Annotated in this window: 53 protein-coding genes and 1 pseudogene (2 of these 54 only partly in view); 24 read left to right on the top strand and 30 right to left on the bottom strand. The window is 58.7% G+C overall.

What is annotated here, in order from left to right; genetic code table 11:
- Both ACF0H7_RS05540 and hutC read right to left on the bottom strand, forming a co-directional pair.
- Positions 1–594 carry the 5' portion of a CaiB/BaiF CoA transferase family protein gene (locus ACF0H7_RS05540; protein WP_397451788.1) on the bottom strand. Its footprint begins 567 nt before the window's first position, so the window shows 594 of its 1,161 coding nt (coding positions 1–594); the start codon lies at positions 592–594; its stop codon lies off the left edge, out of view.
- Between the two features lie 383 nt (positions 595–977).
- Positions 978–1,730, bottom strand: a complete 753-nt coding sequence (hutC, locus tag ACF0H7_RS05535; protein WP_397451787.1) for a histidine utilization repressor — start codon at positions 1,728–1,730, stop codon at positions 978–980.
- 110 nt (positions 1,731–1,840) lie between these two features.
- On the opposite strand from hutC, the gene ACF0H7_RS05530 reads away from it, so the two are divergent.
- The 5 genes from ACF0H7_RS05530 (at position 1,841) to ACF0H7_RS05510 (ending at position 6,494) form a co-directional block, all read left to right on the top strand.
- Complete coding sequence (locus tag ACF0H7_RS05530) at positions 1,841–2,944, top strand: DNA alkylation repair protein (protein ID WP_397451786.1); 1,104 nt, start codon at positions 1,841–1,843, stop codon at positions 2,942–2,944.
- A gap of 89 nt (positions 2,945–3,033) precedes the next feature.
- Complete coding sequence (locus ACF0H7_RS05525) at positions 3,034–3,870, top strand: AraC family ligand binding domain-containing protein (RefSeq protein ID WP_397451785.1); 837 nt, start codon at positions 3,034–3,036, stop codon at positions 3,868–3,870.
- A gap of 53 nt (positions 3,871–3,923) precedes the next feature.
- Complete coding sequence (locus ACF0H7_RS05520) at positions 3,924–4,529, top strand: LysE family translocator (protein ID WP_397451784.1); 606 nt, start codon at positions 3,924–3,926, stop codon at positions 4,527–4,529.
- Between the two features lie 123 nt (positions 4,530–4,652).
- Entirely contained in the window at positions 4,653–5,600 is a 948-nt protein-coding gene (locus tag ACF0H7_RS05515; RefSeq protein WP_397451783.1) for a GlxA family transcriptional regulator, read from the top strand.
- A 63-nt stretch (positions 5,601–5,663) separates the two neighbouring features.
- The gene (locus ACF0H7_RS05510) at positions 5,664–6,494 is read left to right on the top strand and encodes an AraC family transcriptional regulator (protein ID WP_397453837.1); all 831 of its coding nucleotides are present in this window, start codon (positions 5,664–5,666) and stop codon (positions 6,492–6,494) included.
- Between the two features lie 8 nt (positions 6,495–6,502).
- On the opposite strand, the gene ACF0H7_RS05505 is transcribed toward ACF0H7_RS05510, so the two are convergent.
- Positions 6,503–7,090 carry a LysE family translocator gene (locus tag ACF0H7_RS05505; protein WP_397451782.1) on the bottom strand — a complete coding sequence of 196 codons (588 nt, stop codon included), beginning with the start codon at positions 7,088–7,090 and terminating at the stop codon, positions 6,503–6,505.
- 109 nt (positions 7,091–7,199) lie between these two features.
- Between ACF0H7_RS05505 and ACF0H7_RS05500 the strand changes: the two genes are divergently transcribed.
- The 3 genes and pseudogenes from ACF0H7_RS05500 to ACF0H7_RS05490 all read left to right on the top strand — a co-directional run bounded on the left by ACF0H7_RS05500 (position 7,200) and on the right by ACF0H7_RS05490 (position 9,832).
- Entirely contained in the window at positions 7,200–8,171 is a 972-nt protein-coding gene (locus tag ACF0H7_RS05500) for a diaminopimelate epimerase (protein WP_397451781.1), read from the top strand.
- 341 nt (positions 8,172–8,512) lie between these two features.
- Positions 8,513–9,295, top strand: a pseudogene (locus ACF0H7_RS05495) (PAS domain-containing protein); the annotation flags it as partial.
- Between the two features lie 42 nt (positions 9,296–9,337).
- Entirely contained in the window at positions 9,338–9,832 is a 495-nt protein-coding gene (locus tag ACF0H7_RS05490; protein ID WP_397453835.1) for a methyl-accepting chemotaxis protein, read from the top strand.
- 43 nt (positions 9,833–9,875) lie between these two features.
- Here ACF0H7_RS05490 and ACF0H7_RS05485 read toward each other — a convergent pair whose 3' ends face one another.
- The 7 genes from ACF0H7_RS05485 to ACF0H7_RS05455 all read right to left on the bottom strand — a co-directional run bounded on the left by ACF0H7_RS05485 (position 9,876) and on the right by ACF0H7_RS05455 (position 15,039).
- Positions 9,876–10,313, bottom strand: coding sequence for a nucleoside deaminase (locus ACF0H7_RS05485; protein WP_397451780.1), 438 nt, complete (start codon positions 10,311–10,313; stop codon positions 9,876–9,878).
- A gap of 34 nt (positions 10,314–10,347) precedes the next feature.
- Entirely contained in the window at positions 10,348–10,839 is a 492-nt protein-coding gene (locus ACF0H7_RS05480; RefSeq protein WP_397451779.1) for a hypothetical protein, read from the bottom strand.
- Positions 10,836–11,393 (bottom strand): GNAT family N-acetyltransferase, encoded by a 558-nt coding sequence (locus ACF0H7_RS05475; protein ID WP_397451778.1) that lies wholly within the window; start codon positions 11,391–11,393, stop codon positions 10,836–10,838. Before ACF0H7_RS05475 ends, ACF0H7_RS05480 begins: the two co-directional genes overlap by 4 nt.
- Before the next feature lie 166 nt (positions 11,394–11,559).
- Positions 11,560–12,573 carry an ABC transporter substrate-binding protein gene (locus tag ACF0H7_RS05470; protein WP_397451777.1) on the bottom strand — a complete coding sequence of 338 codons (1,014 nt, stop codon included), beginning with the start codon at positions 12,571–12,573 and terminating at the stop codon, positions 11,560–11,562.
- A gap of 36 nt (positions 12,574–12,609) precedes the next feature.
- On the bottom strand, positions 12,610–13,104 hold the full coding sequence (locus tag ACF0H7_RS05465) for a sigma-70 family RNA polymerase sigma factor (RefSeq protein WP_397451776.1): 495 nt from the start codon (positions 13,102–13,104) through the stop codon (positions 12,610–12,612).
- A 186-nt stretch (positions 13,105–13,290) separates the two neighbouring features.
- Entirely contained in the window at positions 13,291–14,082 is a 792-nt protein-coding gene (locus ACF0H7_RS05460) for a phosphate/phosphite/phosphonate ABC transporter substrate-binding protein (RefSeq protein ID WP_397451775.1), read from the bottom strand.
- Positions 14,083–14,097: 15 nt separating this feature from the next.
- Positions 14,098–15,039 (bottom strand): fatty acid desaturase, encoded by a 942-nt coding sequence (locus tag ACF0H7_RS05455; RefSeq protein ID WP_397451774.1) that lies wholly within the window; start codon positions 15,037–15,039, stop codon positions 14,098–14,100.
- Positions 15,040–15,444: 405 nt separating this feature from the next.
- Here ACF0H7_RS05455 and ACF0H7_RS05450 point away from each other — a divergent pair, with 405 nt between their 5' ends.
- Positions 15,445–15,864 carry a GNAT family N-acetyltransferase gene (locus tag ACF0H7_RS05450; RefSeq protein WP_397451773.1) on the top strand — a complete coding sequence of 140 codons (420 nt, stop codon included), beginning with the start codon at positions 15,445–15,447 and terminating at the stop codon, positions 15,862–15,864.
- Between the two features lie 109 nt (positions 15,865–15,973).
- On the top strand, positions 15,974–16,864 hold the full coding sequence (locus ACF0H7_RS05445) for a class I SAM-dependent methyltransferase (RefSeq protein WP_397451772.1): 891 nt from the start codon (positions 15,974–15,976) through the stop codon (positions 16,862–16,864).
- Here ACF0H7_RS05445 and def read toward each other — a convergent pair whose 3' ends face one another.
- The 3 genes from def to ACF0H7_RS05430 form a co-directional block, all read right to left on the bottom strand.
- Complete coding sequence (gene def, locus ACF0H7_RS05440) at positions 16,865–17,404, bottom strand: peptide deformylase (protein WP_397451771.1); 540 nt, start codon at positions 17,402–17,404, stop codon at positions 16,865–16,867. It lies immediately after the preceding gene.
- A gap of 45 nt (positions 17,405–17,449) precedes the next feature.
- Positions 17,450–18,412, bottom strand: coding sequence for a YihY/virulence factor BrkB family protein (locus tag ACF0H7_RS05435; protein ID WP_397451770.1), 963 nt, complete (start codon positions 18,410–18,412; stop codon positions 17,450–17,452).
- Between the two features lie 180 nt (positions 18,413–18,592).
- A complete protein-coding gene (locus ACF0H7_RS05430; RefSeq protein ID WP_397451769.1) occupies positions 18,593–18,784 on the bottom strand; it encodes a CsbD family protein in 192 nt (63 codons plus the stop codon).
- 257 nt (positions 18,785–19,041) lie between these two features.
- On the opposite strand from ACF0H7_RS05430, the gene ACF0H7_RS05425 reads away from it, so the two are divergent.
- Positions 19,042–19,422, top strand: a complete 381-nt coding sequence (locus tag ACF0H7_RS05425; protein ID WP_397451768.1) for a hypothetical protein — start codon at positions 19,042–19,044, stop codon at positions 19,420–19,422.
- A gap of 43 nt (positions 19,423–19,465) precedes the next feature.
- Here ACF0H7_RS05425 and ACF0H7_RS05420 read toward each other — a convergent pair whose 3' ends face one another.
- Positions 19,466–19,867 carry a DUF2177 family protein gene (locus ACF0H7_RS05420; protein ID WP_397451767.1) on the bottom strand — a complete coding sequence of 134 codons (402 nt, stop codon included), beginning with the start codon at positions 19,865–19,867 and terminating at the stop codon, positions 19,466–19,468.
- Between the two features lie 117 nt (positions 19,868–19,984).
- On the opposite strand from ACF0H7_RS05420, the gene ACF0H7_RS05415 reads away from it, so the two are divergent.
- Complete coding sequence (locus ACF0H7_RS05415) at positions 19,985–20,611, top strand: DsbA family protein (protein ID WP_397451766.1); 627 nt, start codon at positions 19,985–19,987, stop codon at positions 20,609–20,611.
- A gap of 119 nt (positions 20,612–20,730) precedes the next feature.
- Here the strand turns inward: ACF0H7_RS05415 and ACF0H7_RS05410 are convergent, their stop codons facing one another.
- Positions 20,731–21,567, bottom strand: coding sequence for a S1 RNA-binding domain-containing protein (locus ACF0H7_RS05410; protein ID WP_397453833.1), 837 nt, complete (start codon positions 21,565–21,567; stop codon positions 20,731–20,733).
- Between the two features lie 376 nt (positions 21,568–21,943).
- On the opposite strand from ACF0H7_RS05410, the gene ACF0H7_RS05405 reads away from it, so the two are divergent.
- The 4 genes from ACF0H7_RS05405 (at position 21,944) to ACF0H7_RS05390 (ending at position 24,131) form a co-directional block, all read left to right on the top strand.
- Positions 21,944–22,132, top strand: coding sequence for a hypothetical protein (locus tag ACF0H7_RS05405; RefSeq protein WP_027898056.1), 189 nt, complete (start codon positions 21,944–21,946; stop codon positions 22,130–22,132).
- Between the two features lie 157 nt (positions 22,133–22,289).
- Entirely contained in the window at positions 22,290–22,799 is a 510-nt protein-coding gene (locus tag ACF0H7_RS05400) for a hypothetical protein (protein ID WP_397451765.1), read from the top strand.
- Positions 22,800–22,858: 59 nt separating this feature from the next.
- Positions 22,859–23,731, top strand: coding sequence for a DUF6279 family lipoprotein (locus ACF0H7_RS05395; protein WP_397451764.1), 873 nt, complete (start codon positions 22,859–22,861; stop codon positions 23,729–23,731).
- 124 nt (positions 23,732–23,855) lie between these two features.
- Positions 23,856–24,131, top strand: a complete 276-nt coding sequence (locus tag ACF0H7_RS05390; RefSeq protein ID WP_397451763.1) for a hypothetical protein — start codon at positions 23,856–23,858, stop codon at positions 24,129–24,131.
- A 58-nt stretch (positions 24,132–24,189) separates the two neighbouring features.
- Here ACF0H7_RS05390 and ACF0H7_RS05385 read toward each other — a convergent pair whose 3' ends face one another.
- The 3 genes from ACF0H7_RS05385 to ACF0H7_RS05375 all read right to left on the bottom strand — a co-directional run bounded on the left by ACF0H7_RS05385 (position 24,190) and on the right by ACF0H7_RS05375 (position 26,861).
- Positions 24,190–25,536, bottom strand: coding sequence for a DEAD/DEAH box helicase (locus tag ACF0H7_RS05385; protein ID WP_397451762.1), 1,347 nt, complete (start codon positions 25,534–25,536; stop codon positions 24,190–24,192).
- Between the two features lie 243 nt (positions 25,537–25,779).
- Positions 25,780–26,379, bottom strand: a complete 600-nt coding sequence (locus tag ACF0H7_RS05380; RefSeq protein ID WP_397451761.1) for an FMN-dependent NADH-azoreductase — start codon at positions 26,377–26,379, stop codon at positions 25,780–25,782.
- 167 nt (positions 26,380–26,546) lie between these two features.
- Positions 26,547–26,861, bottom strand: a complete 315-nt coding sequence (locus ACF0H7_RS05375) for a 3-phosphoglycerate kinase (RefSeq protein WP_397451760.1) — start codon at positions 26,859–26,861, stop codon at positions 26,547–26,549.
- 49 nt (positions 26,862–26,910) lie between these two features.
- Between ACF0H7_RS05375 and ACF0H7_RS05370 the strand changes: the two genes are divergently transcribed.
- The 4 genes from ACF0H7_RS05370 (at position 26,911) to ACF0H7_RS05355 (ending at position 31,402) form a co-directional block, all read left to right on the top strand.
- Positions 26,911–27,834 (top strand): LysR family transcriptional regulator, encoded by a 924-nt coding sequence (locus ACF0H7_RS05370; RefSeq protein ID WP_397451759.1) that lies wholly within the window; start codon positions 26,911–26,913, stop codon positions 27,832–27,834.
- 14 nt (positions 27,835–27,848) lie between these two features.
- Positions 27,849–28,649, top strand: coding sequence for an alpha/beta fold hydrolase (locus ACF0H7_RS05365; protein ID WP_397451758.1), 801 nt, complete (start codon positions 27,849–27,851; stop codon positions 28,647–28,649).
- A gap of 233 nt (positions 28,650–28,882) precedes the next feature.
- Positions 28,883–29,455: a peptidylprolyl isomerase gene (locus ACF0H7_RS05360; protein WP_397451757.1), complete on the top strand. Its 573-nt coding sequence runs from the start codon at positions 28,883–28,885 to the stop codon at positions 29,453–29,455.
- Between the two features lie 114 nt (positions 29,456–29,569).
- A complete protein-coding gene (locus ACF0H7_RS05355) occupies positions 29,570–31,402 on the top strand; it encodes an ABC transporter ATP-binding protein (protein ID WP_397451756.1) in 1,833 nt (610 codons plus the stop codon).
- A 126-nt stretch (positions 31,403–31,528) separates the two neighbouring features.
- Here ACF0H7_RS05355 and ACF0H7_RS05350 read toward each other — a convergent pair whose 3' ends face one another.
- The 8 genes from ACF0H7_RS05350 to fadD2 form a co-directional block, all read right to left on the bottom strand.
- Complete coding sequence (locus tag ACF0H7_RS05350; RefSeq protein ID WP_397451755.1) at positions 31,529–32,653, bottom strand: GNAT family N-acetyltransferase; 1,125 nt, start codon at positions 32,651–32,653, stop codon at positions 31,529–31,531.
- A gap of 243 nt (positions 32,654–32,896) precedes the next feature.
- Complete coding sequence (locus ACF0H7_RS05345) at positions 32,897–37,558, bottom strand: NEL-type E3 ubiquitin ligase domain-containing protein (RefSeq protein WP_397451754.1); 4,662 nt, start codon at positions 37,556–37,558, stop codon at positions 32,897–32,899.
- 84 nt (positions 37,559–37,642) lie between these two features.
- Positions 37,643–37,882 carry an anti-sigma factor family protein gene (locus ACF0H7_RS05340; RefSeq protein ID WP_397451753.1) on the bottom strand — a complete coding sequence of 80 codons (240 nt, stop codon included), beginning with the start codon at positions 37,880–37,882 and terminating at the stop codon, positions 37,643–37,645.
- Positions 37,876–38,487, bottom strand: a complete 612-nt coding sequence (locus ACF0H7_RS05335; protein ID WP_397451752.1) for an RNA polymerase sigma factor — start codon at positions 38,485–38,487, stop codon at positions 37,876–37,878. The genes ACF0H7_RS05340 and ACF0H7_RS05335 overlap by 7 nt, the downstream gene beginning before the upstream one ends.
- A 3-nt stretch (positions 38,488–38,490) precedes the next feature.
- Positions 38,491–39,612, bottom strand: a complete 1,122-nt coding sequence (locus ACF0H7_RS05330) for a beta-ketoacyl-ACP synthase III (protein WP_397451751.1) — start codon at positions 39,610–39,612, stop codon at positions 38,491–38,493.
- Positions 39,613–39,770: 158 nt separating this feature from the next.
- Positions 39,771–43,682: an ATP-dependent RNA helicase HrpA gene (hrpA, locus tag ACF0H7_RS05325; protein WP_397451750.1), complete on the bottom strand. Its 3,912-nt coding sequence runs from the start codon at positions 43,680–43,682 to the stop codon at positions 39,771–39,773.
- Positions 43,683–43,931: 249 nt separating this feature from the next.
- Positions 43,932–45,629 (bottom strand): long-chain-fatty-acid--CoA ligase FadD1, encoded by a 1,698-nt coding sequence (fadD1, locus tag ACF0H7_RS05320; protein WP_397451749.1) that lies wholly within the window; start codon positions 45,627–45,629, stop codon positions 43,932–43,934.
- A gap of 322 nt (positions 45,630–45,951) precedes the next feature.
- Positions 45,952–47,640 (bottom strand): long-chain-fatty-acid--CoA ligase FadD2, encoded by a 1,689-nt coding sequence (gene fadD2, locus ACF0H7_RS05315; protein ID WP_397451748.1) that lies wholly within the window; start codon positions 47,638–47,640, stop codon positions 45,952–45,954.
- A gap of 198 nt (positions 47,641–47,838) precedes the next feature.
- On the opposite strand from fadD2, the gene ACF0H7_RS05310 reads away from it, so the two are divergent.
- Together ACF0H7_RS05310 and ACF0H7_RS05305 are read left to right on the top strand one after the other, a co-directional pair.
- The gene (locus tag ACF0H7_RS05310; protein ID WP_397451747.1) at positions 47,839–48,783 is read left to right on the top strand and encodes a lysophospholipase; all 945 of its coding nucleotides are present in this window, start codon (positions 47,839–47,841) and stop codon (positions 48,781–48,783) included.
- Between the two features lie 60 nt (positions 48,784–48,843).
- Entirely contained in the window at positions 48,844–49,314 is a 471-nt protein-coding gene (locus ACF0H7_RS05305; protein WP_397451746.1) for a MaoC family dehydratase, read from the top strand.
- A gap of 128 nt (positions 49,315–49,442) precedes the next feature.
- Here the strand turns inward: ACF0H7_RS05305 and ccoM are convergent, their stop codons facing one another.
- The 3 genes from ccoM to ACF0H7_RS05290 form a co-directional block, all read right to left on the bottom strand.
- Positions 49,443–49,553, bottom strand: coding sequence for a cytochrome c oxidase subunit CcoM (gene ccoM / locus ACF0H7_RS05300; protein ID WP_397451745.1), 111 nt, complete (start codon positions 49,551–49,553; stop codon positions 49,443–49,445).
- Positions 49,554–49,706: 153 nt separating this feature from the next.
- Complete coding sequence (locus tag ACF0H7_RS05295) at positions 49,707–49,868, bottom strand: hypothetical protein (protein WP_397451744.1); 162 nt, start codon at positions 49,866–49,868, stop codon at positions 49,707–49,709.
- Positions 49,869–50,024: 156 nt separating this feature from the next.
- Positions 50,025–50,357: an aspartate-semialdehyde dehydrogenase gene (locus tag ACF0H7_RS05290; RefSeq protein ID WP_397451743.1), complete on the bottom strand. Its 333-nt coding sequence runs from the start codon at positions 50,355–50,357 to the stop codon at positions 50,025–50,027.
- Positions 50,358–50,575: 218 nt separating this feature from the next.
- On the opposite strand from ACF0H7_RS05290, the gene rapA reads away from it, so the two are divergent.
- On the top strand, positions 50,576–53,422 hold the full coding sequence (gene rapA, locus ACF0H7_RS05285; protein WP_397451742.1) for an RNA polymerase-associated protein RapA: 2,847 nt from the start codon (positions 50,576–50,578) through the stop codon (positions 53,420–53,422).
- 184 nt (positions 53,423–53,606) lie between these two features.
- Here rapA and ACF0H7_RS05280 read toward each other — a convergent pair whose 3' ends face one another.
- The gene (locus ACF0H7_RS05280) at positions 53,607–54,953 is read right to left on the bottom strand and encodes a spinster family MFS transporter (RefSeq protein ID WP_397451741.1); all 1,347 of its coding nucleotides are present in this window, start codon (positions 54,951–54,953) and stop codon (positions 53,607–53,609) included.
- A 272-nt stretch (positions 54,954–55,225) separates the two neighbouring features.
- Here ACF0H7_RS05280 and ACF0H7_RS05275 point away from each other — a divergent pair, with 272 nt between their 5' ends.
- A protein-coding gene (locus ACF0H7_RS05275) for a putative bifunctional diguanylate cyclase/phosphodiesterase (protein WP_397451740.1) crosses the window boundary here: on the top strand, positions 55,226–56,311 show its 5' end (the start). It continues 1,194 nt past the right edge of the window; only the first 1,086 of its 2,280 coding nucleotides appear in the window; it begins with the start codon at positions 55,226–55,228; its stop codon lies off the right edge, out of view.

The following is a 56,311-nucleotide window of genomic DNA, read 5'->3' as shown; positions in this document are numbered from 1 at the left end:
CGCGCCCGGCGCATGGCGTTCGCGGGCGAACAGTGCCGAACTGATCGCCCAGGCGGCGTAGACCCCGGCACACAGATCGCCGATGGCCTCGCCACTGCGGGTTGGACCGGTGGCGGCGAAACCGGTGACGCTCATCAGCCCGGACATGGCCTGGGCGACGATGTCGTAAGCCGGCCGTTTTGACAGCGGGCCGTCCTGGCCGAAGCCGGAGATGCTGGCGTAGATCAGCGTCGGGTTGTGTTGCTTGAGGGTGTCGAAATCGATGCCCAGCCGTTGCGTCACGCCCGGCCGGAAGTTCTCCACCACCACATCGGCATCGGCCACCAATTCGTAGAAACGCGCGCGATCGGAGTCGGACTTGAAGTCGATTTCAACGCTGCGCTTGCCGCGATTGATCAAACCGAAATAGACACTTTCGCCATCGCGAAAAGGCCCCAGATGCCGGGCATCATCGCCCTCTTCCGGCACTTCGAACTTGATCACATCGGCCCCCAGGTCGGCCAGCATCGCCGTGCAATGAGGGCCGGCGAGCACCCGGCTGATATCCAGCACGCGCACGCCTTTGAGTTGTTGAGTGAAAGGACCGCTGCTCATCGTCACCTGCTCCACACTGAGATGGTCGATATCTCTTATATCAACCTGTATGTACAAGTGAATGCAAGTGAAGGGCCATTTTTGGACGGATGAGTGGATTCCTGATTAAGATAAGTAAATAAATTACTTAAAAATTAAATAGATAATATTTTATGAAAATTATCTGCCGATGGCGAGCAAGCGCCTAAGGTAGGAAAACCTGCCGCAATTATGTGCAAAATAGGCTAAAAAAGTAACGCTACTGCACCAAAAGTAACGCAGGTAACACCACTGATCACTATCACTGTAGGAGCTGCCGAAGGCTGCGATAGCATCAGAACATTCACCGCCTTTTAATGCCCATCGCAGCCTTCGGCAGCGCCTACAGGGACCGTAGCTCAATCCTAACTGCCAAACGTTCCTTCCAGCCGATAACGCGACCCCGGGTACACCAGCCGCGCGCTGCCGACTTGCCCTTGCGCCGACCAGGTGCGACGACGGATCAACAGGCAGGGCTCATTGCGCTTGATCTGTAACAACCGACACTCGGCAGACTTAGCGTGAATGGCTTCGACCACGTGCTGCCCCTCAGTCAACGGCGCCAACTGGATCAGGTACGCGTAAGGCGTGACCCGCGTGAAGTCCTGCTGCAGATAGTGCGGAGCGATCTTCGCGTTGACGAACCGCTCTTCGATTTGCACCGGCACTTCGTTTTCGTAATGCACCACCACCGAGTGAAACATCCGCTCCACGCCGTCCAAAGCAAACGGCAGTACCGGATCAGACTTGGCCGGCACTTCTTCGAGGGTCACCACTTCACAGCGATGAACGTGGCCGCGGGCCTCGATTTCTTCGGCGATATTGTGGATTTCGAACAGTGCCGCGTGACCTTTTGGCTCAGCAACAAAGGTGCCGACGCCCTGCATGCGCACCAGCAAGCCTTCGATGGTCAGCTCGCGCAACGCCCGGTTGACCGTCATCCGGCTGACGCCCAGCAGGGTCAGCAGTTCGCTTTCGGACGGCAACTTGGAATTGGGCAGCCAGGCACCGGTGCGGATCTTCTCCACGATGGCGTGCTTGACCCGCGCATACAGGGGCGAAGGGCTCTCGATCGAAAACGATTCGAGGGATGAATTGCCATCGACAGACTTGGACACAACGACTCCTGTTCACTAGATAAGGCTGCGCTCTATTAGATATCAGCAAGTGTTCACTGCCAAATGCTCATCTCTATACAATCCCCCGTCCCCTTCGAGATCGACCGCCCATGACTGACTCACAGCAAGCCGCTCCCGCCCTTAAAGAGATCTTCAATCGGGCGCGGTTGCAGCACATTGCCGACGAAACAGCAGCGGTCTATCCAGCCTTCGACGTCAGGGCATTCATGCAGCATGCGTCGCAGGACCTTGACGCACTGTCAGTGATGCAGCGTCTGAATCGGGTCAGCCAAAGCCTGCACGCGGGTCTGCCCGCGGACTACCCGCAAGCGCTGGAGATCCTGCAACAACTGGCGCCACGGCTGAACAGTGGCTTCGTCAGCATGATCCTGCCGGAGTACGTCGCACTGTACGGGCAAGCCGATTTCGAGCGTTCGATGCACGCGCTTAAGTTCTTCACCGCCTTTGGTTCGTCGGAATTCGCGGTACGCCACTTCCTGCGTCTGGACTTCAAGCGCGCGCTGAAACTGATGCAAGGCTGGTCGAAAGATCCCGACGAGCATGTACGCCGTCTCGCCAGCGAGGGCAGTCGGCCGCGTCTGCCGTGGTCGTTTCGCCTGGAAAACCTGATGCTCGATCCTTCGCCGGTGCTGCCGATCCTCAGCAACCTCAACGCCGACGACAGCCTGTACGTGCGCAAATCAGTCGCCAATCACCTCAACGACATCACCAAGGACAACCCGGACTGGGTACTGGACCTGATCGAAGGCTGGTCGCTTGAGGACCCGCGCACCGCCTGGATTGCCCGGCATGCCTTGCGCTCGCTGATCAAAAAAGGCGACCGTCGGGCCTTAGCCATCATGGGCGCGGGCGCTGCGCCGGACGTGTTGGTCAATGAGCTGAGCGTCACTCCGCAAGCGGTCCGGTTAGGCGACCGACTCAGCCTGTCGTTTCGTCTGACCTCCACCTCCAGCGCCAGCCAACGCCTGATCATCGACTACGCAATTCATTACGTGAAGAAATCCGGCGGCACCTCGGCCAAGGTGTTCAAGCTGAAAACCCTGACGCTGGCGCCCGGCGAATCGGTGATCGTCAGCCGCGAACAACAGATCCGCAACTTCACCACCCGTGTGCACTACGCCGGTAAACATGAGCTGGACATCCTGATCAACGGTGAATGCCTGGCCCGGAGCTGGTTCGATCTGTCGGAATAATCCGCGCGCTGCACAATTGTTCCAGACAGCCACCCCCTGAGCTTGTACCGTGATTGATCGAAAGCACGGCAAGTGAATGGGGTGGCCCTATGACCACGCGAAACTGGATCGATCTGAAGCAGGACACCGAGTCCGGCATCGAGACCATTCATGCCCATTTTGAAGGCCATGCCTACGACCCGCATTGGCACGACAGCTATCTGGTGGGCTATACCGAGCAAGGCGTGCAGCAGTTTCATTGCCGACGTCAACGCCATGTGAGTATTCCCGGCCAGGTGTTTTTGCTGGAACCCGGCGACATCCACGACGGCGACTCACCGACCGACGACGGTTTCACCTACCGCACCCTGTACCTCGACCCGCAGTGGCTGGACCGCGAACTGCGTTCGCTGTTCGAAGACGCTCCCGGCCACTATCAGTTGAATTTCGCTGAAACCCAGGCCAATGACTCGCGCCTGACCCTCGCCACCGCCAATGCCTTTCAGACGCTGCATGGTCAGGAAATGCGCATCGTCCGCCAGACCGCCCTTGATAACCTGCTGTCCAATCTGACCCGCCACGTGCACTGGCGTGCGCAACTGACGCCCGACCCGAGCTTGCCGCTGGTGGCGCAAAAAGCGCGGGATTACCTGCACAGTAACCTGACCCAGGACATCGGCCTCGACGACCTGGCGCGGGTAACCGGCGTCGACCGCTTTCGCCTGACCCGCGCGTTCAAGGCGGCCTTTGGCATTGCGCCTCACGCTTACCTGATTCAACTGCGACTGGCCAAAGCCCGGCGCCTGCTGGCCAGCGGTTTGACGCCCGTGGAGGTCGCCGCCGCACTCGGTTTTGCCGACCAGAGCCACCTCGGGCGCTGGTTCCAGCGCACCTACCGCATGACCCCGGCCGACTACCGCAAGCGCTGCTCAAATCTTCCAGACTGAGCCGCTGCGGATGGCGATGATCGAACCACGATCAATCACCACCGAGTTGTGCCATGAACCCGTTTTTGCCCTTCGTGCTGTTCGCTTTCGTCGCCTCGATCACCCCCGGCCCGACCAACATCCTGGTCCTGACCAACAGTTCGCGCCACGGTATGACGGCAGTGCTGCCCATCGTGTTCGGCGCCTGCGCCGGGGCGGCGCTTCTGGTGTTGGTGGTGGGCATGGGGCTCGGCGATGTGCTCGGCCGCTATCACGGCGTGCAAACCGCCATGTCGTGGATCGGCATCGCCTGGTTGACCTATCTGGCGTGGCAGATTTTCAGCAGCCCGGCGACGACGGTTGATCCTGCGCCAGGGTCGTCTTCCGGCCCGAGCATGGGCCTGGTGGGTGGCGCCAGTTTGCAATTGGTCAACCCGAAAACCTGGATGATGGCACTGGCCGTAGTCAGCGTCTTTGCCGGCACCGACGCGGACCGCATGCTGCGGGTGGCGTATTTGTCGCTGATATTTTTTCTGGTGTCCGTGCCCTGCATGATTGCCTGGGGATATTTGGGTGTCAGCGCTGCCAAGTTCTGCCGCTCGGCCAGCAGCATGCAGCGCTTCAATCGGGTGATGGCGCTGTTGTTGCTGGTGTCGGCGTGGTTGACGGTGGTGGTTTGATACTCCCCTTGTCGCTATCGCGGGCACGCTCGCTCCTACACCGGCGAAGCTTTTCAACTACAGATATCGGTGTAATATGACGACCTGAATCTTAATGATACCTCTCTTCAGGTCACTCATCCGATGGAAACCTCCGGCAGTCAAAGCATCGGCATCATTCTGTACCCAGGCTTCCAGGTGTTGGGCCTGGCGGTGTCGACGGTGTTCGAGTTCGCCAACATCGTCACCGAAGCGCCGACCTATAAAGTCACATTGCTCTCTGAAGCAGGCGGCCCGGTGATGACCTCGGGCGGTTTCGAGGTGAACAGCGAAGCCTTTGGTCCGCGTCAATTCGATACGCTGGTGGTGCTGGGCGATAACTTCGTCGAGCCGGTTTCATCAACAGTAGTCGAGTACCTGCGCGCCGCTGGCCCGCATACCCGACGTATCAGCGCAGTCTGCACCGGCGCCTTTGTGCTCGGCGAGGCCGGATTGCTCGACGGCCGTCGCGCCACCACCCACTGGTTTCATGCGCGAGCGCTGCAGCAAAGCTACCCGAAAATGACGCTGGAAGAGGACCGGATTTTCATCGTCGATGGTCCGGTCTGGACTTCCGCAGGCGCCAGTGCTGGCGTGGACCTCGCCCTCGCGTTGGTGGAAAAGGATCTCGGCGCCGACATCGCGCGCAACATCGCCCGCAAGCTGGTGGTGTACCACCGTCGCGCTGGCGGCCAATCGCAGTTCTCGGTGATGCTCGATCTGGAACCCAAGTCCGACCGCATCCAGACCGCGCTGCAATATGCCAAACAGAACCTCAATTCCGAGCTGTCAGTGGAAGAGCTGGCGGGCGCCGCGAACCTGAGCCCGCGTCAGTTCAGCCGGGTGTTCCGCGCCGAAACCGGGCAATCCCCCGCCAAAGCCATCGAACGCCTGCGCGTCGAGTCAGCGCGGTTGATGATGGAAGGTGGCCGACACCCGATTGATGTGGTCGCCCACGACACCGGGTTTGGCGATCGCGAACGCATGCGCCGGGCGTTTATCCGTGCGTTTGGCCAATCGCCACAAACCATCCAGCGCGCCAGCCGCGCCTGATACCCGTATCGGCAGATTGCGTTTACAGTAAGCGCCATGACAGCTGATTCACTGGGGATGCAGATGGCAACGGCGATAGCTACAGACGCGGCAGCCCCGCAATTCTGGCGTGATGAACAGTTGCCATTTATCGAAGCGCGCTCGATTCAGGACGGGCGCAAGGTCTGCTATGGGCCACATGCCCACGAAACCTTTTCCATTGGCGCGGTGACCGGCGGACGCAGTACCTACCTGAACAAACACGCCAGGGAACGGATCGGCGCCGGTGTCGTGGTGCTGATGAACCCGGAAGACGTACACGCCTGCAATCCCGTCGATGATCAACCGTGGTCGTACCGGATGCTGTATGTGGACGTGCCCTGGCTGACCCGTCTGCAACACGAGCTGGGCTTTAGCCAGAATCAGGACTTCCGCGCGTTTGCACCGATCATGAGCGCAGACCCGGTGCTGTTCAGCGGCCTCAATCGACTGTACGCCACCCTCACCGATCCCGACGCGGAAACGCTGCACCAGCACAGCAGCGTGATTGAGTTTTTTACCCTGGCGCAGCAAACCCTCAATCCCTCGCCGCGGCTGACCAAAGAGTCGAACCTGAAACTCGAGCGCGCCGCCGATTTCATCAGCGAGCACTGCACGCAAGCGCTGAGCCTGGATGATATTTGCAGCGCGGCCGATTTGTCCGCGTCGTACCTGATTCGTGCCTTCAAGCAGCGTTTCGGCATGACGCCCCATGCCTACCTGATCAACCGCCGCCTGCAATTCGGCCGGGCGCAACTCAAGCGCGGCCATCGCATCGCCGACGTGGCGCTGGAGGCCGGCTTTGCCGATCAGGCGCATTTCCAGCGCGCATTCAAACGCTTCCATGCCGCGACGCCGGGGCAGTACCAGGGCTGAGTAAAGCCTCAGGCCGCCAGCAGATAAACCGCGCTGCCGGCCAATAACAACGCCATCGAACGATTGAACAACCGCACTCGCGCGGGCACCTGCAAGTAACCGCGCAGGTAACTACCGGCATACGCCCAGCACGCAATCGACGCATAGCAGACCAGAAAATACACCGCCGCAAACGTCCATATCAGCTGCTCATCACCTCGACTGACGTAAGCGCCCATGCCCGCCAGCGATGCCAGCCAGGCTTTGGGGTTGAGCCATTGCATCAGCGCGCCGTATAGGAACGACGGCGCCTTGAGCGATTTTCCGGCGCCGAGGCTGCCGTCATCGGCGGCCAGCTTCCAGGCCAGGAACAACAGAAACGCCACGCCTGCCCACTGAATGATGCGGGTCAGCATCGGCAGCCGATTCAACACCTCATGCAGGCCGAGCCCGACCAACAGCAATAACAGGGTAAAGCCCACGGTCGCGCCGCTGACGTGTCGCAGGCTGGCGAAGAAGCCGAACTGCGCGCCGGAACTCAGGGCGACGATATTCACTGGGCCAGGCGAAATGGAGCAGGCCAGCGCAAACGCGGCCATGGAAATAAGCGGACTCATCTAATACCTTCTTGTCTGTGGGGACGATGTGCGTTCAAAGGTAAAGACTGCGCAGCCGCAGTGATTGAACAAAATCACCCTGTACCCAAACGATGGATGGAATGAACCCATGACCAGGCTCTATGACGCTCGCGGCAATCTCTACGCTGTGACCACACCGCAGGCCTTGCGCCTGCTGGGCATCGACTTGCCCGACAGCGCCGAACAGGCTGCCCTGACGCGCGTCAGTTGGAGCCTCGCCGCCATCGACGCGTTGTGCAGTTGGCCCGAAGGCCAGCGACCGGAGGGCGCCAAGCAACACCGTTCGGACGGCTTGCTGGTCGGGCCGTTTCAAAGCGCGGCGCCCTATGACCTGTTGATCGTCAACACCGACGGCACCCTCGCCGAACGCAGTGGCAATGGCCTGACCATCTTCGCCCAGGCGCTGACTGATGAAGGGCAATTGCTCGTCGGCCAGGCGTTCACCCTGCAGGTGCATCACGATCAGCAGAACAGTGCATCGCCGGTGCCGGTGCAGGTCGAAGCCGCACAGGTCGAAGAGGTTAGTGGTTTCTGGCTGGACCTTGGGGCACCCGGATTCGGACCGACGGCCGTGGGCGCAGGGTCTGTTGGCGTTCACCACCCACACAACGTCAGCCGCGTCGAGCGTCTGGCCGAACTGAATCAGGACTGGGCACGCAGCGTGTTTGTGCGCATTGGCAATCCGCATTGCGTCACCCTGGTGCCGAACCCCGACGCCCTGCCATCCTTTGCCCACCTGCACGAAGCCGGATTGCATGCGGCGCTGGTTCGCATCGCCTTTGTCGGCGGCGAGCCGTGTCCGGCAGGGGTCAATCTGCAATGGGCGTTTGTCGAATCGAGTAACCGTATCATCGCCCGAGTGTTTGAACGCGGCGAAGGCCCGACTGCTTCCTCGGGCACCAGCGCCAGCGCAGTGGCGTGCGCGGCGTGGCGCGTGGGCGAGGTTGATGCGGGGCTGGTGCAGGTAGTGATGCCGGGGGGCACGGCGCCGGTGAGGTTGATCGAGCAAGATGGCGCGTTGCAGCAAGTGATGCTGTTTGGCGCAGCGCGGCGGGTCTGAGAACGCAGCAGCGCAACGCTATCCCTACGAACGGTATATATAACCACTTGCGCCCGTACTTTCTTTGTCTATGCTTGGTTCATTCCCGACCGTACTTGCGGAGGGATAACGGCCTGTCATTTCGTAAACATGGATTTATTACGAGGCTCGAAGTATGGATGCTCGCGTTAACCCTCTCATCCCCCGCTGCCTGTTGGTATATCCCGCCACCCTGTTAAATGACCCGTGAACCTCTCTGCCCTCCTCAAGCTCGGGTGCGCCCGGCCGACTTATTTTTAAAACAATACTGGGTAATAGCATTATTACCTGATAAGTAAACTCATCTCGTGGGTCGCAACCGTATGTTCAATTCTCAACGCAAAGCAGACCGAGCAGAACTTGAAGTTACAGCCACTGCCCTGTGCGAGACGAAAGCCAAACTCCAGGCCATCAGCCGCTCCATGGCCATGATCGAGTTCACGCCGGACGGCTTCGTCATCGACGCCAATGAGAATTTCTGTAAGACCATGGGGTATCACGCAGAAGAAGTCCGCGGTAAACACCACCGTATTTTCTGCGAAAAAGAGTTCTACGACAGCGAAGAATACGCGCGCATGTGGCGTGAACTGGCGCGTGGCGAGCCGCTGTGCAAGACCTTCCTGCGCCTCGACAAATCCGGCCGTGAGGTGTGGCTGGAGGCCAGCTACATGCCGGTCTTGAATGCCGACAAACAGGTGACCAGCATTCTCAAAGTCGCCACCGATGTCTCCACCGCCGTGCATAAAGAACGTGAAAACCAGAGCATGGTCGACGCCATCAGTCGCTCCATGGCGATGATTGAATTCACCCCCGATGGCAAAATCATCAAGGCCAATGACAACTTCCTGAAGACCATGCACTACCAACTCAGCGAAGTCACCGGCCAACACCACAGCCTGTTCTGTAAACGTGATGAAACAGATTCGGCAAGTTACAAGGCCTTCTGGGCTTCATTAAATCGCGGTGAATACCATTCTCACCGTTTCGAACGGGTCGATAAATACGGGCACACGGTTTTTCTCGAGGCGTCGTATAACCCGCTGTTCGATGCCAAGGGTCGTTTATACAAAGTGGTGAAGTTTGCCAGCGATATTACCGAACAAGTAACCGTACAGCGGTCAGCGGCAAAAACCGCCCATGATACGTCGGTGCAAACCGATGCCTGTGCGCAAAAAGGCTCGGCCGTGGTGCAACAGACCGTCAATGTGATCGAGGAAATTTCCCACGACTTAAACGAGGCAGCGCGCAGCATCGATGCCGTGAACAAGCAATCGGAGATCATCGGCAGCATCGTTCAGACCATTCGTGGAATCGCCGACCAGACCAACCTGCTGGCGCTTAACGCGGCCATCGAAGCGGCGCGCGCTGGCGAGCATGGCCGCGGTTTTGCGGTGGTGGCCGATGAAGTTCGCAGCCTGGCGGCGCGCACCAGCAAAGCCACCCTGGAGATTGTTGATGTCGTGCGGCAGAACAACGAACTGGCGCGCAGTGCCGTGGCGAGCATGCAGTCGAGTCTGAGCCGCACCGGCACCGGGGTCGAGCTGGCCAACGAGGCAGGGGGCGTGATTATGGAAATTCAGCAAGGCTCGCGACATGTGGTGGACGCCATCAGCCAGTTCAATTCGACGCTGCAACTGCACTAAACCAGCGCGTGCCCTCCTCGCCGGGGGCACGCCGCGTTGCGTTTTACTCGCCGATGTCTTCGTTCCACAACTGCGGTTTGTTGGCGATAAAGTCGCGCATCAGCTCGACGCAGGTGTGGTTGTCCACCACATCGACCTGCACACCCCGTGAGCGCAGCAACGTCTCCTCGCCCATGAAAGTCTGGTTCTCGCCGACCACGATTTTCGGGATGCCGTACAACAGGATCGCACCGCTGCACATCGCACACGGCGACAGTGTGGTGTACAGCACCGACTCCCGGTAGGTTTGCGCCGATTGCCGTCCCGCGTTCTCCAGCGCATCCATTTCGCCGTGCTTGATCGCGCTGCCTTCTTGCACCCGGCGATTATGCCCGCGACCAATGATCTGGCCGTTGTGCACGATTACCGAACCAATCGGAATGCCGCCTTCGGCCAGCCCCAGTTGAGCTTCCTCGATTGCCGCTTGCATGAATGGGTCCATGGTTTTCCCTGCCGTTCGAAGGATTGAAAAGTCGCTAGCGTGAAATCTTGGTCATTGCATTGAGCAACGCTTTGGACACATAGGTTTTGAGCAAATCTTCAGACTTGGCTTTCATGCTCATGCTGACGTCGTTCTGCGCCGATTTGAATTTATCAGCCAGTGGCTTCGGCGGGTTGCCAATGACCAACTGGCGCATTTCAGCGGCGGAGAACGACTCAGAGTAGGCCTGCGCCATGTTGCGGGTCCACTGCTCCTGATAAGTCGGCTGCAGGCGCTGCAACTCGTCCTGGACGATGGTTTGCGCCTGAACCTTGCCGACTTTCTGCACGATGGCGCTGAAGGTGGTGGTACGCGACGCCACTTGATAACCGAGCCAGGGCAGGCCGTCGCCCAAATGGTTCTGGCGGACGAAGGCCAGCGCGCTGTCGCTGCTATCGGCGGCCAGGGCAGTGGTCGGGATGTCCAGCATCAGCAGGCACAGCAGCGTGAGCATGAGTTTGAAGGCTGTCACGCACTTCCCTGTCATGTTGACTCCTCGGCATTGGCGCTGAGCGCGGTCCAGGCTGGCCGCGTCATGCGATAGATCTTCACTCCACGCCGATGATATTGGCTGTGGATAAAGGTATTGAAGCCGAGTTTTTCGATGACGTTGACCGAGGCGATGTTTTCCGGCTCGACGATGGCGATCAGCGAGTCGATGCCGATGACGCCAAACGCGTAATCGCGGGTGGCCCTGGCCGCTTCCGTGGCAAATCCACGGCCCCAGAATGGACGTGCGAAGCGATAGCCGATTTCGACTTCCTCGGCACCTTCCACCAGTTCGGCATTCAAGCCGCAGAAACCGATGAAGGTCGACGAGCTTTTTTCGATCACGGCCCACGGACCGAAGTCGTTGGCCTGGTAGGAAAAAACGCAGCCGGCGATAAACTCGCGCGTGGCTTTGGCGCTCAGCACGCCACCGACCGAATGCCGCATCACCTGCGCATCCCCCAGAATCGCCGCAAGCGCCGACACATCCTGAGCCGTCAGTTCGCGGATAAGCAATCGTTCGGTTTGTAGAAGCAGTCCTGTCCTACCCATCTGTGCCTCTTCGTCACACACATGGGTTGGATTTACGCATAACTGGCGGGGATTGTGCGAGTTTTGGAGGGGTATTTCAGAGGGATAACACAAATTCTCTGTAGGAGCTGCCGCAGGCTGCGATCTGGCCTGATCGCAGCCTGCGGCAGCTCCTACAAAATCCACATCACAAGCTTTGGCTGACCTTGGCAGCGACTTCCGCCGGCACCCAGGCTTTCCACACTTCAGGGTGATCTTTGAGGAACGATTGCGCGACGGCTTTCGGCTCCAGGCGTTTCTCACTCATCTGGCCGAGGGTCTGGTTTAGCAGGTCGATCGGCAGGTCCACCTTCTGGAAGAACGCCACCAGGTCCGGGTATTGCGAATGGAACGGTGCGGAAACACCAATCGCCAGGTGCGCCGCCAACGAAGCGGAACCAATCGGATTAGGGTTATTGGCGTCAGATAAAGTCTTCCAGGCTTCGGCACTGAACGGCGGCTCTTCCAGCTTCACCAGCTTGAAGCGACCCAGCAACGGCGTTGGCGACCAGTAGTAAAACAGCACCGGCTTGCCACGTTTGATCGACGAACTCACTTCAGCGTCCAGCGCCGCGCCCGAACCAGTGCGGAAGTTCACGTAGCTGTCCGTCAAGCCATAGGCCTTGAGCTTCTGCGTGTTGACGATTTCCGAAGTCCAGCCGCTCGGGCTGTTGAGGAAACGGCCTTTGCTCGGTTCTTCCTGATCCTTGAATACGTCTTTATATTTAGGCAAATCAGCCACCGACTTCAGGTCCGGCGCCACCGCCTTGATGCCGCGTTCCGGATCGCCCTTGATCACGTATTCCGGTACCCACCAACCTTCAGTAGCGCCTTTGACGGTATCGCCCAGACCAAACACCTTGCCCTCACCTTCGGCCTTGATCCACGCCGGACTGCGCCCGGCCCACTCTTCACCAATCACCTGCACGTCATTCTTCGCCAGTGCGGCTTCAAGGCTGACCGTGCTGCCCGGCAAGGTGTCGGTCGGGTAGCCATAACCTTTCTCGACGATGGTGCGCAGAATCTCGGTGATCAGGCTGCCGCTTTCCCAGGTAATGTCACCGAAATGAATCGGTGTGGTTTTTTCCGCAGCAGGTACCGTTTGCGAAAGCAACCCCAACGCCAACAGCGAACTGCCCAGCAAATGTTTGATTGATGTCATGGTCGTCCCGTAGTCAATTCGTTGTTCAATTCGTTGTTATGCCCGCATACAGCGGGTGAAAGCCTTGGTCATGTATACGCTGACCGAGCGCTGGCAGATGCCCAGCTCGGCGGCGATCTGTGGATAAGTCAGGCCGTTGATTTGCGACAACAGAAAGGTCGCCTTGACCTGTTTGGGCAAACTGTCGAGCGACACATCGACCGCTTGCAGCGCTTCCAGTGCCTGCGCGCCATCCTCAGGTGAAATCTGGTGTACGTCAAAATCCTCGTGCAATCCATCAAAAAAACGTTGCTCCAGCTTTCGGCGACGCCAAAACTGGTATAGCAGACGCTGCGCAATGGTGGTCAACAACGCCCGCGGTTCACGAATCGGCACCACACCCGGCGAGGCCAGCAACTGGGCAAACACCTCCGCCGCGATGTCCTCGGCGCTCACCCCTGAATAGCGCCGCAACCGCTCGCACAGCCATCCATAGTGATGACGAAACAACCCGCCCACGTACTCGCTGTGTGAAATATCGGTGCCGGACATGGAGACTCCAGGGATGTTGAAAACAAAAAATCTCCGGCGTTCCGGTCGCGCCATGCTAGCAAGGGTTTTTATGCGTTAAAAATACTTAAAATGTATTTTTATATTCTTTAAAAGAATAACTGTAGGAGCGGGTTTGCCCGCGATGGCGGTGTGTCAGGGCGATAGCTATCGCGGGCAAGCCCGCTCCTACACGATGTGCGGCAGGCCGTTGTGTTCGGCTTCGCGCTGGTAGTCGAGCAAAACCAGATAATCCTCTTCCCTCGCAGGCATCACTTCGCGAATCGCCAGGGTGGCAGCGACTTCAGGCAGTTCGTTGAGCGCCTGATTCATCAGCAGTCGAACCCGCTCCGCCTGCGCCGCATCGAGGGTGACAGGGCCGATATAAGGCAAGGTCGGACTCAACGCACTGCGCTCGATCACCCGCAGCCCCGCGACTTCTTCGCTGGCATCACGCGCCAGGTAGTCGTAGGTGACGCTGTCGATGGCAGCCAGGTCGCCCTTGCCTTCGCGCAGCCAGCGCAGGCTGTCGCGATGGCCGCCGGTCAGCGACACGCTGGCGAAGAACCGGCCATCGCGCTGCAAGAATGCAATCCGATGCCGCAGCAGGTTCATGCCGGAGTTGGAGTCTTCATTGTTGATCAGGCCGTGGCTGTCGTAGAACTGCGCCAGCTCTGTACGCGGGTCTTCGTTGCGCGCCAGCAGCAGACTGCAATGGTTGCCGTTGGCGCTGTGGGGCAGTTGGTAATCCGGGCGGCCGATGACCCGTACTTTGCCGCGCAAGGCGGTCATCAATGGGTAGCCACAGGTTTGGCTCAACAGCAGATTTGGCGACAGCCACAAGGGTTTCAATGCCAACGCCGAGGCGTCGTCCCGATTGGCGCCCAGCAATTGCAGGATGCGCGTCAGCCAAGTGTGGTTGGCGGCGCGTACGCGATCCGGCGCGACGTACATCAATAACTCTGCAAAGCCATGGGTCATGTGCACATCCAGAAGTCAGGCGCTCGGGTGTTGTGGGCTGTCGATGGGGTTGAGGGCGTGTCGAAGGAACAGTTCACCATACCCTTGCACCAGAAAACCACCGCTGCGTGCCAGCCATTGTTCACGCCGCGACTGGTAAACCCTGGGCAGGTAATACCAGGGCAAACCCGGCAAGTCGTGGTGCACCAGGTGCAGGTTCAGGTGCAGAAACAGCCAACTCCATGGCCAGGCCGCTTCGTTGATCACGCTGCGTTGTTCCGGGCGCTCGGTCGGGCGGTGTTCGTAGTAGGAGCGAACCATGGACACCGACAACGCTGGCACGCTGATTAACAGCAGGTAATGCCAGACCGGCACGTCGCTGAAGCCCGCAATGAACCAGAACATCAGCAGGGTGAACGCGGCGTGCGTCAGCCACATCAACCAGGCCTGACGCTGCCCTTGGCGCAGGCTGACAAACGCCTCGCGCGCCAAGGCAATCAGGGCCAGCGGTGCACCGAGCACCACCCGTCCGGGCAAGGTTTTATCCAGCCAGCGCAGGGTTTGATACAGCGAGGACGTGTGTTGCCAATGCTCGCGGCTGAGGTAGCGGCTCTCCGGATCGAGTCCGGGCAGCGTCAGGTCTTCATCGCGGTGATGGGCCAAATGCGTGTCGCGGTACAGGGTGTAGGGATACCACACCGCAAACGGTGCATAGCCCAGCGCCTTGTTCAGCCACAGCCAGCGCGTGGGATGGCCGTGCAACAACTCGTGCTGCACCGACATCCACAGCACCAATAGCGGAATCATCAACAGCGTGGTCGGCCACAGCCCCAAGCGGTGGCTGGCCAGCAGTAAACCCACCCACGCCGAATACACCCCCAGCAACAGTAGCCAGGTCGGCCATTCACTGCGGCCGGTAAAGCGTTGACGCAGGCGCAGCACTTCATCGCGCTGGGCTTCATCGAGGTAGTTGGGCATTGAACATTTCCTTGCGTCACGGCCGGATCAGTCGAAATCGACGACTTCAATCCTTATGTGTTTCGGCGCAGGGAAATCATGTAGACCGATGGGTTATGAACTTAGAACCGCTAAAACAAGTGCGGAGCCTGAAAGGCTCCGCGGAGGGGATGATCAATGCTCGGAAAGACCCGAGACACCTGTTTTTTTGGCTCGTTTTTCTACGCGCCGTTCATCCAGGGTCTTGGTTGGCTTTTTCTTGGCTGCTTTCTTTGAATCCATGCCTTTCATGATGCGCACTCCACGGGTGAGGGATCTGCCCATAGTTATACACCTAATCGGAACCCACACCGAACCGGTTTTTAGCGGGTTATGATGCGCCGCTGAACGCCCTCCCCGACCTGCCGCCGCCTAGCGACCGAACCTATGCCAGATACCCTTTTTTATGTACTCCCAGGCCATTCCCGGCCCTTGTTGAACAAGTTCTACCAGCAACATAAATCATCCATGCGCGCCGGTGGCGACGCTCAGGTCTGGGCGGCAAAACGCGCAGAAATCGTCGGTGGACTGTGCCTCACTGCCGTGGCTGATGGACATTGGTTAACGGGTTTGTTTGTGGCACCGGCAATGCGCGGCCAGGCGATTGCCAGCCGCCTGCTTGCAGAAGTGCGGGCACAAACGGTAGGACCGGTCTGGTTATTTTGTCATCCGGATCTGAGCGACTTTTACCAACGCGCGGGGTATGAACTCACCGAGGTTTTACCCGAGGCCCTGACGACCCGGCTTGAGCGCTATCGGCAAACTAAACCGCTGGTTGCACTGTCCAACGCCGGCGATCAGGCATAGAACTTTTTGTTCTGTAGACTGCAAAAAATGTGTAGGCGCCCCCGTAAAACCGCGTGGTAGCCTCCGCTCCAGATAGGCCCGAACCGGGCCTGAAACGACAAGGATTGGTATGAAACTTCAGCTTATCGCTTGCTCCCTCGCGGCCCTGATCGGCGCTGCGCAGGTTCAGGCTACCGAATCGGCTGCACCCAAGGCACCCGCTTCAACCGTGACCTCGGCAGCATTTTCCAAAGTATTGGCCGGTGACTGGCGCTCGCCGGAAAACAGTGCGCGGGATGTATTTCGTCACCCGCAACAAACCTTGCAATTCTTCGGTTTGCGCCCCAATCAAACGCTGATCGAAATCACCCCCGGCAGTGGCTGGTACAGCGAACTGCTGGCGCCGCTGCTGAATAAACAAGGGCATTACATCGCCGCCGTGCAGAACGCCGACAGCGGTGATAACTCGCGCAAGTCACTGGAAAAACTGAAGCAGAAGTTCAGCGCTGACCCAACCCACTACGCCAAGGCGAAAATCGTCGAGTTCGACCCGCAAGCCCCGGTGTTTGGCAAACCGGCCTCGGCGGACAGCGTGCTGACCTTCCGTAATGTGCACAACTGGGTGATGGCCGACGACGCGCCAGCGATGTTCAAGGGTTTTTATGCCGTGCTGAAGACCGGCGGCACGTTGGGCATCGTCGATCATCGGGCCAAGGATGACGCCACCGAAGAGTCGATCAAGGACAGTGGTTACCTGCCGACCGCTTACGTGGTCAAGCTGGCCACCGATGCCGGCTTCACCCTGGTCGGCGCCAGCGAAGTGAACGCCAACCCCAAGGACACCAAGGACTACCCGGCTGGCGTGTGGACCTTGCCGCCGACCTACACCCTCGGCGACCAGGACCGCGATAAATACAAGGCGATTGGCGAGTCGGACCGGATGACGCTGCGCTTTATCAAGCTCAAGCCCAAAGGCAAGCAACACCACCCGGTGAAAGCGATCAGCGCCGTCAAGCCCTGATCAATCGTCCGCGTTCGGGTCCATGCCCGGGAACAGCACTTCAGTAAAGCCAAATTTGCTGAAGTCGCTGATCCGCGACGGGTACAGCCGGCCGATCAGGTGATCGCACTCGTGCTGCACCACTCGGGCATGGAAACCTTCGGCCACGCGCTGAATCGGCCGACCGTTAGGGTCAAAACCTTCATAACGAATCCGCAGGTAACGGTCCACCGCGCCGCGCAATCCAGGCACTGACAGGCAACCTTCCCAGCCTTCTTCCAGAGTTGGTTCCAGCGGGGTGATCAGCGGGTTGAGCAAGATGGTCTGCGGCACCGCTTCGGCGTCGGGATAGCGTTCGCTGTGCTCGAAACCGAAGATTACCAATTGCAGATCGACACCGATCTGCGGCGCGGCAAGTCCGACGCCGCCGACGCTTTCCATGGTTTCGAACATGTCGGTGATCAGGGCCTTGAGTTCGGGCGAACCAAACATCGCTTCGGGCACCGGTGGGGCGATACGCAGCAAGCGTTCGTCACCCATTTTCAGAATCTCGCGAATCATAAAAACCTACTCTGTCGACGGATGCAGCCATCCTGCCACAAGGACTCACGATTCGTCAGTCTTCGCCTCTAACGGGAGCGAGTGATCGCGCCCCAGCCCTGAAACATGCTGTTTTTCCTCAGGCTGCGCGGCGTCGTGGGCAAACTCTTTATCCCCCGGGTTCTTGCCTTCGCGGGACATGTGCTCGATGACCGCGTTCATCTCCGCGCCCAACAGCAGTACCGCCGCCGAAATGTAGAAATACAGCAACAGGACAATGATCGCGCCGATGCTGCCGTACATGGCGTTGTAGTCGGAAAAGGTTTTAACGTAATAGGCGAAGCCCAGCGAGGCGATGATCCACACCACCACTGCCAGCACCGAACCGGGGGTGATGAAATGAAATTTCTGCTCCACGTCCGGCATCACGTAGTAGATCAACGCCACCGCGATCATCATCAAAAGGATACTCAGCGGCCAGCGCAGGACTGTCCACAGGGTCAGGATGAAATCCTCGACCCCGAACTGCGACGCCACCCAGTCCATGACCTGCGGCCCGGTCACCATCAAGCCCGCCGCCACCAGCAACATGCCGGCGATGCCAATGGTGTAGATCACCGACAGCGGAAAACGCTTCCAGATCGGCCGCCCTTCCACCACGTCGTAGGCGGCGTTCATTGCGCTCATCATCAAGCGCACGCCCGCCGAGGCGGTGTACAGCGCGATAACGATACCCACCGAGAGCAAGCCACCCTTGGATTGCTGCAACTGATCGATCACCGGATTGACCTGGTCCAAGGCTTGCGGTGGCAGGACCATTTCCGACTGCAGGCGCAGCCAGGAAAAGAAGTCCGGCAAATGCAGAAAGCCGATCAGGGCAATCAGAAACAGTAAAAACGGGAACAACGAGAACAGCATTTGATAAGCCAGTGCCGACGCGTAGGTCGACATCTCATCTTCCATGAACTCATTGACGGTACGCACCAACACCTTGCCCAGGTGAATGCCGCGCAAATCCGGAAATAACATGGTGTCTCCTTACAGCAGCTCGAAACGGCTTACACGAATAAAAAGGTCAGGCGTTCTACCTTAACGTAGCCTACTTGGCGAGCGTAAACAGGTTTCAATCCTTGTCGATAACGCTTATCAGACACTACAACGGCCATCCGAAGATGACCGTCGTGGTTCACATCAAGCCAGCAAATTGTTTCAGGCTTTGTCGACACCTTTTTTCACCGCGTCTTTCGCCTTGCCCACGGCTTGCTGGACGTCGCCTTTGACTTCCTGGGCTTTACCCTCTGCTCTGAGGTTCGGATTGTCAGTGGCTTTGCCCACGCCCTGCTTGACCTTGCCGACAGCCTCGTTGGTCATGCCTTTGACTTTATCGCCAGTGCTACTCATGGTGTATCTCCTGGGTTGAAAGTAGGTGTCGATACACTCGACATAAAGGTTGACCCGACCCGGTTGCGCAGAGTTTCAATTATTTTTCCGGCCGGTCTTGCCGCTCATCGCCCATTCCAGCAGCAAAAAAAGCGATCATTTGATCGCCTGGAACAGGATTAACTTTATGTTTTCGCAACAACCCCCGAGAATGCGCGACGCAGTCAGGCAAGGGTGGTCCACGCCTTGCGCTGAACAGACAGATCCACGGGAACATTATGAAACTCGATAAAACGCTGGCCATCGCCCGCAGAAACGAAGAACTGGGCGGTAAAGTGCTCGGCACCAACAACGCCCACTTCACCGCGCTGAATACCAACAAGAACATCTGGTGGTTCGACCTGCCGATGGGCCGCTTGGCGATCGGTCAGTACGAGTGGGTGCATTTGCTGTTGCACACCCCGAGCACCGACGAACTGCTGCACCTGAAAGTGCCGACCGTGTTCCTGCGTGATCACATGGAAGGTCTGGTGGTACGCAATGAGGGCAAGCGTAATTGCTCCGTCAGCCTGGAGTTGAGCGCCGACAAGGACTCCTTCCTCAAGGACGTCCGCCCGGCCGGCGCCAACGTGGCGTTTGCCTCGTTCATACAGCCGTAAGCAGCGCATTGGGGGATCCTGTGTCCCCCGACACTCACCCTATTCAGCCGAACCTGCGGGTCACCAGATAACCGCCCGTCCCCGCCAGCCCTGACACCAGCATCCCCCACACGATATCCACCAGCGCCAACTGCGCCGGCCAGCCCTGTAACGTCGCCCAATTGCTCAGGTCGTAGGTGCCGTACGCCAGCAGACCGAGAAACACACCGCCTGCCGCCGCCCTGCCCCATCGCTCCTTGTGCAGCGCCGGCAACACCGCGAACACTACAAGCCCCAACGCGTACAGCAGGTAAAACGCAACGGCCGGGCCCACCACCGGCGTCTCCCGCATCAATGGCCCCAACCAGCCGCGATAGGTGGACCCCATCAGCAGGCCGAGCCAGATGCCGTCGCCGATCAACAACACCAGCAAGGTGCTGACGTAGGCCGTGAGCTGTTTTTTCATGGGAATCCTTAAGCACGCAGTGTGGGTAGACCATAGCCGACCTCGTGCTCGTCCGACGGCAGGACTTTTCCGGGCATGCTGTAGTCAGTGTTAGAAGGCAGTCATGGAGAAATGGATATGAACAGTGATAGTCAATTGATGGTCGATATCTGGAGCGATTACGTCTGTCCCTTCTGCTACCTGCAATTGCCTGTGTTCGAGCAGTTGCAACGCGATTACGGCACACGGATCACGGTGCAATGGCACGCGTTTGAATTGCGCCCCGAACCCATGGGCACGCTTGATCCCGATGCCGACTATTTGCGTTCGACCTGGACCCGCTCAATCTATCCCATGGCGCAGAAGCGCAATGTCCTCATGAAGCTGCCACCGGTTCAGCCGCGCAGTCGTAATGTCCTGGAAGCCGCAGCGTTCGCCAGGGCGCAGGGTAAATTCGAGGATTTCCATAAGCAGGCATTTCGGGCGTTTTTCGAGTTTGGCCGCGACATTGGCCAGGTGCCCGAACTGTTGGAGCTGGGCGGCCAGATCGGCCTTGACCGCCTGGCGCTGAACAACGCGCTGTCGAGCCATAGCTATGCCCAGCAGATAGTGGCTGATGAAGGCTTGGCCGATGAGCTGGGCTTGCGCGCAGTACCCGCGTTTCTGGTACGTCGGGCGGATCAACCGCTGAGTGCGGCCAAGGTGTTGAAAGGTGCGCTGAACATCGAACCGTTCAGGCGGGAGATTGAGCGGTTGAGCAGGTGAGCATACAGATCCCGGTAGGAGCCGCCGCAGGCTGTGATCTGCGCGCAGCGGCAGCATTTTTGAAGGCCTTTCAGGCCTTATCGCAGCCTTCGGCAGCTCCTACAGGTGCTTCGCTACGATCAGACCAACTCGATCCGGTCGGCATGAATCACGATCTGGCCTTGCTTGTACAACGCGCCGATCGCTTTCTTGAAGTTGCCTTTGCTGACGCCGAACAAGTTGCTGATCACTTGCGGATCGCTCTTGTCGCTGACGGGCAGCACGCCGTTGTTTTCCTTGAGCTTGGCGATGATCTTCGAATTCAGGCTGCTGGCGGCCTCTTCGCCCACGGGTTGCAGACTGAGGCTGATATTACCGTCGGCACGAATTTCTTTGACGTAGCCTTTTTCTTCTTTACCAGGGCGCAAGAACTTGAACACTTCGTTCTTGTGGATCAAGCCCCAGTGTTTGTTATTGATGATCGCCTTGAAGCCCATGTCGGTCGCTTCCGCTACCAACAGGTTGACTTCCTGACCGACCTTGTAATCGGCTGGTGTCTTGTCCAGGTAACGGTCCAGGCGCGCAGTGGCGGTGATTCGGCGGGTGTACTTGTCGAGGTAGACATGCACCACGCAGTAATCGCCAGCCTGCAACGAGCGCTTTTCTTCGGAGTACGGCAGCAGCAAGTCCTTGGACAGGCCCCAGTCGAGGAAAATGCCGATGCTGTTCACTTCGACGACTTTCAAACTGGCAAATTCACCGACCTGAACTTTAGGCTTTTCAGTGGTGGCAATCAGTTTGTCGTCACTGTCCAGATAGATGAATACGTTGAGCCAATCTTCATCTTCACTGGGAATATCTTTAGGGATATAGCGATTCGGCAGCAGAATTTCGCCGTCCTGCGCCCCGTCCAGATATAAACCGAAGTTAGTGTGTTTTACCACTTGCAAGCTGTTGTAGCGCCCGACTAAAGCCATTTCCAAATACCCTCATTGCGTGGGCGGCATTCTACCCGAGTTTGCCGGTTGTGTTCGCGGTGCTCGCCGCTGCCGCTTCTGCGCAGGCCGAAACAGCCAATAATTCAATGCTTTGCCCAGCGTCGGAGACGGCTGGCGAGCGCGGGATCGGCTCCGCTCGTCAGGTCGCTAGCGCCAACCTGGGCCCTGCGGCAACGCTGACGTCAATCCGTCAAAAAATAACTTTTCATTTAAAACAGACGCTTAGCCGCCTTATTCAATCCCGAACGCCGCCAAATCCTCGGTTTAAAGCCTGCGTATTTTAGGGCTATATTAGCCAAGCAATTGTCAAGCCTTTCATATACAATGGCTGGCCGTATTAAGTTTATATAGGTTAATGGCAGCCATGCGCGTAAAAGCATCCAACTCGAAAGCAAAGCCAGCTCCAGCCGTTGAGACGAGCGATTCGATCAACGCACAAATTGCTGCTTTCTTGAAGTCCGGTGGTGAAATCCAGCAGATCGCCAAAGGCGTCAGTGGCCAGACTTTCGGCCCGTCCAAGCAAATCACCCTCGGCAAAAAGTAAATCCCCCCGCATCCGTTGTCGATCTCTATGCGCTTTGTCTTCCAAGGCGCTAGATCCACCCCCTCCTTGCCCTTGAACCCGTCTTGGCTATATTGAACAGCTGAGCGCGGCAGGCAGGATGTTTCCCTGACGGTCAATTCCTTCAGCGGACTCGACAATGACTAAATGGATGCTTCTCGGCGCACTGCTCGGCCTGGGTGGATGCGCGTCACATCATTGCGACAACTCCAACGACTTCAACTCGAACGGCAAAGCCAGCCTCGTCGACAGTCCTTGTTACGTCGATCATCTGATTTATCAAAACGATATGCTCCAGGCAAAGCTGCTGGTCAGCGAGCGTGGTGAGCAAAACACTCAACTGGCCAAGGCCCTGCTCGAGCGCTCGGCGAGTCGTGATCAAAGCGGCGAAGCCGAGTTCTATCAGGCGGTGTTGCTGCTGCGCGACGGCACCGAACTCGTGGAAGCCGTGCGCCTGCTCAGAGTGGCCGCCAGGTATCAACACCCGCTGGCCATAGCGCTGCTGTCGCAGGCGCTGTCGAACATCGATCCGCAACAATCGGCCGAGTACCGCGCCGACTACGCCCAACTGGACGTAGCGAAAAGCGGTTACCCCTCGTTCGTCCAGGCGCAAAAAGTTGCGGATGGATTGATTGCACCAACGCATTGATCGCCGGGTCCAACCGATATCGAACGCCAGGAACGGCTGATTTTCGAAGGAAGTGAATCATGCACTCTGTGTTCAAAACTTTTGTTTCGTTACTGTTGACCGCGTTGTTGATCGTGGGCGGCTGTACCCGAATCGGCCTGGCGTATCGTCATCTGGACGTGATCATTCCGTGGTCGGTCAACGACTACCTGGGCATGAACTCCACGCAAAAAACCTGGCTGGACGAACGCCTCAAGCAACAACTGAGCTGGCACTGCACCACCCAACTGCCGGGTTACCTGACCTGGCTGGACCGCTTGCAGCAGATGGTCGAGAACAACCAGGTCACCGAGCCGGAGTTGAAGGCGCGCACGGCCGAGGCGCGACAAGCCATCGCCCAAGTGACCCACGAAATCACCCCGTCGGCGGTGGAACTGCTGCGCAAGCTGGACGATTCGCAGGTGCAGACCATGCAAGAGGCCTTCGCCAAGGATTTGCGCGAGCACCAGGACGAGTACGTCAAGCCACCGCTGGACAAGCAAATCGATGACCGCGCCAAGCGCATGGAGAAACGCCTGGTCCCCTGGGTCGGCAGCCTGACGCCGGCGCAGCATCAGCAAGTCATGACCTGGTCGTCGACACTGGGTAATCAAAACCAGATGTGGATCGACAACCGCAGGCAATGGCAATCTCTGTTCGTGGCCGCAGTCCAGCAACGCCACGCCGCCGACTTCCCGCAGCGCATCAGCCAATTGCTGGGGGAGCGCGACAGCTACTGGTCGCCCGAATACCGTCAGGCCTACGACCGTACCGAACAGGCGACCACTCGCTTAATGGTGGACTTAATGGCCATCAGCACCCCGCAACAACGTCAGCGTCTGGTGGAAAAAATCGCGGACGTGCGGGCGGACTTCAATGACCTGAGTTGCCTGAAGGCGGCGCAGCAGGATTGATAATGCCGATCCCGCTCTGTAGGAGCTGCCGAAGGTTTGGCAGGCTGGAGACCGTCACAGGCGCTGAACTTTTGCCCGCGTGCAGCCCTCAATCAGATAAGTCCCTATTTGAAAGAGGCAGACCATGAAGACCCTGCTGAGCATCACCGCCGCGCTGACCTTGCTCGCGGCCCTCCCGACCTGGGCCTGTACCCTTGAAGAAGCCACCGCCAAGCGTGCGCAACTGGCGCAGGAAGTGCAAAAGCTCACCCAGAAGAATCCAGAGAAAGCCAAGGAGATGAACGAGGAATTGCAAAACATGAACATGGACACTGCCAGCAAAGACTTGCCGGACAAGTGCCAGCTGATTGATCAGCGTCTCAAGGACCTGGATACCGCCGCGAAAAAAGCCGACGGTTGATCAGGCATAAAAAAACCGGCGCGGGTGAGGCGCCGGTTTTTTGCTTGAAGCGGGCTGCTTACTCGGCAGCTGGCGCTTCTGGCTTGCGCTTCTTCAGCGGAGCCTTGCCGTCAGCACTGACCAGCGACAGCGGGTCGGTCTTCGGACGGTTGGCGATACGACGCTTGGTCGGTGCCTTGGCGGCGCTTTTCTTCTCGGTCTTCTTGTCGCCGGTCTTTTTCTTCTTCACGCCGACCGCTTTGCCCGACGCCTTAACCTTCTTCGGTCCGCCGTAGGTGCCTTTGACTTCCTTGATCGTGCGACGCTCGAAGGTCTGCTTCAGGTAGCGCTCGACGCTCGACATCAGGTTCCAGTCGCCGTGGCAGATCAGCGAGATCGCCAGACCTTCGCCACCGGCACGCCCGGTACGACCGATACGGTGGACGTAATCGTCGCCACTGCGCGGCATGTCGAAGTTGATGACCATGTCCAGGCCTTCAACGTCCAAGCCACGGGCCGCGACATCGGTCGCCACCAGAATCTTCACGCCGCCTTGCTTCAGACGGTCGATGGCCAGCTTGCGGTCTTTCTGGTCTTTGTCGCCGTGCAAAACGAACGCTTTGTATTCCAACGCCACCAGACGCCCGTAAAGACGATCGGCCATGGCCCGAGTGTTGGTGAAGATGATCGCCTTCTGATACGTCTCGTTAGCCAGCAACCAGTGCACGATCTTTTCTTTGTGCACGTTGTGGTCGGCGGTGATGATCTGCTGACGAGTACCGGCAGCCAGTTCGCTGACGCTGTTGACCTGCAAGTGTTGCGGGTCAGTCAGCACCTTGCCGATCATCTCGCGCAGGCCGGCACCGCCGGTGGTGGCCGAGAACAACAGGGTCTGCTGGCGGTTCTTGCACTCGCCGGCCAGACGCTCGACGTCTTCGGCAAAGCCCATGTCCAGCATGCGGTCGGCTTCGTCGAGCACCAGCAATTCGACCTGCGACAGGTCCAGGTTACCGGCGTTGAGTTGTTCCAGCAGGCGCCCAGGCGTACCGATCAGGATATCCGGCACCTTGCGCAGCATCGCGGCCTGGACCTTGAAGTCTTCGCCGCCAGTGATCAGACCGGACTTGATAAAGGTGAACTGCGAGAAGCGTTCGACTTCCTTGAGCGTCTGCTGCGCCAGTTCACGGGTCGGCAGCAGGATCACCGCACGAATGTCGACGCGAACCTTGGCCGGGCCCATCAGGCGGTTAAGCATCGGCAAGACGAAGGCGGCGGTCTTGCCGCTACCGGTTTGCGCAGTCACCCGCAGGTCACGCCCTTCCAGTGCCAGCGGAATAGCCGCTGCTTGCACTGGCGTAGGCTCGACAAAATTAAGCTCGGCCACGGCTTTAAGCAGGCGTTCGTGCAGGGCGAATTGGGAAAACACGGGTGTTACCTCGACGAAAAGCAAAAAAACAGTCGCATAGACTAACGGTTTCGGGCGCCGAGGCCCATTTTCTTTACGCCTCCGGGGTGTTTTTCTTTTCTGCAAAGCCTCTTTTCTGTCGTGAAAACGCCTTCGCAAGCAATTTCCCCGGCAATAAAAAAACCCGATCGCTCCAACGGAGGATCGGGCAGCTGTACCAAAGGTGCGAAAAGGTACCCATGGGAATTCGGTGCAGCGTTCGACTCAGGCAACCTGAGCGATTTTGGCTTTAGCCTGATTCAGACCTTTCTCGAGGAAGTCGCCGCCCATGTTCAGGCCTTCGGCGTGGATGAAGGTGACATCGTGGATGCCAACAAAGCCCAGCACCTGACGCAGGTACGGTTCCTGGTGATCCAGCGGGCTGCCGGCGTAAATGCCGCCGCGAGCGGTGAGGACGTAGGCGCGCTTGCCGGTCAGCAGACCTTGCGGGCCGGTCTCGCCGTATTTGAAGGTCACGCCCGCACGCAGCACGTGGTCGAACCAGGCTTTCAGGGTGCTGGGGATCGCGAAGTTGTACATCGGTGCAGCCAGCACCAGCACATCGGCGGCAATCAATTCGTCAGTCAGCAGGTTGGAACGCTCCAGCGCGGCTTGCTCCACCTCGCTGCGATCTTCGGCGGGCTTCATCCAGCCACCCATCAAATTCACATCCAGGTGCGGCGCAGGGTTGGTCGCCAAGTCACGCACCGTGAGCTGATCATCCGGGTGTGCGGCTTGCCACTGACCGATGAATTGCTGGGTCAATTGACGTGAAACCGAACCTTGCTGGCGGGCGCTGCTTTCAATGATCAGTACGCGGGACATGGGTGTTGCCTCCATCGAAGGGTTGTCTTGAGTCGATGGAGTGGAGATTAAACAGGGAAGAATCGATTAAAAAGCGTAAAAAACTGCTACAACCAATCTAATAAATTGTTTTATAGCAACCGGAGCAGTACTCTCGCACACAGCAAGAAACCGCTCCGATCAGGCCCTTATTTTGCCTGGCAGGTCAGGGTGATCCGCAGTTTGATGATGCTGCGGGTGAACTTGGCCGACGCGTCGACACTGCGCCCTGCAGGGACTTGAATACGACGGGTACGCGGGTTTTCCGGACCATTGACGAACAACACCGTGCATTCAGCCGGCGTATTACCGTAGTTATTCACGGTGATGCTGCCGATGTCGTAGTCGGTGTCATGGGTGTTGTAGTCCACGCTGACCCCGTTGAGGTGCTTTTCCACATCAATCGGATAGGCGAAAGCAGTTACGGGAAGCAACGCCAACAACACACAACAGAATTTTTTCATTCGGCAGTCTCCAATTTGGGCTGCCAGCTTAGGGCAAGAGGATCCAATCATGAAAGCGCCTCGCGTTACCCTTGATCAATGGCGGACATTGCAAGCCGTGGTCGACCATGGCGGTTTCGCTCAGGCCGCCGAGGCGCTGCACCGTTCGCAGTCGTCGGTGAGCTACACCGTGGCGCGCATGCAAGACCAGTTGGGCGTGCCGCTGTTGCGTATCGACGGGCGCAAAGCCGTGCTCACCGAAGCCGGTGGCGTGCTGCTGCGACGCTCGCGGCAACTGGTCAAACAGGCCAGCCAGCTGGAAGACCTGGCGCACCACATGGAACAAGGCTGGGAGGCCGAAGTCCGTTTGGTGGTCGATGCCGCCTACCCGAACGCGCGACTGGTGCGCGCCTTGACTGCGTTTATGCCGCAAAGCCGTGGTTGCCGCGTGCGCTTGCGCGAGGAAGTGCTGTCCGGTGTTGAAGAGGTATTACTCGAAGGTGTCGCCGACCTGGCCATCAGTGGTTTCAATATTCCGGGGTATCTGGGCAATGAAATGAGCGCCGTCGAGTTCGTCGCTGTCGCCCACCCGGAACACCCGCTGCATCAGATGCAACGCGAACTGACGTTCCAGGACCTGGAAAGCCAGCTGCAAGTGGTGATCCGCGACTCGGGCCGCAACCAGCCGCGAGACGTCGGCTGGCTGGGCTCCGAGCAGCGCTGGACGGTCGGCAGCCTGGCGACCGCGGCCACCTTTGTCAGCAGCGGGCTGGGCTTTGCCTGGTTGCCACGGCACATGATCGAGCGTGAAATAACCGAGGGCGTGCTCAAGCCATTGCCGCTGGACAAAGGCGGCAGCCGTCACCCGGTATTCTTTCTCTACGCCAGCAAGGAAAAACCGCTGGGGCCAGCGACGCAGATCCTCATCGACCTGATTCGCAACTTCGACACCGCCCCGCTGAACGCTGCATTTGCTGCCCCACAACAAGCCTGACAAGGAGTTCGGCCATGGCCTTTTTTGAACATGACGGTTGTTCACTGCATTACGAGGAATATGGCCAGGGCTCTCCCCTGTTATTGGTTCACGGCCTGGGCTCCAGCTGCCAGGACTGGGAATACCAGATCCCGGCACTGGCTGCGCATTACCGGGTAATCGTGATGGATGTGCGCGGCCACGGGCGCTCTGACAAACCCAAAGAGCGCTACAGCATTCCAGGTTTTACCGCCGACATTGAAGCACTGATCGAACATCTGCAGCTGGGACCGGTGCATCTGGTCGGGCTGTCGATGGGCGGGATGATCGGCTTCCAGTTGGCCGTCAATCAGCCGCAATTGCTGAAAAGCCTGTGCATCGTCAACAGCGCGCCGCAGGTCAAGATCAAATCCGGTAACGATGTTATGCAATGGCTCAAACGTTGGGGGCTCGGGCGACTGCTGAGCATGCAAACCATTGGCAAGGGACTGGGCCAAAACCTGTTCCCCAAACCGGAACAGGCCGATCTGCGGCGCAAGATCGCGCAACGTTGGGCGCAGAACGACAAGCGCGCGTACCTGGCCAGCTTCGATGCGATTGTCGGTTGGGGGGTGCAGGAACGTTTGTCGCGCATCTGTTGTCCGACGCTGATCGTCAGCGCCGACCGCGATTACACGCCGGTCACACTCAAGGAGGAGTATGTGCGATTGATCCCTCAGGCACGCCTGGTGGTGATCAAGGATTCCCGCCACGCGACACCGCTGGATCAGCCTGACGTATTCAACCGGACGCTGCTGGAATTTGTCGATGCGGCGGAGGTAAAAGTCAGCGCTTGAACGAACACTATCCATGGCCCCGCACAAATTCCCTGTAGGAGCTGCCGCAGGCTGCGATAAGGTCCGAAGGACCTTCACGACTGCTGCGCAGCCGATCTCAGCCTGCAGCAGCTCCTACAAGATGGGGTCCGGCACTGTGCAAAAAAACCCAAACGTGCTTACCTTGTGCGCTTGATGGCACGCGTATGCATTGCTTATCTGCAGTCGAAACCACTACCCAGGATCTCTTTCCCATGCTGAAAAAAATCGCCCTCGCCGCCTGTTCCGTGCTGTTCGCCGCCTCTGTCATGGCTGCGCAACCGGCTGGCAAGCCGACCCACGTGCTGCTGACCACCGATATGGGGCAGATCGAGATTGAACTGGAAGACACCAAAGCGCCGATCAGCACCAAAAACTTTTTGGCTTACGTCGACAGCGGTTTCTACACCAACACCATTTTCCACCGTGTGATCCCTGGCTTCATGATTCAGGGCGGTGGTTTCACCTCGTCCATGTCGCAGAAATCGACCAACGATCCGATCCAGAACGAAGGCACCAACGGCCTGCATAACGTTCGCGGCACCATCGCCATGGCGCGCACCTCGGACGTGAACTCGGCCACCAGCCAGTTCTACATCAACCACCGCGACAACGATTCGCTGGACGCCCAGCCTGGCAAGCCTGGCTATGCGGTATTCGGTAAAGTGATCAAGGGCATGGACGTGGTCGACATGATCGCCCAGACCCCGACCGCCACTAAGCAAGGCATGCAGAACGTTCCGCAAGTTCCTGTGCTGATCAAATCGGCAAAACGCGTCGACGACTGAGTCGAAGCGCACCAGCCCGCCTGAAATGTCCGCGAGCAAACGCGGATTCAGGCGGTCTGATCAGGGAAGTTTTCCACCAGCAAGGAGAGCCCGCTGCGGTGGGCGACAGAACCAATGTTTTATCGTCGTTTCGAACAACTGATCGACATCTTTCGTGACGCCCCTACGGCGGCTCCTCCCGCTAACGTCCTGTCGTTTTACGTCTACTACCTGCGTCAGGTCTGGCCCAGCTTTGCAGCACTGCTGATCGTCGGCTTGATCGGCGCGCTGATCGAGGTTGCGCTGTTCAGCTACCTGAGCCGGATCATCGACCTGGCCCAGGGCACGCCGAATCCGAACTTCTTCAGCCTGCACGCCCACGAGCTGATCTGGATGACCGTAGTGACGCTGATCTTCCGACCGATCTTCGTTGGCCTGCATGACCTGCTGGTACACCAGACCATCAGCCCAGGCATGACCAGCCTGATTCGCTGGCAGAACCACAGCTATGTCCTCAAACAGAGCCTGAATTTCTTCCAGAACGACTTCGCCGGCCGGATCGCCCAGCGCATCATGCAAACCGGTAACTCGCTGCGTGATTCGGCGGTGTCGGCGGTGGATGCGTTGTGGCACGTGTTGATCTACGCCATCGGTTCGCTGGTGTTGTTCGCCGAAGCCGACTGGCGCCTGATGATTCCGCTGCTGACGTGGATCGTCTGTTACATCCTCTCGCTGTGGTACTTCGTGCCACGGGTCAAGGAGCGCTCGGTAGTGTCCTCGGAGGCGCGCTCGAAACTGATGGGGCGAATCGTCGATGGCTACACCAACATCGCCACCCTCAAGCTGTTCGCCCACACCAACTTCGAGCAGCAATACGCCCGGGAAGCGATCAGCGAACAAACCGAGAAAACCCAATTGGCCGGGCGCGTGGTCACCGAGATGGACACGGTGATAACCAGCCTCAACGGCATTCTGATCGTCGGCACCACCGGCCTGGCCTTGTGGTTGTGGTCGACCGGCTCGATCAGCGTCGGCGCCATCGCGCTGGCTACCGGGCTGGCGATTCGCATCGTCAACATGTCCGGCTGGATCATGTGGGTGGTCAACGGCATTTTCGAAAACATCGGCATGGTTCAGGACGGTCTGCAAACCATCGCCCAGCCGGTCAGCGTCACCGACCGCGATCAGGCGCCGAAGCTCAATGTCGATCGTGGCGGGGTGAAATTCACCAACGTCGATTTCCATTACGGTAAAAGCAACGGGCTCATCAGCGGCCTGAATCTGGACATCAAACCTGGGGAAAAGATTGGTTTGATCGGCCCTTCCGGTGCGGGTAAGTCGACGCTGGTCAACTTGCTGCTGCGGCTGTACGACCTGCAAAGCGGGAGTATTCTGGTCGACGGCCAGGACATTTCTCACGTTGCGCAGGAAAGCTTGCGCGAGCGGATCGGCATGATCACTCAGGACACCTCGCTGCTGCACCGCTCGATCCGCGACAACCTGCTGTACGGCAAGCCCGACGCCAGCGATGCCGAGCTGTGGGAAGCGGTACACAAGGCACGCGCCGATGAGTTCATTCCGCTGCTGTCGGATGCCGAAGGCCGTACCGGCTTTGACGCGCATGTCGGCGAACGTGGGGTGAAGCTGTCAGGCGGTCAACGCCAACGGATCGCCATCGCTCGCGTATTGCTCAAGGACGCGCCGATTCTGATCATGGACGAAGCCACCTCGGCACTGGATTCGGAGGTGGAAGCGGCGATTCAGGAAAGTCTGGAAACCTTGATGCAAGGCAAAACCGTAATCGCCATCGCCCACCGCCTGTCGACCATCGCCCGTATGGATCGTCTGGTGGTGCTGGAGAAAGGCCAGATTGCCGAGAGCGGCACCCATGCAGAATTGCTGGCCCATGGCGGGCTGTATGCAAGGCTGTGGCAGCATCAGACGGGTGGGTTTGTCGGGATCGATTGAAAACTCGGGTAACACCAATCCCCTGTAGGAGCTGCCGCAGGCTGCGATAAGGCCTGGAAGGCCTTCAAAACCTGCTGTCGCTGCGCAACAGATCGCAGCCTTCGGCAGCTCCTACAGGCGTAAGCGTCAAACCTGCCGATACGGCAACGCGGTCCGTGCTTCTTCGGCGTAGGCGAGAATGCCCGGGCGTTCCTGTTCGAGGAAGTCGCTGACCGCTGACTTCAGCCCCGGATGCGCCAGGTAGTGCCAGGAGTGGGTGATCACCGGCTCAAAGCCCCGAATCAATTTGTGCTCGCCCTGCGCGCCGGCGTCGAAACGCTGGAAGCCCTTGTCGATGGCGTATTCCATGCCTTGATAAAAACAGGTCTCGAAGTGCAGCCGATCGAACTCCGCCAGGCACCCCCAATAACGCCCATAAAAACTGTCGCCGCCGACCAGGCTGAACGCCATCGCCACCGGCCGTGAGCCCTGCTTGGCAAACACCACGCGAATCGCCTCCGGCATACGCTCGGCCAGCAGGCTGAAAAACTCACGCGTCAGGTACGGCGCCTGACGACGCACCGCGTAGGTGTTGGCATAGCAGGCGTAAACGAAGTCCCACTGCGCTTCGCTCAGCTCATGACCTTCCAGCCATTCAAACTCGAAACCCTGACCCGCCACCTGCTCGCGCTCTTTGCGCATTTGCTTGCGCTTGCGTGAACTCAAAACGTCGAGGAAGTCCTGAAAATCCCGGTAGCCGCGATTCTGCCAATGGAACTGACAGCCCAGACGCTGCAACCAGCCCGGTTCTTGAGCCAACAAGGCGTTGGCCATCGGGTCGGTGAAGTTGATGTGCACGCTGGATAGCTGCTCGATTTCCATATAACCGGGCAACGCCCTCAACAGCTCGATCCCGGCCTCGGGCGTCGCCGCCAGCAAACGCGGACCGGTCACCGGGCTGAAGGGCACGGCGATCAGTAACTTCGGGTAATAATCGATGCCAGCGCGCTCGCACGCCTGAGCCCAGCCGTGATCGAACACGTACTCGCCGTAGGAGTGCCATTTGCGATAACCGGGCATTGCCGCGATCAGTTGGCCATCCTCGTAGTGCAGCAGGTGCTCCGCACTCCAGCCCGAACGCGGGCCGAGGCTGCCGCTGTCTTCCAGGGCGCTGAGAAAGGCATGGCGTAGAAAAGGCTGTCCGGAAGGCACCAAGGCGTCCCATTGTTCCGGGGCCAGCGCCGAAAGACTGTCCAAACGTTGTAGCGGCATCAGCATTCCCCAAGCGTTATTACGCACAAGCCTGGCGAGTATCGCGCATCCGTTGGCGAAGCCGAAATAAAAAACCCCGCCGAAGCGGGGCAAAAACGATGAGCTTTAACGGATGAAGAAAAAACCCGACGTCGCGTTATACGGAGTCTCCAATCGCCCGACGTGAGGCATGGCGAGTGAACGAACCGATGATGCCGCTTTGATGTTTCATATAAGTGACTGGTAGATAGAAGTTTTACGACATCATCTGACGCTATCTGTAGTTCTAATATCTGCTTCGATAGATTGGGTCAACTCCAGTGCGAGGGCATCGATAGCCGATTCTCGGGCGCTCTGAATCGCTTTGACCCGACTCAGATAGGCCTCATCGGTGATGTTCTTGCTCTCGGCATCCAGTGCCTCCAACTGCACATGAAAAGGGCTCTGAACAGACTCGAAACGCTGTACATAGCGCCGTTCGAGGAAGGTCACCCAGAACTCTCGGGCAATTATCGACTGCAAAAACGCGGGTGTGCGCTCTCGCGCGAAAATCAATTGCTCGGCGCTATCGAGCATGTCATTCGAGACCCCGGACAACTGGTTGAACAGCATGCCTTGCGGTTGCTCCGGCAACTCCAGGCGTTGCGCCAAGCCTACCCTGTACGCGAGCCGAACCTCGGCCGGGTCGGGCTGGTCGTTCGCTTCCAGCCTGCGGGTGATCTCGCTTTCGGCTATTTTTTCGAGTTCATCCAGCCGGTCCAGACCTCTGGCCAAACCGAACAACGCATCGCGCTGAGCCGCAACGTTCAATGCTTGCATCCCTTTCATAGCCTTGAACACCAACACCTGGACTTCCATGTTGTTGAAGAGGATCGCGGCTCCGTCGCCACAGGTTTCGGGATGCTCCGTCATGCTAAATAACTCGTCACGCAAAGCCGCACTGGTGGACACTTCGTCGATCACCGACCAGACACGCCGAGTCAGTACCAATCGGTTATTGCGATAATCCGCAGACTGAGTCAAATCATCCAGCACGTGAAAAAAATCCCCTGAACGAGGCTCTACCTGCAGGTCGCCCCACTGGTACAAACGGGTCTGAAACTGATCGCTGGCGACACCCTCCATCCACAGCGATCCGTTGTTCACCACGCTACGCGCGCGGGTTCGCACAGGGCTGAGTCCCATGCGTGTAAGCGTCCTGCCATCGAGCAACTGCGTCGCCCGCGCCAGACTTTGCCGATTGATGGGATTGTCATGCAGATGAATCCGTCTGGCGTTGTTGCTCACACTCTGCAAAACGGCATCGGATAGTTCGCTGATACGGTTATCACGCAGATCGGCGTGTCTCAGTGCCTCACACTCCAGCAGACCGGTCGGTACGCTCTCGATTCCAGTGCCGCGCAAGCAGAGTCTGGACAAGTGGTTGAACGGGGTGAGGTCCAGCAACGAACCCAGGGGGCATCGATTAAGATTGAGTTCGCGCAACTGTGCCAGCCGCTGCAAACGCTGCACCGAGAGTTCGCCCAACGTCAGCGGATTGTCCTGCAGCTCCAGACGAACCAGCTGAGTCTGTTCGCCCAGCGCCTCGGGGATCGAGGTGAGCCCATTGCCTCGCAGACCCAGCCAATACAGCTTGGGAAATTGCTGGAGCGACGCACTGACTTGACTTGAGCGCAGCCCAAGGCCATTGAGCTGCAACGACCCAACGTGGTCGAAATGTGCTGTGAGGGGAGGCAGTTGCCCGATGGCCAGGCTGCTCAAGTCCAATTCATAACCGATAAACTCCCCACTAGTGAGGTAGCGCCTTTCACTCTGCCGTCTCCAGCAGTTCTTGATTCGGCTGGCAGCAATCTGCTTGTCGGCTTGAATGAACAGTGGCAAGTGCACCCCATCGCCCTCTGCGACCCAGTTATCCAACGCCCCAAGCAGCACGTCGTATTCCACTTTCAGCGCTTCGAGTCGGCGCCGGACATACGCCTCGACCCCACCAGAACCTGCGCTGTACTCGGCCCGAAGCTCGGCGAGAAAGGCCTGAGCCTCGATGTCGTTAAAAGACGGAAACAGCTCTTTGATCGCCAGTTCCGGCGAGAAACTGGAACCCCGGCGTCCCAGCCTGGTAAACAGTCCTCGCATGCGCCCGCTGAGTGGATACCCCACGCGCCCCTCCTCCAGCCGCGAGGGTGATTTGAACCCGGGCTTGATCGGCTGCATCCCCAATGACCGAGCGACCACATCACGACGGCTGACGGCAATATCTCCCAACATCATCCGCAGCGCTTGCTCACTCGAGTCGCTCGACAATCCGACAGCCCTGCGGCTGGCGTCCGGCAATGCCTGCAGCAATGCCGTAAAGAACCCTTGATCAGGCTGACCCAAGGCCTTGCCAGTAGGGTCGAAAGCCTGGTAACCCGACACTGACTTGACCAATACCTGGCGGATCGTCGCCTGCTGAGTGTCGCCGACGACAGCCAGTCGCGTGCCGCTGAAACTGGCCTCGCGCACCTCCAATGCCAGGTCGCGTGGCCAGCCGGGCAAGTGTTGCAACAGCTGCAAACCGGCAGAGGCGGTGTCCGGGTTGTTCGCAGCCGCTTGATAAAACCCTTGGTTGGCGCGGTTCAAGCGCAACAGTTGCTGGTATTCCCGCGCCTGCTCGGCCAGGCGCAACGGCAATCGATTGGCGGTCGTCATGCGGGCCTTTTCCACGGTGTTCGCCGATTGCAGGATCTCGTTGGCGACGCTCGTCGGCAGGCTCGGGAAATCCCGCTGGATCAGCAGCACATGGGGATCGCTCGACGTCGGGGCACTGACCGGAGCGCTTTGAAGGTGTTGCACCGCATCATGCAACAATGCCGGCAGTTCCTGGTTTTCGACATGGATCTGCCGCAGCACGTCCTCATCAGCGCCGGTGACCGTCATGATTCGCTCCAGACTCTGTTGCGATACTTGCCCCAGCGAACCATGCAGACGCCGGAACAAAGTCTCTGCCTCCCACGCCATGGGATTTTCACTCGTGTGTCGCCAGCGACCGACGGCACTGCGCTCAAGGACCGGCGAATAATAATTGGCGTCCGTCGGATGCTTGATCCGCCATTTTTGCAGTGCCGGGTCGAGTTCAACCCGATAGAACTTGCCCTCTATGGGCAGCCAGGTTTTGCCATCGATCGCGATACGGCCCTCGACATCAGCCAGCGCCCCGGCCGGCAGCCTCACCTTCTGTTCGAAGGGTTTCAACTCCGGTTTCCATAACCGCGTGCTGCCATCATTCAGCGTGACCGGAGTTAACCCTTCAATAAAGCTGGAGGGTGCTGGAGCGTTGCGCGCCGGTGCACCGACAGCGCTTACCAATACCGCGGTCAGCGCGACGTTCTGGGCAATATCGCAAATATGGGTAAGCGCCTCATCGGTTTCTCCGTGGTTCCATTCTTCGAAAGCGGTAAACCCCTCCTGCAATAACTGGGAAATAGCGACCACAGCCATTACTTCGCCCAGGACGGGTATGAAAAAAGCCGCGACATTGAGCAAATCCAGGCTATGAGTTTCATAAGACAGCAGCCTGGCAAGGCGCAGCGCTTGATCCTCATCGCCCGTGGGCACTGCCAACACCCGGGAATCGCCATATGTTTTGCGCAATAAATGGCCATATAGCAGCTTAAAAGGGGGCGTAGCGACGACGATCTTCTCCAACTGCAAATCCGCCTGCTGGTTGAACGTATCGCCGGACGAGTGGCTCGTCAGGCCCAAACGGTCGTTAATTTTTTTGAAAAAGAAGTGGCTGATCCGTAAGTCGACGAAGCGTTGGAAATACTGCTGATAGGTTTTGCTCGCCAGCTTTCGGCGGAGCAAGTCAGTAAACGCCGTAAACGATGAGTATTCCTTGAGCGGGTGCTCTGGCTCCGCAGGCATGTACACCAGGCAGGCGCCGCTTCCTTCTGCGGCTTCGATCAACAGAGCGCCGGACAGCACACTGCCGGGAAAGGCGGTGCTGTCCACCAGTTCGCGGAACAGTGCGTTTCCAGGCAGTGCCGGGGTATTCAACACATCACCGATCAGGCCTTGTTGGGGAAGTTTGGGAGTGGTCAACATTTGCAATTGGCAGTGCCGAACAGGCGCACCATTCCACTGGGGGACACTCCCCGGTGTGATCCACTGCACCAGCATTTCATGGGCTGACGGGCTGATGTGTTTTTTCATCAGCGCGATGTGGGTGAGCACCGCGAAGGTATTGCGCTCGCAGTGCATAAATTTGTCTGCGACACCCTGAGCGGCCCCAGCAGCGGTTTGTCCATTAGCCGCCGCCGGCTTGAACACGCTGTCCAGGTGCGCCTGGTACTTGCTGCCCAGGTCGAGGCTGCGGCACAACGCCGTGAAATCTTCAGGTTTGATAGCGATACGGCCGTTGTAAACATATTTCCAGCGCTTGGCTGGGGCGTCCGGAAAGTCAGGATAGCGATCTTCATCCACCTCGACCTGCTGCAATCCATTGACCGGCAGCAGCGCAGCGCCCAGGAGAAAACGCCCGGGCCGCATCTCGGATTCATCGAAATTTTGCAAGGCAGCCAGCAGCAGACTTTGTTTACGAACAAAGGTGTGACTGCCCGTCAAATGGGAGTTTTCAATTCGAAAGGTGACGAATTGATTGCCCTGCACATCCAGCCTCAGGTTGAATCGCCGATCCAGCGCATGGATCAGCAGTGGCTCGGCAAAGGCTTGCACGGACATCAATCGCTTGCGCACCGGTTCCAGGTCACGCTGGGAAAACTGGCTGTACAACTGGCTCAGTTGCAAGGTTTTGCGCATTTCTGGAGAAGCCTTCAAATACCACGCTGGCAAGCGGTCCTTGAGGAACTCGAGATTGGGGTGACCGTCGCCGAATGGCTCATCGCTGACCAGCGATGGTTCGGGGCTTTGAACGGTTTGATCTGACATCGGAAATACCTTGAGCGATTAAAGACGCTACTCAGGGTATTGATCCGGTTTATCGGAAGGGCGTAACAGATTAATACCCGTCGTTCACTCCGAGCGCTGCGCCGCGTGTTCCCGAACAAGGCCGTCGACGATAGTTTCAAGGTCGGCAGGCGGCGATTCCGGCATCAACCGCAACGCAGCCTGCGCCAGACGCATTTGCCGCATGAACCGTCGGCAGTTCGGGCAGATCGCCAAGTGATAACGAACGCCCAGACGCTCGCGAAAGCTCAAATGACCATCGAGATAATCGCTGGATTTCGCCACTTGTTGTTTGCAGGTCAACATTCGCCCGTCCCCTCAAAATGCTCGATGGTGGCAAACACCTTCAAGCGCGCCCTGTGCAACAGCACGCGGACATTAGAGAGAGACAGGTCCAAAAGATTACAAATCTCTTCAGCTTCGAGGCCTTGCCGTTCCCGGAGCAGCAATACGCTGCTTTGCAATTGCGGCAAACTGAGCAAGGTTTTTTCCAGGCACTCGCGCAGCTCGCCTTCGGTCAGCAAGGCTTCGGGCGTGTCTTCGTGCCAGGCGGCCGGGCCGACGCGCCAATGCCCGTCACTGGCAAAACGTCCGTCATCGAGGGTGCCGTGAGGCGCAGGAAGATCGTCCAGCAGCACCTCGCGACGAGTGCTTTTGTAGCGATTTTTCGCAGCGTTGGCGGTGATGGTCAGCAGCCAGGTTTTCAGGCTGGAACGCCCTTGAAAACTGCTCAGGTTGCGCACCACTGACAGCCAGGCATCCTGCACCACTTCATCGACGTGACGCTGGCCCGCAATCGCATAAGCCACGGCACGCATCGCACTTTGATAGGTGCTGACCAACTCACGATACGCCCGCTGCTCACCGGCCAGCAGGCGTTGAATCAGTAATGCGTCATCCGTGGAGGACATCGATCAACGCTTGCGCAAGATGACGCTGCCAATCGAGTAACCGGCGCCGAACGAGCTCAGTACCGACAGCGCGCCCTTGGGCAAATCGTCTTGATGGGTGTGGAAGGCGATGACTGAACCGGCAGAGCTGGTGTTGGCGTAGGTGTCGAGGATGACCGGCGCTTCTTCGACCGTAGCTTCGCGCCCCAGCAGCTTCTTCACGATCAGGTGGTTCATGCTCAGGTTGGCCTGATGCAGCCAGAAACGCTTGATGTCGCTGACGTTCAGATCGTTTTCCTGCAAGTGAGTACCGATCAGCTCGGCCACCATCGGGCAGACGTCGCGGAACACTTTGCGGCCTTCCTGGACGAACAGCTTGTCCCGCGCGCCGACGCCTTCTTCGTCCGCACGGTTGAGGAAGCCGAAGTTGTTGCGGATGTTGTTGGAGAACTTGGTCAGCAGCTTGGTGCTGACGATCTCGAACTGATGTTCCGAAGTGGCCAGATCGGCGCGCTCGATGACTACGGCGGTCGCGGCATCACCGAAGATGAAATGGCTGTCGCGATCACGGAAGTTCAGGTGGCCGGTGCAGATTTCCGGACTGACCAGCAGCAAGGCACGGGCCTGGCCCAGCTTGATGCTGTTGCTGGCGGTCTGGATGCCGAAGGTGGCCGACGAACAGGCAACGTTCATGTCGAAGCCGAAACCCTGGATACCCAGCGCTTCCTGGATTTCGATGGAAATCGCCGGGTAGGCACGTTCCAGATTGGAGCAGGCGACGATCACGCCGTCGATATCGGCGGCGGTCTTACCGGCACGCTGCAAGGCTTGCTCGGCCGCCTTGACGCCCATTTGGCAGAGGATCGACTGCTCGTCGTTGCCACGTTGCGGCAGACGTGGCGTCATGCGCGCTGGATCGAGAATGCCGTCCTTGTCCATGACAAAACGGCTCTTGATGCCCGAGGCTTTTTCGACAAAGGCAGCGCTGGACTCCGTCAGGGCCTCGACCTCGCCGCGCCCGATGGCCTCGGCGTTCTCGGCATTGAACAGGGCAACGTATGCGTTGAAAGACTGCACCAGCTCATCGTTGGAAATACTGTTGGCAGGGGTAAACAAGCCAGTGCCGCTGATGACGACGTTATGCACGGTCGTTCCTCTCTTATTAGATCGCTACGGGCAACGATCTGCTGGGCATGAACATTGGTACAAACGTACCAATTACGGAAAATAGGGCGCGAAGTGTGCCATAAACGCCCGATTTTCGCGCTATTGCTACTGATTATTGAGCAAAACTGCGAAACGCATCAGCTGTCGACCTGATTCCATTGTTTGCTCAAACGCTTGTCCGAGACAGGTATTTTGGTCCCTAACTGCTGCGCAAACAACGACACTCGATATTCCTCCAGCCACCAGCGATACAGCGTCAGTTCTTCGTCGCGCTTGCCTTCCTGCGCATGTTTCTTCGCGCGCGTCTCGTATTGCGTCCATAGCCCCGCCAGTTCAAGGCTCCAGACCCGGTCCTTCTGCACTTGCGATGGCAGCTTTTCCAGGCGCATTTCGATGGACTTCAAATAACGCGGCAGTTCCTTGAGCCACTGCATTGGGGTTTCGCGAACAAAGCCCGGATACACTAACCGACTGAGCTGGGATTTGATGTCGTTCAAGGCCACGGCCTGTGTCAGATCGATCTTGCCTTTGAAGCGTTTTTGCAGACCGTGCCACAGCGTGAGGATTTCCAGGGTCAGCCTGGCCAGGCGCTCGGCGTGCTCGGTCCAGCCGCCGCGCTTGCGCTCGGCCAGCGAGGCCAGGCCTGCACCGTCGCGCGGCAAGCTGCTTTCATCGGCCAGTATGCAATTGTCGAGACTGGCCAACAGGATGTCTTCGACCAAGGCATCGATGCGCCCCAGATCGCGGTGGAGCAACGCCAATTCGGTTTGCCCCGGCAATTTGCCGCGCAGGAACTTCGCTGGCTCGGCCAGTTGCTGCAACAACAAACGCTGCAAGCCGCGACGATGCTGGAACTCAGCTTCGGCCGGCGTCGAGAATCGCCCTTCCTTGACCGTGCCCGCCTCTTCCACCAACGCCGGATAGACCGTCATCGACAGACCGGCGATTTTTTGCTGAGTCTTCTCCGCCACCGGCGCAAAAACCTTGGCTTCGACCGGTTGCTGGCCCTTGGCCGATTGCGGCACGGCCAATGCCGCCTGGCTGGCCTCGGCGAACCGCGCAGTCAAGGCATCCAGTTCACGGCCTTCGCCGAGAAACTTGCCGCTGCCGTCGAGGATTTCCAAGTTCATCTTCAGATGGCTTTCCAGCAGTTGTGCGGCTTCAGCCCAGGCTTCGTCGCTCACCCGCGCGCCGGTCATGCGCAGCAATTCACGGCCCAGCGCTTGCGGCAACGAGGCATCACCGAAGGTAATGCGTTCGAGCGCAGCCTTGATGAAGTCCGGCGCCGGCACAAAGTTTTTGCGAATCGCCTTCGGCAGGTTGCGCACCAGCGCGATGCACTTGGCTTCCAACAAGCCCGGCACCAGCCACTGCAGACGCTCCGCCGGCAGCATCGGCAACAGCGGCGCCGGCACCCGCAGCGTCACACCGTCGCGAGGATGATTGGGTTCGAAGTGATAACTCAGGGCCAGGGTCAGATCACCCAGACGCAGGGTGTCCGGGTAATACGCGGCCGTGACTTCGTTAGCATCGCGGGCCAGCACGTCCTCTTCGCGCATGATCAGCAGTTGAGGGTTTTTCTGACTCTCGATGCGATACCAACTGTCAAAGGTCGCGGTTTGATGAATCTCCGCCGGGACCCGCGTCTCGTAGTAACCGAACAGCGTGTCTTCGTCCGCCAGAATGTCGCGACGACGGGCCTTGGCTTCCAGTTCGTCGAGGGACTCCAGCAGCTTGGTATTGGCCGTCAGGCATTTGGCCCGGGACAGAATCTCGCCGCGCACCAGCCCTTCGCGGATAAACAATTCGCGGGACACCACAGGATCGATCGGCCCAAAATGCACCGGGCGGCGACCGACCACGATCAGGCCAAACAGGGTGATCTGTTCGAACGCCACCACTTGGCCGCGCTTCTTCTCCCAGTGCGGTTCGAAATGGTTTTTCTTGATCAAATGCCCGGCCAGCGGCTCGATCCAGTCGGAATCAATCTTGGCCACCATTCGCGCATAGAGCTTGGTGGTTTCCACCAGTTCGGCGGTCATCAGCCATTGCGGGCGTTTTTTGCCCAGACCGGATGACGGGTGAATCCAGAAACGCCGCTGGCGCGCGCCGAGGTAGTCGCCCTCTTCGGCCTTCTGTCCGATCTGGCTGAGCAACCCCGAGAGCACGGCTTTGTGCAGCTTGGCGTAGTCCGCCGGGTCTTTGTTGATGGTCAGTTGCAGGTCGCGACAGATCAGGCTCAATTGCCGATGGGAGTCACGCCACTCGCGCAGGCGAAGGTAGTTCAGGAAGTTCTTGCGGCACCAATTGCGCAGTGGGCTGGCGGTCAGGGCCAGGCGTTGCTCTTCAAACCCGCGCCACAGATTGACCAGGCCAGCGAAGTCGGAGTCGGCATCCTTCCACTGCGCGTGGGCCTGATCGGCGGCCTGCTGACGCTCGGGCGGACGCTCGCGCACGTCTTGCACCGACATGGCGCTGGCGACGATCAGCACTTCCTGCAAGCTGCCCTGGTTGGCCGCCTCCAGCAACATGCGACCCATGCGCGGGTCCACCGGCAGGCGCGCCAACTGACGGCCCAACGGCGTCAGCTGGTTCTCGCGATTGACCGCCGACAGTTCCTGCAACAGGTTGAAACCGTCGCTGATGGCCTTGCCATCGGGCGGCTCGATAAACGGGAAATCGGTGATCTCACCCAGGCGCAGATGCAGCATTTGCAAAATCACGGCGGCGAGGTTGGTGCGCAGGATTTCCGGATCGGTGAATTCCGGCCGAGCGTTGAAATCCTCTTCGCTGTACAGGCGCACGCACAGCCCCGGTTCGACCCGCCCGCAACGGCCTTTACGCTGGTTGGCGCTGGCTTGCGACACGGCTTCGATGGGTAGGCGCTGGACTTTGGCGCGATAGCTGTAGCGACTGATGCGCGCAGTGCCGCTGTCAATCACATAGCGAATGCCCGGCACGGTCAGCGAAGTTTCGGCAACGTTGGTCGCCAGTACCACGCGACGGCCTGGGTGCGACTGGAAAATCCGCTGCTGTTCGGCCGGCGACAGGCGCGCGTACAGAGGCAGAATCTCGGTGTGTTTAAGTTGCGCCTTACGCAGCATTTCCGCAGCGTCGCGGATTTCCCGCTCGCCGGGCAGGAACACCAGCACATCGCCGGGACTCTTGCGTTCACTGCGCTCCAAGGCCGCCAGTTCGTCCAGCGTCGCCAGAATCGCCTGATCGACCGTCAGGTCATCCTCGACCGGGTTGCCCTCTTCGTCCTGTTCCGAGGTCAGCGGCCGGTACCAGGTTTCCACCGGAAAGGTGCGGCCCGAGACTTCGACAATCGGCGCGTCGTTGAAGTGTTTGGAGAAACGCTCCAGATCGATGGTCGCCGAAGTGATGATCACCTTCAGGTCAGGACGACGCGGCAGCAGGGTTTTCAGGTAGCCGAGCAGGAAGTCGATGTTCAGACTGCGTTCGTGGGCTTCGTCTACGATGATCGTGTCGTAGCGCTCGAGGAAGCGGTCGTGCTGGGTCTCGGCCAGCAGAATACCGTCGGTCATCAGCTTGATCAGGGTGTTGCTGTCGCTTTGATCTTCGAAGCGCACTTGGTAACCGACCAGTGCACCCAACGGCGTGCCCAACTCTTCAGCGACCCGACTGGCCACGCTGCGCGCCGCAATTCGGCGCGGCTGAGTGTGACCGATAAGACCGTGTTGGCCGCGGCCGATTTCCAGGCAGATTTTCGGCAGCTGAGTGGTTTTGCCCGAACCGGTTTCGCCGGCAATGATCAACACCTGATGCTTGAGCAGCGCGTCCTTGATTTCATCGCGCTTGGCGGCAATCGGCAGGTTGTCGTCATAGCGAATCGACGGCACGCTCTCGCGTCGCGACGTGACCTGAGCGAAAGACGCCTGCGCACGCTCGACCCACTGCGCCAGCTTGCCCGCGTCGGGCTTCTTGCGCAGTTCATGCAACTGGCGACGCAGGCGATGACGATCGGAGATCATCGCGTGGTCGAGGTTATTCAGCATTTGGTCGATGGAAGGCGATTGGTCTGTCATCAGCTACGCAAAGTCTTTTGAGGGTGCAAAGGCGGGGATTGTCGCAGATTTGCCGGGTTCTGGCCGCAGGGTTGTGGGTGAGTGATCGGGCACATGACTCTGTAGGAGCCAACTTGTTGGCGAGCAGCTTGACTGCGGTGTGCCTGACACACCGTCTCGCGAACAAGTTCGCTCCTACAGAGAAATCATTCGCGCATCTCTAAAACAACCAAGCCCCGCATCGGCGGGGCTTGGTGTGGTGCAGGTCGCTTACGCGGTTTTTTTCAAGCCGATTTTTTTCAGCTCTTCATCGCGCAGTTCGCGACGCAGGATCTTGCCCACGTTGGTGGTCGGCAACGCCTCGCGGAATTCCACCGTTTTCGGCACTTTGTACCCGGTGACGTTGGCGCGCATGTGTTCCATGACCTGGTCCTTGGTCAGGGTCACGCCCGGTTTGGCGACGATGAAAATCTTGATCGCCTCACCGGATTTCTCGTCCGGGATACCAATGGCCGCGCATTGCAGCACGCCCGGCAACGAAGCCAGGACATCCTCAAGCTCGTTGGGGTAAACGTTGAAACCGGAGACCAGAATCATGTCTTTCTTGCGGTCGACGATGCGCATGTAGCCGTCAGGCTGGATGATCGCGATGTCACCGGTTTTCAACCAGCCGTCGGCGTCGAGCATTTCATCGGTGGCGTCCTGGCGTTTCCAGTAGCCCTTCATCACCTGCGGACCTTTCACACACAGCTCGCCGGTGCCGCCCAGGGGCAGTTCGTTGCCGGCGTCATCGATGACCCGACACTGGGTCGAGGGCACCGGAATACCGATGGTGCCAATCTGGATGTGCTGGATCGGATTGACCGTGGCCACCGGGCTGGTTTCGGTCATGCCGTAACCTTCGCAGATGCTACAGCCGGTCACTTCTTTCCAACGTTCGGCCGCTGCCAACTGCAGTGCCATGCCGCCAGACAGCGTCACTTTCAGCGCCGAGAAGTCCAGGCTGCGGAACTCCTGGTTATTGCACAGCGCCACGAACAACGTGTTGAGGCCGACGAAACCGCTGAACTTCCACTTCGACAATTCCTTGACCATCGCCGGCAGGTCGCGCGGGTTGCTGATCAGGATGTTGTGGTTGCCCAGCAGCAGCATCGACATGCAGTGAAAGGTGAAGGCATAGATGTGGTACAGCGGCAGCGGCGTGATCAGGATCTCGCAACCTTCATTCAGGTTGGAAGCCATCAGCGCCTTGCACTGCAGCATGTTGGCGACCAGGTTGCGGTGGGTCAACATCGCGCCCTTGGCCACACCGGTGGTGCCGCCGGTGTATTGCAGCACCGCGACATCGCCGCTGACGGGCGACGCGTCGTTCACCGGTTGGCCACGGCCTTTGCTCAGCACATCGTTGAAAGCGATGGCCTTGGGCAGGCTGTAGGCCGGAACCATCTTCTTCACGTACTTGATCACGCTGTTGACCAGCAGGCGCTTGACCGGCGGCAGCAGGTCGCCGACTTCGGTGACGATCACGTGCTGGACGTTGGTCTTGGGCACGACGATTTCAGCCAGGTGCGCCATGTTCGCCAGACACACCAGCGCCTTGGCGCCGGAGTCATTGAACTGGTGTTCCATTTCCCGCGCGGTGTATAGCGGGTTGGTGTTGACCACGATCAGGCCGGCGCGGATCGCTCCGAACACGGCAACCGGGTATTGCAGCAGGTTCGGCAGTTGCACGGCGATGCGATCGCCCGACTGCAGATCGGTGTGCTGTTGCAGGTACGCCGCAAAAGCGCCCGACAGTTCGTACAGCTCACCGTAAGTGAGAGTCTTGCCCAGGTTGCTGAACGCAGGCTTGTTGGCGAAACGCTCGCAAGACTGTTTCAATACCGCCTGAATATTTGGATACTCGTCAGGATTGATATCGGCAGCAATGCCAGACGGGTATTTATCCTTCCAAAAATTTTCGATCATGGAAGCCGACTCCTCAGCGACAGCAAATTCTACACACCGCTTAAATACGATGATTTTTTGTGGGTGTTCCAGGCTTTTCGCTTACCGATAGGCACGAAAAGCGGGCCGAGAGTAGCAGCTTTGCCGAGGGTCGACCAGAGCCAAAAGAGACCCCTACAGTCATAAACATGACTCAAGATACACATCAAGTCACAATTAGAGCATTAATTCTATTTACAAAAAATCACACTGAAAAAGCAATCGCGGGCAAGCCCGCTCCTACAGTTCGACGCCTTGTAGAAGCGGCTTGCCCGCGATTGACGGTGTAGCAGGTTTTACCCGATCAAGCGATATCGCGCAGCTCGCGGCGCAGGATTTTGCCGACAGGCGTCATTGGCAACGAGTCTCGCAGCACGATGTGCTTGGGGACTTTGTAACCAGTAAAGTTTTCTTTGCAGTAAGTCTTCAGCTCTTCAATGCTGACCCCCGCCTCCCGTGCGACCACGAACAGTTTCACGGCTTCGCCCGACCGCTCGTCGGGTACGCCGATCACCGCGCAACTGGCGACTTTCGGGTGTGCCATGACCACATCTTCGATTTCATTCGGATAAACGTTGAAACCGGAAACGATGATCATGTCTTTCTTGCGATCGACGATGCGGACGAAGCCGTCCGGGTCGATCACCGCGATATCACCGGTTTTCAGCCAGCCATCGGCATCCAACACTTCGGCGGTGGCTTCGAGGCGATGCCAGTAGCCCTTCATCACCTGCGGGCCCTTGATGCACAACTCGCCCCGTTCGCCCAACGGCAGCTCGACGCCGTTGTCATCGGTGACTTTCATCCAGGTGCCCGGCACGGGAATGCCCACGGTGCCCAAACGCGCCTTCTCGCCGTAGGGGTTGGTACAGGCCACTGGCGAGGTTTCGGTCAAGCCGTAGCCTTCGACAATCGCGCAGCCGGTGATTTGCTGCCAGCGCTCGGCCGTAGCCTTGACCAGCGCGGTGCCGCCGGAGTTGGTCAGCTTGAGGTGAGAGAAGTCCAGGCTTTTGAAGTCCGGGTGATCCATCAACGCCACGAACAAGGTGTTGAGCCCGAGCAACGCCGAGAAACGCCAGTTTTTCAGCTCTTTGATGAAGCCGCCGATATCCCGCGGGTTGGTGATCAGCACGTTGTGGTTGCCGCTGACCATCATGCACATGCAGTTCGCGGTGAAGGCATAGATATGGTACAGCGGCAGCGGCGCGATCATCACTTCGCTGCCCTGCTTGAACAGCGGCGTACCGTCCGGACCGTGTTGCAACATGCAGGCATACACCTGCTGCATGTTCGCCACCAGATTGCCGTGGGTCAGCATCGCGCCCTTGGGCAAGCCAGTGGTGCCGCCGGTGTATTGCAGCACGGCAATGTTGTCGAGGCCGATGCGCACCGCTTGCAGGTGATGACCACGGCCCAGTTTCAGTACGCTTTTGAACGAGACTGCCTGTGGCAGGTCGTAGGCCGGCACCAGCTTCTTGACCTTGTCGACGACGGTGTTGACCAGCCAGCCTTTGGCGGCCGACTGCATGTCGCCCATCTTCACTTCGATCAGGTATTGAATGTCGGTGTCCGGCAGCACTTCCTGCACCAGTTTGCCGAACACGTTCAGGTAGACCAGCGCCCGCGCGCCCGAATCCTTGAACTGATGACGCATTTCCCGCGCGGTGTACAACGGGTTGGTATTGACCACGATCAGGCCGGCGCGCAAGGCACCAAACACGGCGATCGGGTATTGCAGCAGGTTAGGCATCTGCACGGCGATGCGATCGCCGGGTTGCAGATCGGTATTCTCTTGCAGGTAAGCGGTAAACGCTGCCGAATGACGTTCCAGCTCGGCATAGGTCAGGGTGACGCCCATGTTGCTGAATGCCGGGCGGTCAGCGAACTTTTTGCAGCAACGCTCGAATACCTCGATCACCGACTTGTACGCCGCAAGGTCCACCTCGGGGAGCACACCGGCCGGGCGTTTATCGTTCCAGAAATCAGGTTGCATTGTTGTTTGTCCTCTTACCTGAGTGTGTCTGGCCCGCGTATTCAACAGCGGGGCTTGCCGGACGTTAGCAGCTAACGTCAACAAGGCAAATAGTCCACAGCTCGTCATCAATCGTGTGAATCTTGCTGCTGGTCGGACTGAGATTGGTCATCGGCTATACAATGCAAGGATATGTCACACGAGGCACAAGGAATCGCCATGACTCACTCTGCTTTTTGGCTCGATGCCAGTGATCACAGTCGCCTGTACGTCAATCATTGGTACCCGCCGGTATCGCCCAGGGCTGTTGTGATGTTGTCTCATGGAATGGCTGAACACAGTGGTCGTTACGAACGCTTCGGCGCAGCGCTGAATACCGCAGGTTTCGCCTTGTATGCGCTGGATCAGCGCGGCCACGGGAATACCGCCGCCCATGGCGAACTGGGGCACTACGCCGACGAAGATGGCTGGAGCAAAGTGGTCGGTGATCTGGCCAGCCTGTCGCAATACATCCATCAGAAACATCCGGGGCTGCCGATTTTCCTCATGGGCCACAGCATGGGCAGTTACATCGCCCAGGCCTATCTGCTGCACCACAGCGGTAGCTTGCAAGGGGCGATTCTCAGTGGTTCGAATTTCCAGCCGGTGTCGCTGTATCGCAGCGCCAGCCTGGTTGCCCGCCTGGAGCGCTGGCGTCAGGGGCCGACCGGGCGCAGCGCGCTGATCGAATGGTTGTCCTTTGGCTCCTTCAATAAAGCCTTCAAACCGAACCGCACGCCATTTGATTGGTTGAGCCGCGACCCGCAAGAAGTCGACAATTACATCAACGACCCTAATTGCGGCTTTCGCTGCACCAATCAATTCTGGCTGGATATGCTCGGCGGCTTGCAGCAAATCAGCAAACCGACCAACCTTGCCCAGATCGATCCCTGCTTGCCGTTGCTGATTACCGGGGGAGAATGTGATCCGGTGAGCGAGGGCAAACGTCTCAAAGATCTTGCCGCTGCAATGACCCAGGCCGGGAACCAAGCAGTGCAACTCAAACTCTATCCGCAGGCGCGTCACGAGGTGCTCAACGAAACCAACCGCGATGAAGTCACCCGTGACTTGCTCGACTGGCTTGAGCAGGCACTGAGGATTTCTCGACCACCGCGCACCGAATAGAGAGAGCGGCACCCGCCACCGATACGTTTATCGTCAACCTTTACGCCACGGGAACACTCCATGACTCAAGTCACCAACACGCCGTACGAAGCGCTCGAAGTCGGCCAGACCGCCAGTTACAGCAAGACCGTCGAAGAGCGTGATATCCAGCTGTTCGCTGCGATGTCGGGCGACCACAACCCGGTGCATCTGGATCCCGAGTTCGCCGCCGCCACCATGTTCAAGGAGCGCATCGCCCACGGCATGTTCAGCGGCGCGTTGATCAGCGCGGCGGTCGCTTGCGAATTGCCTGGGCCGGGCACTATCTATATCGGTCAGCAAATGAGCTTCCAGAAGCCGGTGAAGATTGGCGACACCTTGACGGTTCGTCTGGAGATTCTGGAAAAGCTGCCGAAATTCCGCGTACGCATTGCTACCCGCGTATTCAACCAGCGCGATGAGCTGGTGGTGGATGGCGAGGCCGAAATCCTCGCGCCGCGCAAACAACAGACCGTCACTCTGCCGACGCTGCCAACCATCACCATCGGCTGAAAAGCTTCGCACCTGCTCCTACATGGTGATGCGATCTATTGTAGGAGCGGGCTCTTTTGCGCCTGAGCAAAGAACGAAAAAAAGGCGACCGAAGTCGCCCAAAATGCCTTGCGTGCTCTTTTCCAGCGCTATTTGCGCTTGTTCGTATCCTTCCAGATGAAAATTCCCAAGCCCGCGAAGAACGCCAGCATCAGGCCGACGGTGAGTACACCGGCGATGACCACATTATCGAGAAACATAAACGCCTCCCCTGCTTCATCCTGTTCGATGAAGCAAGGTTAACCAGCAAGGCGTTGGAGGATATTGATCCAGGTCAATAGCGGCCACGACAAGGCGCGACAAGCAGTGGATCACTGACCGGCATCAAACATCGGAGGGATGAGCCGTGGCACTCAAGGCTTTTTCGGTTTGCCCTTGGGCTTTTTCTTGCCTTTGCCCATGGGCATCGCCTGCTCGAACGCCAGACGAATTTCATTGAGGCGTTTGTCTTTGAGATCGTGGGTACGCTTGGCGCGTTCGGCGCCCAAGTCTATCAATTTGTCGTCTTCGCTCATGGCTTCTACGTCTTGAACTCGGGATACGCCAATAATGCGTGGGGAAGGCCGCCGTGGCTAGCGGTGATCGAGCTAGTTGCACGACAAAATGTTGGAAGCTGCCGCCCCTTTCGTCGCAAAACGGCAGCAGGTCGATATCAGCCGGACCACGGAACCCTACACCTCTACATCCACCCACAGCCCTTTATGCGGCTCTTCGTCCATCAGGGCGATAACGGGCACGGTGTTGTCGGCATTCAACGAATCCCCGGGAATCGCCAACGGCTCTTCCGGCTCAGGCTCGCCATTACGGCGCCGTTGCTGACGGCGTTCCTGCTCCTCACGCAACATGGTCGCGGTCTGTTCGGGATCGCGCTTGCGCAGGTCGATGGTGCTTTCATTGGACGTTGGCTGCACCGGCATCACGGGCGGGATGTCCGGCCGTTGCTTGACCGGATCGAGCTGTGACGTAACGGGCACTGCGCTCAGCGGTAGAAACGGTGGCAGCATAATTATTGATCTCCTGTCTGCAGACTGTCGGCTGCCGCTTCGTCGACTTGAGTAACATGAAGTAAAACTTTCAACTAAGGTCTTGCCCAACAAGTGCCTTACGTCGCCAAAGCAAAGGCACCTATCCAATGAATACGGCCTGTTTTCAACAGCGTCCTTTGGCTCAGCGCCGTGTTCCGTTAAGATAGTCGGCTTTTTCACGGCGGGAGTCAGGCAGCATGGCGCAGCAGTATCAACCGGGGCAACGCTGGATTAGTGACAGCGAAGCTGAGCTGGGATTAGGCACCGTTTTGGCACAAGACGGCCGCTTGTTGACCGTGCTCTATCCGGCCACTGGCGATACCCGCCAATATGCGCTGCGAAATGCACCGCTGACACGCGTACGTTTTTCGCCGGGTGACACCATCACCCACTTCGAAGGCTGGAAAATGACCGTGCGCGAAGTCGATGACGTCGACGGTCTGCTGGTCTATCACGGGCTCAACGCGCAAAACGAAGGCGTCACGCTGCCGGAGACCCAGCTGTCGAACTTCATTCAGTTCCGCTTGGCCACCGACCGTTTGTTCGCGGGTCAGATCGACCCGCTGGCCTGGTTCTCGCTGCGTTACCACACCCTGGAGCACACCAGCCGCCAGTTGCAGTCCTCGCTCTGGGGCCTGGGCGGCGTGCGTGCGCAACCTATCGCGCACCAATTGCACATCGCCCGCGAAGTCGCTGATCGTATCGCGCCACGGGTGCTGCTGGCCGACGAAGTAGGCCTGGGTAAAACCATCGAAGCCGGTCTGGTGATTCACCGCCAACTGTTGTCGGGCCGCGCCAACCGGGTGTTGATCCTGGTTCCGGAAAACCTCCAGCACCAGTGGCTGGTGGAGATGCGTCGCCGCTTCAACCTGCAAGTGGCGTTGTTCGATGAAGAACGCTTTATCGAAAGCGATGCCTCTAACCCGTTTGAAGACACGCAACTGGCGCTGGTGGCGCTGGAGTGGCTGGTGGACGACGAGAAGGCCCAGGACGCACTGTTTGCCGCCGGTTGGGATTTGCTGGTGGTCGACGAAGCGCATCACCTGGTCTGGCACGAAGAGCAGGCCAGCCCTGAATACACCCTGGTCGAGCAGCTGGCTGAAACGATCCCGGGCGTGCTGTTGCTGACCGCAACCCCGGAACAACTGGGCCAGGACAGCCACTTCGCGCGTTTGCGCCTGCTCGATCCGAACCGTTTCCACGACCTGAACGCCTTCCGCGCCGAGAGCGATAACTATCGCCCGATCGCCGAAGCGGTGCAGGAACTGCTCGATCAAGGCCGTCTGTCGCCTGCTGCGCACAAGACCATCCACGGTTTCCTCGGTGCCGAAGGCGATTCGCTGCTGGCCGCCGTGGCCGATGGCGACACCGAAGCCAACGCTCGCCTGATTCGTGAATTGCTCGATCGTCATGGCACCGGCCGCGTACTGTTCCGTAACACCCGGGCTGCCGTTCAAGGCTTCCCGGAACGCAAACTGCACCCGTATCCGCTGGCTTGCCCTGCCGAATACCTGGAGTTGCCGGTGGGCGAACATGCCGACCTGTACCCGGAAGTCAGCTTCCAGTCGCAACCGGACCTTACCGAAGACCAGCGCTGGTGGCGTTTCGACCCGCGTGTCGATTGGCTGATCGACACCCTGAAGATGCTCAAGCGGGTCAAAGTGCTGGTCATCTGTGCCCACGCCGAAACCGCGATGGACCTGGAAGACGCCCTGCGCGTGCGTTCCGGGATTCCGGCCACGGTGTTCCACGAAGGTATGAACATCCTCGAACGTGACCGCGCTGCGGCGTACTTCGCCGACGAAGAGTTTGGCGCGCAAGTGCTGATCTGTTCGGAAATCGGCAGTGAAGGCCGCAACTTCCAGTTCGCGCACCATCTGGTGTTGTTCGATCTGCCGGCGCACCCGGACTTGCTGGAGCAGCGTATCGGTCGTCTCGACCGGATCGGCCAGAAGCACATCATCGAATTGCACGTCCCCTACCTGGAAACCAGCCCGCAAGAGCGCCTGTTCCAGTGGTACCACGAAGCGTTGAATGCCTTCCTCAATACCTGTCCGACCGGCAACGCCCTGCAGCACCAGTTCGGTCCGCGCTTGCTGCCGTTGCTGGAAAGTGGCGATGACGATGACTGGCGCGTGCTGGTCGATGAAGCGCGTGAACAACGTATCCGTCTGGAGGGCGAGCTGCACAGTGGCCGCGACCGCTTGCTGGAGCTCAATTCGGGCGGCGCCGGCGAAGGCGAAGCGCTGGTCGAGGACATCCTTGAGCAAGACGATCAGTTCACCCTGCCGATCTACATGGAGACCCTGTTCGACGCCTTTGGCATCGACAGCGAGGACCATTCGGAAAACGCGCTGATCCTCAGGCCAAGCGAGAAAATGCTCGACGCCAGCTTCCCGCTGGGCGACGACGAAGGCGTGACCATCACCTACGACCGCAATCAGGCGCTTGCCCGTGAAGACATGCAGTTCATCACGTGGGAACACCCGATGGTGCAAGGTGGCATGGACCTGGTGCTCGCCGGCTCGATGGGCAACACCGCCGTGGCGCTGATCAAGAACAAGGCGCTGAAACCTGGCACCGTGTTGCTGGAGCTGCTGTACGTCAGTGAAGTAGTTGCTCCGCGTTCGCTGCAACTGGGCCGCTACTTGCCACCGGCCGCCCTGCGCTGCCTGCTGGACGCCCAAGGCAATGACTTGTCCGGGCGTGTGTCGTTCGTGACCTTGAATGAACAGTTGGAGAGCGTGCCACGTGCCAGCGCCAACAAGTTCATCCAGGCCCAGCGCGACGTGCTCAACCCGCAGATCAATGCCGGCGAAGCCAAGATCTTCCCGAAACACGCCGAGCGCGTGGCTGAGGCACAACGTCGTCTGGCGGCCGATACCGAAGAAGAACTGGCGCGCCTGACCGCCCTGCAAGCGGTCAACCCGACCGTGCGCGACAGCGAACTGGTTGCACTGCGTCAACAACGTGAGCAAGGCCTGGCCATGCTCGACAAAGCAGCACTGCGCCTGGAAGCGATTCGGGTGTTGGTTGCCGGTTGATTCGCTGACTGCATGAATGACAAAGTCCGCTGATGCGGGCTTTGTTGTTTTTGAAGATCGCCGTTGCCTGTTCTGGCCCCGATTCTGTAGGAGCTGCCGAAGGCTGCGATAAGGTCGGAACGACCTTCGCGATGGCGATTGATCGCAGCCTTCGGCAGCTCCTACAGGGTCGGGGCACAGACTATCAGGCCGTCACCGCCGGCATCTGCGGCTCATCCGCCACCATCCCGGCCTTCATCCGCTCGGCGTCGCGAGCAAAGCTGCGGGAGGCCTGGAGCAGGAACAGCAAGGTCATGAACAACGCCACCGGGATCAGCAGCATTGCATCGTGCAAGCCGTCGGCCTTGAACACTTCACTCATCTGCTCGACACCCGCCGCCTGCATCGCTGAATGCGAGAAGTAGTCAGACAGCAGCCCGACCACCACCGGCCCAAGACCGCCGCCCAACAGGTACAACCCGGCGAAGAACACTGCCATCGCCGTTGCCCGCAAACGGGGTTCGACCACGTCCTGGATCGCGGTGTAGACGCAGGTGTAGAAGTTGTAGGAAAACAGCCAGCCCACGCTGAACACGCCGACGAACAAGCCAATGTCGATTCGCCCGGCATGCAAGGCGTAGCCCGTTGCCGCCACGGAGACGATCATGCTCAAGGCCGCAAACATCAGTCGACCATTGGCGTAACGCTGGTGAAGTTTGTCGGCAATCCAGCCACCCAGAGTCAGCCCGAACAAACCGGTCACGCCGACGATCAGCCCGGTCGCGACTGCCGCCTGCTGCAATGGCATCTGGAAGTAGCGCTGCAGCATCGGCACCATGAACGAGTTACAGGCATAGGTTGCAAAGTTGAAACTCAACCCGGCCAGTACCAGCCATAAAAAGGTGGGAATCGCCAGCACCCGACGAATCGGCTTTTCGATTTTTTCCTGAGACATGCGCACGCTTTCCGCCGCCCCCCGCTTGGGCTCACGGATAAAGAACATGAACACCGCCAGTACCAGGCCCGGCAACGCGGCGATGAAGAACGGCGCACGCCAGGTACCGAATTCCTTGACGATGGCGCCGGTGGTGAAAAACGCCAGCAGCAGGCCCAACGGCAGACCCAGCATGAAGATGCCCATGGCCCGCGCACGACGGCCGGCCGGGAACAAGTCACCGATCAAGGAGTTCGCGGCCGGTGCATAGCTGGCCTCACCGATGCCGATACCCATGCGTACTAACAGAAACGTCCAGAAGCTGCCCACCAGGCCATTGGCCGCAGTCAGCCCGCTCCATACCGCCAGCCCGCAACCCATGAGCTTGCGCCGCGAACCATTGTCGGCCATGCGCCCCAAGGGCAGACCGGCGATGGCGTAAACGATGGTGAACGCCGTGCCAATGATCCCGATCTGAAAGTCGCTCAGGTGCCATTCCATGCGGATTGGCTCGATGATGATGGCGGGCAGCGTGCGATCGTAGAAATTGAACAGGTTTGCCAGGAACAGCAGGAACAGAATGCGCCAGGCATTCTCCGCTTGGGTCGAGTTCTGCATGGGTGTCCGTCTCTTTTATTGTTATTCACATGGCCTGCGATCTGTAATCTAGGACTGTAGGACAAACCTGTCTGTAAACATTCGTAACGCTGATAGTGCTCAATGGACCTGTCGGCGAGTTTTTAGAACTATTCGCTATTGATTCAATGCCAAAATCGTTGAGGTCAAATAGCCATTAACTTTAGCGCACAGCGCGTAGCTCCTATACTCCCAGTCGACTCGCCACCGTCTATAGGACCGTGGCACCCTGGCATTGAGTAATGGGGCGCGCTATGGATTGGCTGGGTTTACATTTTCTCGCTGAGCTTCCAGCGAGCGGGCAAATTTTGCTGGACTGTACCCACTATGGCCTGCTGGTTGTTTTGGCCTACCTGATCGCTTGCGCCGCCAACTTCGCCACCCTGGATATGGCCGAACGGCTGAGCCATGCAGAAAAACCGGAAGCGCAAACCTTGTGGTGCTGGCTGGGCGCCATGTGCCTGGCCGTGGGCATCTGGGCAATGCACTTTATTAACATGCTCGCGTTCCAGGCCCCGATCGAGGTCCACTACGACCTGCACATCACGGTGATGTCGCTGCTGATTGCGTTGATTGCCGGACTGGTCGTGATGCGCATGCTCAGTAACACCTCGCTGAGTACCACGCAGTACATTCACTCTTCGATCCTGGTCGGCCTGGGCATTACGGCCATGCACTACGTCGGGATGTCGGCGCTGCGCTCCAACGCCACGCAATATTATGAACCACGCCTGTTTGCCTTATCGACGCTGACGGCGATCGCGTCCAGCCTGGCCATTTTGCTGCTGGCGGTGCGCCTGCGCAAAGGCAGCGGCATGCTCCATCAACTTTACAAAGTCGGCGCCAGTCTGTTGCTCGGCGCCGGAATCCTGTTGACGCATTTCCTGGGCATGTGGTCGTTGAATCTGGTGGTGCCCGCCGCCAGTGCCCTGCAACCCGCAACCAGCGACAACAGTCTGCAACTGGGCCTGACCATTGCCCTGATCGTGATGCTGATCATCGTCGGCAGCATCAGCGCCGCGCTGGCCGACAAAAAACTGCAAGGCAAAGAACACGATCTGCGGCGGGTCAATGCCCTGCTCAGCCAACTGGATCAGGCCAGGGTCTCCTTGCAGCAAGTGGCCCACTATGACGCCTTGACCAATCTGATCAATCGCCGCGGTTTCAACCATATCTTCGCCGAGAAGCTGCTGGAGCAAACGCTGAGCGGCGGCATGCTGGCGGTGATGTTTCTCGACATCGACCACTTCAAGCGCATCAACGACAGCCTCGGACACGACGCCGGCGATGAGCTGCTCAAAGTCATCGCCGACCATATTCGCAATGCCACCCGGACTCAG

This window comes from Pseudomonas sp. NA-150, from assembly GCF_044336365.1.
Lineage (GTDB): Bacteria > Pseudomonadota > Gammaproteobacteria > Pseudomonadales > Pseudomonadaceae > Aquipseudomonas.
Note: the sequence above shows the minus strand (reverse complement) of the source record. Positions and strands in the feature narration are given on the sequence as shown.

Bases quoted from the DNA above. Each gene is read 5' to 3' on its own strand.
- ACF0H7_RS05530 (WP_397451786.1), top strand. From the start codon at position 1,841: ATGACTGACTCACAGCAAGCCGCTCCCGCCCTTAAAGAGATCTTCAAT.
- ACF0H7_RS05525 (WP_397451785.1), top strand. From the start codon at position 3,034: ATGACCACGCGAAACTGGATCGATCTGAAGCAGGACACCGAGTCCGGC.
- ACF0H7_RS05520 (WP_397451784.1), top strand. From the start codon at position 3,924: ATGAACCCGTTTTTGCCCTTCGTGCTGTTCGCTTTCGTCGCCTCGATC.
- ACF0H7_RS05515 (WP_397451783.1), top strand. From the start codon at position 4,653: ATGGAAACCTCCGGCAGTCAAAGCATCGGCATCATTCTGTACCCAGGC.
- ACF0H7_RS05510 (WP_397453837.1), top strand. From the start codon at position 5,664: ATGGCAACGGCGATAGCTACAGACGCGGCAGCCCCGCAATTCTGGCGT.
- ACF0H7_RS05505 (WP_397451782.1), bottom strand. From the start codon at position 7,090: ATGAGTCCGCTTATTTCCATGGCCGCGTTTGCGCTGGCCTGCTCCATT.
- ACF0H7_RS05500 (WP_397451781.1), top strand. From the start codon at position 7,200: ATGACCAGGCTCTATGACGCTCGCGGCAATCTCTACGCTGTGACCACA.
- ACF0H7_RS05485 (WP_397451780.1), bottom strand. From the start codon at position 10,313: ATGGACCCATTCATGCAAGCGGCAATCGAGGAAGCTCAACTGGGGCTG.
- ACF0H7_RS05480 (WP_397451779.1), bottom strand. From the start codon at position 10,839: ATGACAGGGAAGTGCGTGACAGCCTTCAAACTCATGCTCACGCTGCTG.
- ACF0H7_RS05475 (WP_397451778.1), bottom strand. From the start codon at position 11,393: ATGGGTAGGACAGGACTGCTTCTACAAACCGAACGATTGCTTATCCGC.
- ACF0H7_RS05470 (WP_397451777.1), bottom strand. From the start codon at position 12,573: ATGACATCAATCAAACATTTGCTGGGCAGTTCGCTGTTGGCGTTGGGG.
- ACF0H7_RS05465 (WP_397451776.1), bottom strand. From the start codon at position 13,104: ATGTCCGGCACCGATATTTCACACAGCGAGTACGTGGGCGGGTTGTTT.
- ACF0H7_RS05460 (WP_397451775.1), bottom strand. From the start codon at position 14,082: ATGACCCATGGCTTTGCAGAGTTATTGATGTACGTCGCGCCGGATCGC.
- ACF0H7_RS05455 (WP_397451774.1), bottom strand. From the start codon at position 15,039: ATGCCCAACTACCTCGATGAAGCCCAGCGCGATGAAGTGCTGCGCCTG.
- ACF0H7_RS05450 (WP_397451773.1), top strand. From the start codon at position 15,445: ATGCCAGATACCCTTTTTTATGTACTCCCAGGCCATTCCCGGCCCTTG.
- ACF0H7_RS05445 (WP_397451772.1), top strand. From the start codon at position 15,974: ATGAAACTTCAGCTTATCGCTTGCTCCCTCGCGGCCCTGATCGGCGCT.
- def (WP_397451771.1), bottom strand. From the start codon at position 17,404: ATGATTCGCGAGATTCTGAAAATGGGTGACGAACGCTTGCTGCGTATC.
- ACF0H7_RS05435 (WP_397451770.1), bottom strand. From the start codon at position 18,412: ATGTTATTTCCGGATTTGCGCGGCATTCACCTGGGCAAGGTGTTGGTG.
- ACF0H7_RS05430 (WP_397451769.1), bottom strand. From the start codon at position 18,784: ATGAGTAGCACTGGCGATAAAGTCAAAGGCATGACCAACGAGGCTGTC.
- ACF0H7_RS05425 (WP_397451768.1), top strand. From the start codon at position 19,042: ATGAAACTCGATAAAACGCTGGCCATCGCCCGCAGAAACGAAGAACTG.
- ACF0H7_RS05420 (WP_397451767.1), bottom strand. From the start codon at position 19,867: ATGAAAAAACAGCTCACGGCCTACGTCAGCACCTTGCTGGTGTTGTTG.
- ACF0H7_RS05415 (WP_397451766.1), top strand. From the start codon at position 19,985: ATGAACAGTGATAGTCAATTGATGGTCGATATCTGGAGCGATTACGTC.
- ACF0H7_RS05410 (WP_397453833.1), bottom strand. From the start codon at position 21,567: ATGGCTTTAGTCGGGCGCTACAACAGCTTGCAAGTGGTAAAACACACT.
- ACF0H7_RS05405 (WP_027898056.1), top strand. From the start codon at position 21,944: ATGGCAGCCATGCGCGTAAAAGCATCCAACTCGAAAGCAAAGCCAGCT.
- ACF0H7_RS05400 (WP_397451765.1), top strand. From the start codon at position 22,290: ATGACTAAATGGATGCTTCTCGGCGCACTGCTCGGCCTGGGTGGATGC.
- ACF0H7_RS05395 (WP_397451764.1), top strand. From the start codon at position 22,859: ATGCACTCTGTGTTCAAAACTTTTGTTTCGTTACTGTTGACCGCGTTG.
- ACF0H7_RS05390 (WP_397451763.1), top strand. From the start codon at position 23,856: ATGAAGACCCTGCTGAGCATCACCGCCGCGCTGACCTTGCTCGCGGCC.
- ACF0H7_RS05380 (WP_397451761.1), bottom strand. From the start codon at position 26,379: ATGTCCCGCGTACTGATCATTGAAAGCAGCGCCCGCCAGCAAGGTTCG.
- ACF0H7_RS05375 (WP_397451760.1), bottom strand. From the start codon at position 26,861: ATGAAAAAATTCTGTTGTGTGTTGTTGGCGTTGCTTCCCGTAACTGCT.
- ACF0H7_RS05370 (WP_397451759.1), top strand. From the start codon at position 26,911: ATGAAAGCGCCTCGCGTTACCCTTGATCAATGGCGGACATTGCAAGCC.
- ACF0H7_RS05365 (WP_397451758.1), top strand. From the start codon at position 27,849: ATGGCCTTTTTTGAACATGACGGTTGTTCACTGCATTACGAGGAATAT.
- ACF0H7_RS05360 (WP_397451757.1), top strand. From the start codon at position 28,883: ATGCTGAAAAAAATCGCCCTCGCCGCCTGTTCCGTGCTGTTCGCCGCC.
- ACF0H7_RS05355 (WP_397451756.1), top strand. From the start codon at position 29,570: ATGTTTTATCGTCGTTTCGAACAACTGATCGACATCTTTCGTGACGCC.
- ACF0H7_RS05350 (WP_397451755.1), bottom strand. From the start codon at position 32,653: ATGCCGCTACAACGTTTGGACAGTCTTTCGGCGCTGGCCCCGGAACAA.
- ACF0H7_RS05345 (WP_397451754.1), bottom strand. From the start codon at position 37,558: ATGTCAGATCAAACCGTTCAAAGCCCCGAACCATCGCTGGTCAGCGAT.
- ACF0H7_RS05340 (WP_397451753.1), bottom strand. From the start codon at position 37,882: ATGTTGACCTGCAAACAACAAGTGGCGAAATCCAGCGATTATCTCGAT.
- ACF0H7_RS05335 (WP_397451752.1), bottom strand. From the start codon at position 38,487: ATGTCCTCCACGGATGACGCATTACTGATTCAACGCCTGCTGGCCGGT.
- hrpA (WP_397451750.1), bottom strand. From the start codon at position 43,682: ATGACAGACCAATCGCCTTCCATCGACCAAATGCTGAATAACCTCGAC.
- fadD1 (WP_397451749.1), bottom strand. From the start codon at position 45,629: ATGATCGAAAATTTTTGGAAGGATAAATACCCGTCTGGCATTGCTGCC.
- fadD2 (WP_397451748.1), bottom strand. From the start codon at position 47,640: ATGCAACCTGATTTCTGGAACGATAAACGCCCGGCCGGTGTGCTCCCC.
- ACF0H7_RS05310 (WP_397451747.1), top strand. From the start codon at position 47,839: ATGACTCACTCTGCTTTTTGGCTCGATGCCAGTGATCACAGTCGCCTG.
- ACF0H7_RS05305 (WP_397451746.1), top strand. From the start codon at position 48,844: ATGACTCAAGTCACCAACACGCCGTACGAAGCGCTCGAAGTCGGCCAG.
- ccoM (WP_397451745.1), bottom strand. From the start codon at position 49,553: ATGTTTCTCGATAATGTGGTCATCGCCGGTGTACTCACCGTCGGCCTG.
- ACF0H7_RS05295 (WP_397451744.1), bottom strand. From the start codon at position 49,868: ATGAGCGAAGACGACAAATTGATAGACTTGGGCGCCGAACGCGCCAAG.
- ACF0H7_RS05290 (WP_397451743.1), bottom strand. From the start codon at position 50,357: ATGCTGCCACCGTTTCTACCGCTGAGCGCAGTGCCCGTTACGTCACAG.
- rapA (WP_397451742.1), top strand. From the start codon at position 50,576: ATGGCGCAGCAGTATCAACCGGGGCAACGCTGGATTAGTGACAGCGAA.
- ACF0H7_RS05280 (WP_397451741.1), bottom strand. From the start codon at position 54,953: ATGCAGAACTCGACCCAAGCGGAGAATGCCTGGCGCATTCTGTTCCTG.